A 40,673-nucleotide genomic window follows, 5' to 3' on the forward strand; every position below is an offset into this window, starting at 1 on the left:
GCTTTGGTCATGGGCCTGTCGCAGACACCCAAACAAAGGTGCAAAGTGGGTCAAAGACCGATACTGGAGACAGGAAGCTTACGCAAGAAAGCAAATCGTCGAAGGGGAAGTCACGACCAAACACTACACCAGAGACTGGGTGTTCGCAGCGACGATGAAGGATGCACGGGGTGAAGAGAAGGTGTTGAGGCTGGTAAAAGCCGCCGACACGCCGATCCGACGCCACGTCAAGATCAAGGCGGAAGCGAATCCCTACGACCCGAAATGGGACGCGTACTTCGATGAACGTCTTGCGTTCATGATGTACGCAGACCTTAAGGGAAGGAGGAAACTGCGGACGCTTTGGCTCATGCAGGAAGGGAACTGTCCGGAATGCGGAGAGAAAATTACGAAGGAAACCGGATGGAATATCCATCACGTCCTTCCGAAATCTCTCGGTGGAACGGACTCAATCTTTAACCTGCAACTCCTTCACCCGAACTGCCACAGACAGCTCCACAGCCAAGGTGGTAAGTGAACTGCCGGCTCCTGTCAAAAGGAGCTTTGCAGAGGCTTGAGCCGTATGCGGGGAAACTCGCACGTACGGTTCTTAGGGGGCGGGGCGGCAGTAATGCCGTCCTGCTACCCGACACCGGGAACTGCGGCGACGCACCCGGGTGGCCAGCATCTTCCCCAACATGGATTCCTGCCTGCGCCTGGTCTCGGCGCTGCTGGCCGAACTCGACGACGAGTGGATGACCGGCAAGGTCTATCTCAACCTCAACCCGTAACCCCAGCGTCATGACCAACACCACGGAAATTTACAGAAAAAAGGTTGCACAACCAAAAAAAAGAGCCCCGCTCGCGCGGGGCTCCCGGATCTCGATCCCTGCTCCCGGAAAGGAGCAGCGCGAGAAATCACATGTCCATACCGCCCATGCCCGCCATGGGGTTGGCGGCGGGTTTGTCTTCCGGCACCTCGGCCACCATGGCTTCGGTGGTGAGCATCAGGCTGGCGACGGAAGCAGCGTTTTGCAGCGCGGTGCGCGTGACCTTGGTCGGGTCGAGCACACCCATGTCGATCATGTCGCCGTATTCGCCGGTGGCGGCGTTGTAGCCGAAGTTGCCCTTGCCTTCGAGCACCTTGGCCAGGACCACGCTGGCTTCTTCACCGGCGTTGGCCACGATCTCACGCAGCGGCTGCTCGACGGCACGCATCACGATCTTGATGCCGGCATCCTGATCGTGGTTGGCGCCCTTGAGCCCCTTGGCGAGCACGGCCTCGCGGGCACGCAGCAGCGCCACGCCACCGCCGGGAACGATGCCTTCCTCGACCGCGGCGCGGGTAGCGTGCAGCGCATCCTCGACGCGGGCCTTCTTCTCTTTCATCTCGACTTCGGTGGCCGCACCGACCTTGATCACCGCCACGCCGCCGGCGAGTTTCGCCACGCGCTCTTGCAGTTTCTCGCGGTCGTAGTCGCTCGTGGCCTCTTCGATCTGGACGCGAATCTCCTTGATGCGCGCCTGGATCTTGGCCGGGTCACCCGCCCCGTCGATGATGGTGGTATACTCTTTGCCCACTTCGACGCGCTTGGCCTGGCCGAGGTCGTTGAGCGTGGCTTTCTCGAGCTGCAGGCCGAGTTCTTCGGAAATGACCGTACCGCCGGTAAGGATGGCGATGTCTTGTAGCATGGCCTTGCGCCGATCGCCGAAGCCAGGAGCCTTGACGGCGCAGGTCTTCAGGATGCCGCGCAGGTTGTTGACCACGAGCGTGGCGAGCGCTTCGCCTTCCACGTCTTCGGCGATGATGAGCAGCGGCCGGCCCGCTTTGGCAACCTGCTCGAGCACCGGCAGCAGCTCACGAATGGAGCTGATCTTCTTGTCGTGCAGCAGGATGTAGGGGTTGTCGAGAACGGCGATCTGCTTCTCGGCGTTGTTGATGAAGTACGGCGAGAGGTAACCGCGGTCGAACTGCATCCCTTCGACCACTTCCAGCTCGTTTTCGAGCGACTTGCCGTCTTCGACCGTGATCACGCCTTCCTTGCCGACTTTCTCCATCGCTTGAGCGATGATGTCGCCGATCGACTGGTCGGAGTTGGCGGAAATGGCACCGACCTGGGCGATCTCCTTGCTGGTGGTGCAGGGCTTGGAGATCTTCTTGAGCTCGTCGACGATCGCAACGACGGCCTTGTCGATGCCACGCTTGAGATCCATCGGGTTCATGCCGGCGGCGACGTACTTCATGCCCTCGCGCACGATGGCCTGGGCGAGCACGGTCGCGGTGGTGGTACCGTCACCGGCCACGTCCGAGGTCTTGGAAGCGACTTCCTTGACCATCTGCGCGCCCATGTTCTCGAACTTGTCCTTGAGTTCGATTTCCTTGGCGACCGACACGCCATCCTTGGTCACGGTCGGAGCGCCGAAGCTGCGCTCGAGCACGACGTTGCGACCTTTGGGGCCGAGCGTCACTTTGACCGCATTGGCGAGAATGTTGAGACCCGCCACCATCCGCTCGCGGGCTACGTCACCGAATTTGACTTCCTTGGCAGCCATGGATCATGCCTCCTGAAAAGATTCCGAAAAGGGTTGGAGTCGCAGCGCGATCAGTCTTCGATCACGCCGAGGATGTCTTCTTCGCGCAGCACGAGCAGCTCTTCGCCCTCGACTTTCACGGTTTGACCGGCATACTTGCCGAAGAGCACCTTGTCGCCCGGTTTCACCGACATGGGGCGCACGCTGCCGTCTTCGAGGATCTTCCCGTTGCCCACGGCGATCACTTCGCCCTGATCGGGTTTCTCGCCCGCAGTGTCCGGAATCACGATGCCGCTGGCGGTCTTGCGCTCGGACTCCAGACGCTTGACGATTACGCGATCATGCAAAGGACGGATTTTCATGGTGTCGACTCCTCTGGTTCGGATACAGGGTTTGAACACACCCAACGGCGACCCGTTGTTAGCACTCACCGTTGTCGAGTGCTAATAATAAGGATCTTCGCTCCGAATTTCAAGAGGGTCGTTGTACCAACGGAGAGTCGATACGCCTCGTGCCCATGAAGGCAGCGCACGAGGCGTCGCGAAAAGAATGGAAGTCAGGAGGCGTCTTCGGCCTCGTGATAGGCACGCACGCGCTCGACCTCTTCCGTCGAGCCCAAGATCACCGGCACGCGCTGGTGCAGCCGCTGCGGCACGATCTCGAGGATGCGCCGCCGCCCGTCGATGGCCGCCCCGCCCGCTTGCTCGACCAAGAAAGCCATGGGGTTGGCCTCGTAGAGCAGGCGCAGCTTGCCGCCTTGCGCCCGGTTCTTCGCATCCAAGGGATAGAGGAAAATCCCGCCACGGGACAAAGTGCGGTGCACGTCGGATACCATGGAAGCCACCCAGCGCATGTTGAAATCGCGCCCGCGCGGCCCCTCCTTGCCGGCGATGAGCTCCTCGATGTAGCGGCGCACCGGCGGTTCCCAGAAACGCATGTTGGAGCAGTTGATGGCGAATTCGCTCGTTTGATAAGGAATCGTCATGAACGGGTGGGTATAGACGAAGTAGCCGAATTCCCGATCGAGGGTAAATCCATGCACGCCATTGCCGGTGGTGATGACGAGCTGGGTGGCCGGACCATAGATGGCATAGCCGGCGGCAGCCTGGGCGGTGCCCGGTTGCAGGAAGGAAGCCTCGGTCGGGATCGCCTCCCGATCGGGATTGCGTAGCACCGAGAAGATGGTGCCCACGGAGATATTGACGTCGATGTTTGAGGACCCATCGAGCGGATCGAACAAAAGCAGGTAGCCGCCGCGCGGATACTCGAAGGGGATTTGGCAGATTTCCTCGACTTCTTCGGACGCCATGGCAGCGAGGTGCCCGCCCCATTCGTTGGCCTGCAGCAGCAGTTCGTTGGCGATGACGTCGAGTTTCTTCTGGACTTCACCCTGGACGTTCTCCACACCGGTCTCGCCATGCACGTCCCACAGCCTACCTTTGGAGATGGTCACGGCGATGGCCTTCACGGCACGGGCGACGACCTCCACGAGGAGCCGCAGGTCGGCATCGAGCCGTCCGGCGCGTTGTTCTTCGATGAGGAATTGCGAGAGACTGACACGGCGCATGGGAAAGACTCCAGCGGTTGGCGGAAAAGAGAATTATCGCGCCAAGGTGGGTTCTTTGACACGATCACCGACGATGAAGACGAATCGCACACGAAAAAATTTCAGCTATATTCTTCGCCTCACCGCCTTGGAGGAAGCCGATGATCGAACGCATCCCCGACGACACCGACTTGCCGGAGCTGACGCTGCGCGGCATGTTGCTCGGAGCCGTGCTCACCGTGATCTTCACCGCAGCCAACATTTATCTCGGGCTCAAAGTAGGGCTGACGTTTGCCTCTTCGATCCCCGCGGCGGTGATCTCCATGGCGGTGCTGCGCCATTGCCGCGGGGCGAACGTCCTCGAAAACAACATGGTTCAGACGCAAGCCTCGGCCGCGGGAACGCTATCGGCCATCATCTTCATCCTGCCCGGCCTGCTGATGATCGGTCATTGGCAGGGATTCCCCTTCTGGCTGACGGCAGTGGTGTGTGGCGTGGGCGGACTCTTGGGCGTGGTCTACACCATTCCCTTGCGGCGAGTAATGGTAGTCAACAGCCCCCTGCCCTATCCTGAAGGGGTGGCTGCAGCCGAAATCCTACGCGTGGGCGAACTCGCGCGGGAGAAAGACAACAAGAAGGCAATCGCCCAAGGACAAGCGCAGGCGCGCGAGATCGCCTTCGGCGGCATGCTCGCCGCGGTGGTCACCCTTTGTTCCAGCGGTTTCCGTTTTCTGGCCGAAAGCTTTACCGCCTGGATCCCGCTCGGAGCGGCCACGGTGCGCCTGTCGGTGGGTTTCTCGCTCGCGCTCGTCGGCGCCGGCTACCTCATCGGGCTGGCGGCAGGCTTGGCGATCCTGCTGGGGCTCGTGGTCGCCTGGGGCGTGATCGTACCCTGGCTGACGATGCAGGCCACGCCCGCAGCAGACCAGACGCTGGCGGCGCAGGCCATGAGCCTGTGGCACCAGCAGGTACGATTCTTCGGTGCCGGTACCATCGGCGTAGCGGCCCTATGGACGCTCGCCACGCTCGCCAAGCCGATGTGGGACGGAATCCGCACCGCGCTCGAGGCAGTCCATCTGGGCAATGAGGCTGCCCCTCGTACGGAACGGGATCTCTCGCCCCGGGCGATCCTCGCCGTGGGACTGGCATCTCTCCTCGTGCTGCTGCTCGCCTTCCACCGCTTTCTCACGGCGGCCGACTCTGGCCTCGGCCTCTTCGCCTATGCCGTCCTGGTGCTCGCCTGCGTGCTCTTCGCAGCGCTCTTTGGCTTTCTCATCGCCGCGGCGGCAGGATACATGGCAGGACTCGTCGGCTCTTCGAGTAGCCCCATTTCCGGTATCGGCATCCTCGCCGTGATTCTCATCTCGCTCATGCTGCTCGCTTTTGGTGGCGCCGTGCCGCAGCTCACCGGCGCCAACGAGGGCAAGCTCGCCGTGGCCCTCGCGCTCTTCACCACTTCGGTGGTGGTGGCGATCGCGGCCATCTCCAACGACAACCTGCAAGATCTCAAGACCGGTTACCTCGTCGGCGCGACTCCCTGGCGCCAGCAGGTGGCGCTGATGATCGGCTGCGTGGTGGGCGCCCTGGTGATTCCGCCAGTGCTCGAGCTCCTTTACCAGGCCTATGGATTTGCCGGTGCGCTGCCTCGCCCCAACATGGACCCGGCGCAAGCGCTCTCCGCTCCGCAAGCCACCCTGATGACGGCGATCGCCATGGGTATCTTTCACGCCACACTGGAGTGGAAGATGATCCTGGGCGGCGTGGCGCTCGGCGCCGTGCTCATCGCGCTCGACCGGCTCCTGCGCCGTAGCGGCTCGGGCTCGCTGCCAGTGCTCGCCGTGGGGCTGGGCATCTACCTGCCGCCGACCATCGGCATGACCCTGGTGGTCGGGGCGTTACTGGGTCATGCCGTCGAACGGGCCCTGGCCCGCCGCCCGGCCGCCGAGCGCGCAGAGCCCCGGCGTCGCGGTGTCCTGCTTGCCTCGGGTTTCATCGTCGGCGAAAGTCTCATGGGCATCGTGCTCGCCGCGCTCATCGCCGGTACCGGCAAGGAAGCGCCGCTCGCGCTCGTGGGCGAAGGGTTCGAGCCAGTGGCGCAGTGGCTGGGGCTGGCGGTGCTCGTCGCGGTGTGCCTTCTTTTTTACCGCCGCGTCGCCTTGCGCTAAGAAGCGGAAGAGGCCGTGTCGCCGGTTTGCATCTGCCAGCGCACCGGCGGCAAACACTCGAACCCCGGCTTGGCAAAGAAATACCCTTGCATCAGACGCACGCCGCGCGCGACGAACCACTGCGCCTCCTCGGCCTGCTCCACGCCTTCGGCGAGCACCTTCACGCCCAGCTCCCGGCAGGTGAGCAACAATCCCTCGAGGATCGCCTGCTTGACGCGATCACGATGCACATCGCGCACCAGGGCCATGTCGATCTTGATGAGATCGGGCACGAAGCGCGCCAGCATGTTCAGCCCCGAATGCCCCGCGCCGAAATCGTCGAGGGCGGTGAGAAATCCGCGCGAACGGTAGTAAGCAAAGATGTTCGTGAGATGATCGACCTCGTCGATGCGCTCCCCCTCCGTCACCTCGAAGAGGATTTTCTCGGCGGGAAATCCGCATTCCCTTGCCGCCTCCAGGGTGCTGCGGATGCACAGGGAAGGCTCATAGACCGCATTGGGCAGGAAATTGATGCTCAGATATCGATCCAGCCCCAGACGGCTCGCCAAGGTGATCGCGCGCACGCGGCAGGCCTGGTCGAAGGCGTAGCGGTTGGTATCGTCGACCTGGCCGAGCACGGTCATCGCCGGTTCGCCTTGAGGTCCGCGCACCAGCGCCTCGTAGCCGAACACCTCGCGTCGCGCCACGTCGACGATCGGCTGAAAGGCAAAAGTGAAGGCGAATGCTACTTCCTCGCGGCAGCGGTCGCAACCGGAACGCAAGACTTCTTCCGGGGGAAACAGGGTGGGCATGGCAGGACCTCCGGCGTGCTGGCAATGCTGCATGATAACAGCGGCGGCCCTCACAGCGCGTTGCGCAACCCCAGCCGGGGCGGATGCGGTTCGAGATAGACCTGCTGCGCCAGATAGGGATCGGGGTAGCGGCGCAGGTGGTGGCGCAGCAGCACGAGCGGCGCGACGAGCGGCACCACACCCTCTCGATACTGCGCGATGAGCTCCTGCAATTCCTGCCGCTCCTCGGCCGGCAGCACCCGACGCAGGTAACCGGCCAGATGCTGCAGCACGTTGGCGTGGGTGCCGCGCGTGGCGCGCCTTCTCAGGGCGGCCATGAACGCCGGAAAGTAGTGCGCCGCGAACGTCTCGGGATCTTCCTTGCCCAGCCCGGCCACCAAGCGCCCCAGGGTGCGGTAGCCCGCGGGGTCGTGCGCGAGTAGCAAATACTTGTAGCGTGAATGGAACGCGACGATCGCCCCGCGCGTGAGACCTTCGGCGAGCAGGCGCTGCCATTCGCCGTAGGCCCGCACCCGGACGACGAAATTCTCCAGCAGCACCGGATCGTGCAACCGCCCTTCCTCCTCGATGGGCAGCTCCGGCAGACGGCGCGCGAGCGTGGCCGCGAAAATGCCACTGCCGAACTGCGGCGGCCGGCCGTCTTCCCGATAAACCTTGACCCGAAAAAGACCACAAGAAGGCGAGCGCTGCATGAGAATGACCCCGCTCACCCCTTCGAGCGTCGCCGCCACGCGCTCGGCCCATTCTTGCAGACGCTCCGTCACGTCGAGCGAGGCATCACCCACGCCCACGGCCCGGGGAGATTCGGGCGAACCGACGAGGCGGATGGGCGGGCGCGGCGTGCCCAGTCCGATCCCCACTTCCGGACACAAGGGCACGAAGTCGAACGCCTGGCCCAGCAGCTCGACGCACAAGGCCGAGCGCTTGTGCCCGCCGTTGTAGCGCACCGGCTGCCCCAGCACGCAGGCGCTCACGGCAAGCTTCAGGCGCTCCGCCCCTTGTAGGGCCTGACTTTCATTCCCCACACCCTGGCGCATCGTTTTCCTCCTCCCGCATCAAGACCACCGACACCCAACCGCGCAAGGCATTGAGAAAAGCAAGCTCTTCGGCTGAGCCGAGCTCCTCACGGCGGATCCGTCGTTCGACGAGCCGCCCCTGCGTCAAGAGTATGCGGCGCATCACGCCATCGAGCAAACCACAGCACAGCGGCGGGGTATACCACGTTTCACCGAATCGCACCGCGACGTTGCCGCGCGTGAATTCGGTGAGCTCACCTGCTTCGTTCCACAACAAGGTGTCGAATACCCCGGCGCGGGCGAGGACCTCGTAGGCTTCGCGTCGGGTCGTCTTGTAGCGCACGAACTCGCTCGTGCCATCGATGGGCGAGCGGGCGAGCATCACTTTGGGACGATCCGGCGTGCCGGGCACGGCATCGACATCGACCGACACCTTTCCCTCGGCGTCGAGCAACAAGCGCAGGCGCCCCGCCGGCTCGGGCCAAGAAGCCGCGGCCGAGCGCACCGCCGCCTTGAGCACGGATTCCTCACAGGGATAGCCGAAATACCGCGCTGCACGCAACAGGCGTTCCCGATGCAACGGCCAATGGGCCACCGCCCCGTTTTCCACGCGCATCGTCTCGAGTAGCTGAAAAGGACGCGCCGCCCGTTCGAGGAAAACGCTTTTGACGCGCCACTCACGCGCCTCGCTCTGGGCCCTCGCATCGGCGGTGATGGCGCTGCCGATCCCGCAACGCGCCCGCCCCTGCACGATCTCGACGGTGCGGATGGGTACGTTGAACGTCGCGTCCCCACCGGGACGCACCACTCCCATCGCGCCGCAATATACGCCCCGCGGCCCCTGCTCCAGACGGCGAATCCAATGCATCGCCCGAACCTTGGGCGCACCGGTCACCGAGCCGCAGGGAAAAAGCGCCGAGAAAACATCGACCAGGCGCACTTCTCGCCGCAGCACGGCCTCGACGTCGGAGCTCATCTGCCACACCGTCGGCCAAGCCTGCGTATGGAAGAGCCGCGGCACGCGCACTCCTCCCGGTTGGGACAAGCGCGAGAGATCGTTGCGAATGAGATCGACGATCATCACGTTTTCCGCCCGCTCTTTCTCCTCCGTGCGCAAACGCAGCGCCTGGCGTGCATCCTCTTCGGGGGAATTCCCCCGCGGCGCGGTCCCTTTCATCGGACGGCACAGGATCCGATCTCCCACGCGGTCGAAGAAGAGCTCCGGCGAGACGCTCGCCACCCGACGCCCCTCACCCGTGTCGAGAAAGAGCGCATACCCTCCCGGCTGCGCCCGGCGCAAGGCAAGAAAGAACGCCAGCGCGTCCCCCGAAAAGGAGCTCTCCACGGGCGCCGTGAAATTGAGCTGGTAGAACTCCCCCTCGGCGATCGCTCGATGGATGCGCGCCACCGCCGCCGTGAAGGCCGCATCATCCAATGTCTTGCGCCAAGCCAAAGGGGCATATTCTCCCGCTGTGATGGACTCTGGCCAGGGAGCGAGCCGTTCGAAGAGTGCGAACCAGACTAGAGGCGCTCCCGGCTCCGGAGCATGGATCTCCAAGGCAGCATCGAACGCGGCGGCCGCCTCATAGCTCAGGTATCCCACGGCCCACAGCCCGGCCCTCGCCGCAGCCTCGACCCGCTCGAGCACGATCGGGACCTCTGCGAAACGCTCGGCCTGCAGCACGCTGCGCAGTCCCGCGAAACGCCCCCGCAGCGGCACGTCCTCCGCTCTCGGTGCGGCAAAATCGATCCACGCTTCGGGAGTCACGCCCTCACCGCCCACTTTTTACCCTCCGACGACGCAACCCGCCCCGGCGCATCACCCTGTGCACCACCAGCACCAGCACGGCCAGCGCCCCCATGATCCAATACTCGTAACGGCCGAGCTCGTCGAGCCAGACCTCGACCGCGGCACCGAAGAGGTAGCCGGCGAGCACGATCACCGCCGCCCACAAGAGCGCCGACAGGAAATTGAGCGGCACATAGAGCTGCACCGGAATGCGGCTCATGCCCATGGCGATCGGCAAGGCGATGCGCAACCCGTAGAGAAAACGCATCAGCAGGATGAGTTTTACCGGATGGTTCTCGATGAGCACGAGGGCCCAGGTGATCTTGCCGCGCAAACGAGGCAAAGTCTCCAGCACCCAGCGCCCGTGCCTCCGACCAAGCCAGAAGAAGAACAAATCCCCCATCGTACCGGCAAAGGCCGCCACGGCCCAGACGAGCCAGGGATCGAGATATCCGCGCCGCGCGGCGTAGCTCGCCAGGAGCAGGATCGTCTCCCCTTCGAGAAAGCAACCGACGAACACCGCCAGATAACCGTACTGCGATACCAATGAAGGAAAATCGAGCGAGAACGTCATCACGCCTCCTTCGTCCTGCACCGCGACAACGCCGCATCGGCCACCGTGCGCAGCGTCAACGCCAGCCCACACGACACCAAGGCAAGGCCCACCAGCAGCCCGATCCAGAAACCGAACACTCCCAACGGGCGACCGAACGGCCCCCCTTCATAGCCGAGCCAGGCCCCCAGAGGGATACCCACCAGCCAAAACGCCCCGAGCATGAGGAGCATGGGCAGCAGGGTCACATGATAGCCGCGCAAAGCGCCCATCATGCACGCCTGCGTCGCGTCGAACACCTGCCATAATGCCGCCAGCACCAGGAGCGAAGCCGCGAGATCCCGCACCGCCGGATCCGAACTGTAGAGCGCCGTGATCGCATGCCGCCCCGCCAGCACCGGCCCCATCATCAGCACCCCGATCGCCAGCCCTACCGCCACTCCCATCCAGGCGAGCCACCTTGCCCGCGCCGGATCGCCCGCGCCCAGGCTCTGCCCCACCCGGATCGCCAACGCCGCGCCGATACCCGCTGGCAACATGAAAAGGAGCGAAGCCACGTTGAGCGCCACCTGATGCGCCGCGATCTGCACCGGCCCGAAGCGCCCGATCAGCACCGCGATGCCCGTGAAGGCCGCCACCTCCGCGAGCCCCGCCCCGCCCATGGGCAACCCTAGACGCAACAGGCGTTTCTGCCCCTCCAGGCTCGGCCAACTCCAGCCGCCACGCCAGAGGCGAAACGGCGCATAGGCCGGCGCGAACGCCGTCCACAGCCCCATCACCACGAGGCTGCACCACATCCCGATCGCCGTGGCCCAGCCACATCCCGCGCCCCCCAGAGCCGGCGCCCCCAATCGGCCGTAGATCAGCACCCAGTTGAAAAACGCGTTGATCCCGAGCCCGAGAAACGCTATCGTCATGATCGGTTTGGGCCGGTCCACGCTCGCCGAATAGAAGGCGAGCGCCCGGAATATCAGCGCCGCCGGCAGACCGCAGCCGATTCCTTCCAGGAAAAAGGTCGTTTTCTCCGCCAGTTCCGGCTCGATCCCGAAGGCGCGCAACACCGCCGGCACGAAAGGCAAGGCCGCCAGCGGCACCAGCGAAGTCCAGAGCGCCAGCCACATCGCCTCGCGGGTATCGCGCACGATGGCGCGATGATCCCCCGCCCCATAATGCCGCGCCACGAAGGGGCTCACCGCCTGCACCACGTTCATCAGGCCGATGAAGACCGGAATCCACAGCGCCACCCCCAGCCCCACCACCGCCTGCTCCTGCGCCCCCGCGTGCCCCGACATGGCCGTATCCACCAGCCCCATGAGCACGAACGCCACCTGCGACAACACCATCGGCCCGGCGAGGCGGAGCAACGCCCGGATTTCCGACCAGGGTTCGCACCCCCTTTCGCTCATCGTTTTCTCACCGAGAGCGTACCGGAGGTGAAGACGCCCGTAGCCGAGCCGATGAAAGGCGACGTAAGGTACGAGAAAGTGCAACGAATCATTCGAATTCCTCGACCGAGGGGAAACCTCGAAGTCTGCCACGAAAGCCATCTGCACGCGTAGCGTGTTTTTTTATGCGCTACACTGTTCGACATGCAAGGCAGGTGACTTCCCATTTCGTCCGATGGAGACAGGATCCCCATGAAAACCCTCGTGATCGGTGCCGGCGTCATCGGCGTGTCCACGGCCTGGGCCTTGTGCGAGGAAGGGCATACGGTGACGCTGGTGGATGCGCGGGAGGCGCCTGGGCGTGGCGCGAGCTATGCCAACGGCGCCCAGATTTCGGTGAGCCATCCTCAGCCCTGGTCCAGCCCCAGGGCGCCCTTGATCGCCCTGGAATCACTGGGACGCGAGGACGGGCCTTTTCGCTGGCGCCCCTCGCTCGATACCGCGCAATGGTGCTGGCTCACGGCCTTCCTGCGGGAATGCCTGCCGTCGCGCCACGAGCGTAACACGCGGGCGATCGCGCTGCTCGCGCGCCACAGCCTGCAGGTGCTGCGCCGCTGGCGCGAAGCGCTCAGCCTGGAGTACGACGTGCAGACCCGCGGCATCCTGCACCTCTTCTTCACCCCGCGCGACTGGGAAACCGGGCGGCAGCACGAGGCGGAACTGCGCGAGATGGGGATCACCGTTCGGGCGATCTCGCCCGCCGAGGCGGTGGAGATCGAGCCGGCGCTCGCGCCGGTGGCCGCGAAACTCTGCGGTGCCCTCTACGCGCCGGAAGACGAATCCGGCGACGCGCGCCGTTTCTGCGAGGAGATGGTGGAGCGGCTACGCCAGGCCGGGGCCGAAGTGCTCTTCGAGACGCGCTGGAGCGGTTGGCGTCTGGGCAAGGGCGGCTGCGAGGCGGCGCGCTTCGAGGGGTCGGCCGGGACGTTCGAACTCACGGCTGATGCGATCGTGGTCTGCGCCGGGGTGGATAGCCCGCGGCTGCTCGCACCGCTCGGCATGGAAGCACCGATCTATCCCGTCAAGGGCTATTCGCTCACGGCGCCCATCCTCGCGCCGGAGCGCGCGCCCACGGTATCGCTCACCGACGAATCGAAGCGCATCGTCTGCTCGCGGCTGGGGAACCGCCTGCGAATTGCCGGCACGGCGGAAATCGCCGGCTACGACGATTCGGTGCGTCCGGAGCGCATCGCGCCCTTGAGACGCTGGGCGGAGGCGATGCTGCCCGGCGTGGCGGATCTGGAAGCGGCCGAAGCCTGGGCCGGTCTGCGGCCGATGACGCCGGGCGGCGTGCCGCTCATCGGGCGCAGCCCCATGGCCAACGTGTGGGTGAACACCGGCCACGGTTCGCTGGGTTGGACGCTCGCCTGCGGTTCGGCGCAGGCGCTCGTCGCTCGCCTCGAAGGGAAAACGCCGCCCGGGCTGGAAGCCTTTCCCTTCGTGGGCTGAGCCTATTTCACCACGCGCAGGAATCCCCCACCCCGCTTGCCGGCGGGTTTTTCTTCCGGTCCCTCGGGTGGGGTCGGTTCACCGTCGGGTTCGGGCGCGGTGAACATCTCATCGGGCAGCGCGATGCCGTGCCCGGTCTCGCGCGCGTAGATCGCGAGGACGTTTTCCGCCGGCAGCCAGACGTCGAAGACCTTGCCGCCGAAACGGGCCTGGAAGGAGATGCCGTCGGGCTCGAAGGCGAAACGGTTGGTCGCCTCCGGCCCGAGGTTGAGCACGATGACCCCGTCCTGATCGTAGCCGCGGGGCACGCTCGCCCCCTCGACCTTGGCGCTGACGTAGGGCGTGAGCCCGCGGTCGAGGCACCAGTCGTAGAGGGCGCGGGCGAGGTAGAGTTTGGCCGAAGGGGGCAGCATCGTCACTTCCTCATGAGTTTTTCGGCAGGCGAGAGGGCGTCGATGAATCCCTGGCGGCTGAAAAGGCGCTCGGCATACTTCATGATCGGCGAGGCAGCCGAGGGCAACGTGATGCCGTAGTGCTCGAGCCGCCACAGCAAGGGCGCCATCGCCACGTCGATCATCGAGTAGTCCTCACCGAAGAGGTACTTCTGCCGGTTGAGGATGGGCGCGAGCTGCACCAGCTGGTCGCGGATCGTCTGGCGCGCCTGCTCGCGTGGCGCCTCTTCTTGCGCATCTTCCAGCACGCGCATGTGGCGGAAGAGCTCGTTCTCCAGCGTCTGCAGCAGCTGGCGCGCGCGGGCGCGCAGGATCGGATCGGGCGGCATCAGCTGCGGATGGGGAAAGCGCTCGTCGATGTACTCGTTGATGATGTTGGGCTCGAAGAGCACGAGTTCGCGATCGACGAGCACCGGGACCCGTCCGTAGGGGTTGATGCGGGCGACGTCGGCCTGTTTGTCGAGCAGATCGACGTCGGTGACTTCGAAATCCATCCCCTTTTCATAGAGGACGATGCGGCAACGATGGCTGAATGGATCGACCGATCCCGAATAGAGGTTCATCATGGTGTGCGTCTCACGAAGAAAAACGAACGCACCCCGGCCGGGGTGCGTGCGTGACGACGGGGCGCGGATCCTGCCCGGCCGGGCTGCGGCGCCCCGCCGCAGCTGGGTTCAATGGACGTCTTTCCAATACGCTTTCTTGAGCGCATAGGCGAGCGCAAAGAACACCGCCAGGTAGATCATCACCCAGATGCCGATGGATTTGCGTTTCTCGGCGATCGGCTCGCCCATCCACTGCATGAACGAGACGAGATCGGCCACCATCTCGTCGTATTCCTGCGGGCTCATCGTTCCGGGCTTGGAGAGCACGAGCTCGATCGACTGGGTACCATCGGGGTTTTGAGTGATTTTGGCCGTCTGCTCGCCCTGAAGTTCCCAGAAGACGTGCGGCATGCCGGCACCCGGGAAGACGACGTTGTTCCAGCCGTTGGGACGGGAAGGATCGCGGTAGAAAGAGCGCAGGTAGGTGTAGACCCAGTCCGCGCCGCTGCCGAACTCGGAATTACGCTGACGCGTCACCAGCGTGAGGTCGGGCGGAGCGACCCCACCGAACCACCTCTTCGCGTCCTGCGGCCGCATGGCGATGGTCATGAGGTCGCCCACTTTCTTGTCCGGCGGCAAGAGCTTTTCCTTGATCTCGTCTTCGGTGAAGCCGATCTCGGTGAGCTTGTTGTAGCGCATGAAGCTCGCGGAGTGGCAGGCGAGGCACTCCGCGACGAAGGTCGTCGCGCCGCGCTTGAGACGCTCGAAATCCGTAGAAAGCGGCGCCTTGTCGAGTGGCACCCCTGCGGCTGCGGCAAAAACGAGCGCGGGGGCGAAAAGGACGGCCGTGAGCAGCCGCTTGGCATGGACGATGAGGTTCTTCATTTCCAGGTCACCCTTTCCGGTTCGGGTTTGCAGGGATCGATCTTGCTGTACCAGGGCATCAGCAAGAAGAAGGCGAAATAGAGCACAGAGCAGATCTGCGACACCAGCGTGCGTCCCGGCGTGGGCGGCAATACGCCGAGATACCCGAGAATGAAGAAGGAGATGACGAAGATCGTGAGCGCGGTCTTGTAGATCGGTCCCTTGTAGCGAATGGATTTCACCGGCGAACGGTCGAGCCAGGGCAGGAAAGCGATGATGATGACCGCCGCGCCCATGGCGACCACACCCCAGAATTTGGCGTCGATGCCGAAGAGCGGGTAGGTGACGGCGCGCAGGATGGAGTAGAACGGTGTGAAGTACCACACCGGCGCGATGTGCGGCGGCGTGACCATGGGATCGGCCGGGATGAAGTTGTTGTACTCGAGGAAGTAGCCGCCGCCCTCGGGCATGAAGAAGAGCACCGCGAAGAAGACGATGAGGAAGCCCGCCACCCCGACGATGTCCTTGACCGTGTAATACGGATGGAAGGGGATGCCGTCGAGCGGGCGGCCGTTGGCGTCTTTCTTCTTCTTGATCTCGATCCCGTCGGGGTTGTTGGAGCCGACTTCGTGCAGCGCGATGATGTGCGCGGCCACGAGCAGCAGCAGCACCAGCGGCACGGCGATGACGTGCAGCGAGAAGAAGCGGTTGAGCGTGGCATCCGACACCACGAAATCGCCGCGGATCACGGTGGAGAGATCCGGCCCGATGACGGGGATCGCCGAGAAGAGGTTGATGATGACCTGCGCCCCCCAGTAGGACATCTGCCCCCATGGCAGCAGGTAGCCCATGAAGGCTTCGGCCATCAGGGCGAGGAAGATGAGCACACCGAAGATCCACACGAGTTCGCGCGGCTTACGATACGACCCATAGAGCAGCCCGCGGAACATGTGCAGATAGACGACGATGAAAAACGCCGAAGCGCCGGTGGAGTGCATGTAGCGGATGAACCAGCCGCCGGGCACCTCGCGCATGATGTACTCGACGCTGGCGAAGGCCACGGGGATGCCGGAAGCGTTGAGCGAGGCATCCGGCTTGTAGTGCATCACGAGGAAGATGCCGGTGACGATCTGGATCACCAGCACGAGCAGCGCCAGCGAGCCGAAGTAGTACCAGAAGTTGAAGTTTTTGGGTGCGTAGTATTCGGTGAGGTGCTCCCGGATCGTGGAGGTGAGCGGGAAGCGCTCGTCGATCCAGTGCAACAGTCCTTTCTTGGCAGTCATGTTCTTTCCTCGCGCGTCAAGCTTTGTCTTCGCCGATGAGGATCTTGGTATCGGTCAGGTATTGGTGCGGCGGCACGGTGAGGTTCGTCGGCGCCGGTTGGCTCTTGAACACGCGTGCGGCGAGGTCGAAATGCGAGCCGTGGCAAGGGCAGAGGTAGCCGCCCAGCCAGTCCTTGCTGATACCGCTCGCCTCACCCTTGGCGAACTTGGGCGTAGGGGAGCAACCGAGGTGGGTACAGATCCCGACGACGACGAGATATTCCGGCTTGATGGAACGGTGCCGGTTCTTGGCGTAGGGAGGCTGGATGGATTTCTCGGAATTCGGATCGGCAAGGAGCGGTTCGACTTCTTCGAGCGTGGCGAGCATCGCCTCGTTACGGCGCAGGATCCAGACGGGCTGGCCACGCCATTCGACGGTCATCATTTCGCCCGGAGCGAGCTTGCTGACATCGGCTTCGGCCGGCGCGCCGGCCGCCCTGGCGCGATCGGAAGGCGTGAGACTGGCGACGAAGGGAGCCGCTGCGGCAACCACGCCGGCTCCTCCGACGACGGAGGTGGCGATCAATAGCTGCCGCCGGTTGTCGTCCAACGTTTGATCCTTGCTCATGGCGCGAATCCTCGAGAGATGGGAAGACGGAACAAATTTGCAAATTATAAAGGATCGACGGGAGGCGTCCAAGAGGAATGCGGTGGCTCGACGCTTCAGGTGGCGTCGAGCCGGCGGCGGTCGATGAGCGCGTGCGCCACGGTGGCAGGATCGACGTATTCGAGCTCGCCGCCGAGCGGCACGCCGCGCGCCAGGCGCGTGACCGCCAACCCACGCGCTCGCACGCGTTCGGCGATCCAGTGTGCCGTGGCCTCGCCTTCGTTGGTGAAGTTGGTGGCGAGCACCACTTCGCGCACCTCTGGAGCAGCGAGCCGCTCGAGCAAACGCTCCAGCTCGAGCTCTTTGGGGCCGATGCCATCGAGCGGCGACAAGCGCCCCATCAGCACGTAGTAAAGGCCACGGTAGCTGTGGGTTTGTTCGATCGCTTCCATGTCGGCGGGCGATTCGACCACGCAGACGAGGGTGGCGTCGCGCGCCGGATCGCTACAGCGAGCGCACACGGTGGTCTCGCTGAAGGCATTGCAGCGCGCGCAGTGCGTGAGGGTGGTGAGCGCCGCCTCGATCGCCCGGGCCAGCCGCTGCGCGCCGCGCCGATCGCGTTGCAGCAGGTGGTGCGCCATGCGCTGCGCGCTCCTTGCGCCGACGCCCGGCAGGCAGCGCAGCGCCTCGATGAGTTCGTCGAGCGGCGTGGGCATGGACGCTCAGAAAGGCAATTTCATGCCCGGAGGCAAAGGCATGCCGGCAGTGACGGCGGCCATCTTCTCCTGGGTGGTCTGCTCGACCCGGCGCACGGCGTCGTTGACCGCGGCGGCGACGAGATCTTCGAGCATTTCCTTGTCGTCGAGCACGGAGGGATCGATGCCGACGCGGCGCACGTCGTACTTGCAGGTCATGATTACCTTGACGAGCCCGGCCCCGGCCTGCCCTTCGACTTCGAGGGCGGCGAGTTCGTCCTGCACTTTTTTCATGTTTTCCTGCATTTGCTGCGCCTGGCGCATCAAGCCAGAGAGGGCGTTCTTATTGAGCATGGCGTGTTCCTTGCGGTGGAGTTGAAGAAGTAGACCAGGTGACGCTGGCCTCGTCGAGCGTGGCGTCGAACCGTTCGACGAGCCGCTGGGTAACGGGGTGCGCCAGCAGCCGCCCGACGGCGGCGGCATGGGCCCGGCGACGGGCCTCGGCTTCGCGCTGCGCCGGGGTATCGGCGACTTCGGCCGCAGTGACACGCACTTGGACGCGCCGCCCCAGCACCTCGCCCAGCGCCTCGGCGATGCGATCGACGCATTCCGGGTGTAGTTCGAGCAGCACGCGGTGCGAGGCATCGAGTAGCAGCTCGACCATATCGCCGTGGACCGCGCGGCAGACGCAATGTTGCGCGAACTCGCGCGCGAGCCCGGTGAGACGCATGGCGGCAAACCATTCGTGCCAGGCATCGACCTCGCTGCTGCCCGACCGTACCGGCTCGCCCTGGCAAGACACGAGTGGCTCCCGCACGGAACGTGCACCGGACGAAGAAGGCTGCCCGGGCACCGCTTCCGTCCGTATCGGCGCAACACCTATCGCCTCGTGGGCCATCTCATCCGTAGATGCCCCCTGCTCGAAGCGCGACGGCGCGGTATCCAGGCGGTCTCTTTCGTCTACCAGAGGCGAAGCATCCTCGCTTGGCGAGGGACGCGGCGTGGCACTGGTCGTTTCACTGCGCGGCGCCGTGGCGGGGCCGGGCACGGCGGAAGGGGGCGTGGCGGTCGTCTGGGGCGCGAAGGCGAGCAGACGCAAGACGGCCATCGAGAAACCCACGGCGGGATCGGGCGCGAGAGGGAGATCGCGGCGCGCGTGCGTGAGGATGTCGTAGGCGAGCTGAAGGTATTCGGGGTCGAGCCGGGCCGCGAGCGGAGCGAGCGCCTCGCACGTCTGCGTCTCCAGGGCTTCGGGCGCGAACTGCAGCACGGCGAGCTGATGCACGAGCTGCGCGAGCGCGGCCAGGGCCGATTCGAGCGAGGCGCCGCTCATGGCGAGCCGGTCGGCGAGCGCGAGCGCAGCCGGGGCGTCGGCCGCCGCCACGGCCTCGAAGAGTTCGCGCAAGGTGGCGCTCGCCACCAGGCCCAGCATCTCCGCCACCTGCGTCTCGCGCACCTCTCCTGCCCCGTAGGCGAGCGCCTGGTCGAGGAGCGAGAGCGCATCGCGCATGGAGCCGCGCGCGGCCTGTCCCACGAGTTCGAGCGCCCCGCGATCGTGGGGCACGCCCTCGGCCTCCAGGATACGGGCGGCGTGTTCGGCGACGAGGGCGGGCGGCAGCGAGCGCAGGTTGAACTGCAGGCAGCGCGACAGCACCGTGACGGGGATCTTTTGCGGATCGGTGGTGGCGAGGATGAACTTGACGTGCTCGGGCGGCTCTTCGAGGGTCTTGAGCATGGCGTTGAAGGCATGCCCGGTGAGCATGTGCACTTCGTCGATCATGTAGACCTTGAAGCGCCCCTGCACCGGCGCATAGACGGCCTGCTCGAGCAAGGCCGCCATGTCGTCGACGCCGCGGTTGGAGGCGGCGTCCATCTCGACGTAGTCGGGAAAACGATCGGCGTCGATCGCCACGCACGCGGCGCACGTACCGCAGGGCTCGGGGGTGATGCCTCGCTCACAGTTGAGCGCCTTGGCGAAGATGCGGCTGATGGTGGTCTTGCCCACCCCGCGCGTGCCGGTGAAGAGATAGGCGTGGTGCAGCCGCTGCGTGGCGAGCGCGTGCGTGAGGGCGCGCACGACGTGGTCCTGCCCCACGAGCGCTTCGAAGCGGCGGGGTCGCCATTTGCGGGCGAGGGCGAGCTGGGTCATAGGGAGAATTCTACCGGATTCTCTCGACGACACCACGAAACGCCCTGGGATGGGAATTTTTTATTGAGATCATTTCTCAATATCATTTGCATTTGGCGCCCTCACACCTTATCCTTTCTTCAGGACGAGATCACGAGCACGAGGAGAATCCCATGATCAGCAAAGTCTTGGCGCGCTTCGGCCCGATGGGCACGGCGCACGAGCCGACGCAACGGAAAGGCGGTGCCTTGCGCGCGTTTCGCGCCGCGTTGGGATGGGCGATCTGGCTCGCGGGCGCGGCCGTGCTGTTCGCGGCGGTCTTGGTTCCCTTGAAGACGGCTTCACCTTGGGGTTTCCTCGTCTGCCTCTCCTTGTCGGCGGCCCTCGGCGGCTTGCTGATCGCGCGCACCTTGTCGTCGTGGGTGCTGGCTTCCCCTGTCACGGCCGAGATCTTTGCCGCCGGCGTGATGGGCACGAGCGTGATCGTAGGGCTCATCCTGCCCTCCATCCAAGAAATCGCCTCCCAGGACGGTGGGCAGGTACAAACGATGCTCCGGTGGATGCTGATGCTCGGCCTGGGGGCCGGCATGTTGGCCCTGCTCGATCGGTTGGTGCCGCACCGCCATGAGCCCCTGGCCGGGCAGGAGCGCTCGGCCCGCTTGTTCCTGTTTGCGCTCGCCCTGCACAACGTGCCCGAAGGGTTGGCGCTGAGCATGAGTGAGGTGCTGGGACCCAGCCTTGCCTTGGGCATCGCGATCCAGAACGTGCCCGAGAGCGTGCTGGCGATGTGGTTGCTCACGGCGGCGGGCTGGTCCGATAGGAAAGCGGGCGTCTGGGCTTTCGCCGCGGTCTCGGTGGAACCCGTAGTGGCGCTGCTGACGAAAAGCCTGAGTCTCGTCGGCACCGAACAGGCGCTCTCGATGGCCGGCTTGGCAGCCGGGGCCATGGGGTTCGTGCTGATCCATGAATTTGCGCCCCGGCTTCGCCAAAGCGGAATGCGGGCGATCCTGCCGCTCGTCGGCGGGGCGGCCTTGGTGTTGGGGCTGTCGTACTGGGTATGAGGAGGGTGGCGAGCCGAACCCCCGGCACTTGCGGGGAGCGGTTAGGGCTGCTGCCTTCCGGCCCTGACCCGGTTCCCGCGCCGCAATGCGGGGCGACCCGCCACGGCGCTATTCTAACACGCCTCGAGGAGCGGAAAGGGTCGCGCCATCGCGATCTGCGGTGCCCGCTCGCAGCCGCGAGCCAAAGCGTTCCAGCACGGCAGGATCGGCACCGACCCGACGCAACTGCGTGAGATAGTCCTGCGCCTTGCCCCACAGCTGCAGTTCGAGACAGAGTTCGACGAGGGCTTCGAGCACCGCGGGTTCTTCGGGGTGCGCCAAGCGCCATGCTTCCAGCCGGACGAGCGCCTCTTGCCGAGCGCCGGGTTCGACACAGTAGGGGTAAAGCCGAACCAGCTCCGGCAGCCAGCACTTGCTCAAGGCGTTTTCGAGGATGGGACGGAGCTGCGTGCCCTGCCCCCGGTCGAGCGCCAGCCTTGCCAAGGAAACGAGGAAAGCGGGATCGTAGCGTTCTTCCTTGGGTAGCCGTTTCCACCAAGCGGCGAGGTCTACCCCCAAGCTCAGCCGGGAGGAGGCATCGTCGAGGTGGGCTTGCCGGATGAGGGCAGCCGTTTCGTTCGCGTCCATGGCTTCGAGCGCGCGCAAGCGACGCGCCGATTCGAGCACTTCCTGCCAACGTTCTTCCCTTTTGGCGGCTTCCAGCCTCAGACGCAGCGCCGTGGCCTCGGGGAGACCGCGCAGTGCTGCGAGCCGCTCCATCGCCGCATGGAGGCGTTCGGGTCGCGAGCATCGTGCGCCGAACTCCGCCTCCAGCACGGTACGAACTTCGGGCCAACGCTGGAGCCGGGCGAGCCAGTTTTCCGCTCGGGATTCGTCGCCGCGATCGAGCGCCGTCACGGTGGCGAGCGCCGCACCGGCTTCGGAGAGATCGGGATATCGGGAGAGCCGTTCCGCCAAACGCTGGACCTTCGCCACATCACCCAGCACATGGGCGCGCACCAGCTGCGACAGCGTGTGTGTCGCCCGGCGCAAACGCCATGCCTCGCGCCGATTGCGTAGGGATCGGGGCAGTGCGATGAGCGAGCTTCCCAGCCGCAACAGGGCGTAGAGAGCCAATACGGTCGCCACGACCAACGATGCGAAAAGGGTGAGAGACAACTGGGCACGCCACGGAGGCACGACGAAGACCACGTAACCATCCACGCCCTCGATGGCGAGCCCTGCCGCCACCGCCAAAGACGCCACGAGCACGAAGGTAAGCAAGGCTTTCATGGGGCTCTCCTCAAGGGGCGGCGGAGGAAGCGGCCGTTTCGGCCTGCAGGCGTTCCTCGATCCGGGCGAGCGCGGCGAACGAGTCGGTGAGCGAGAGGCGCGTCGCACCGACCGCTTGTGCCGTGAGCTCGTCGAGCGCCGCGAGCGTCGCGGCCACGACAGGATCATCACGTTCATAGAATCGCTCCACCGCCTCTCGTACTTTATCGAGCGCGGCACGGTAACGCGCCTCGTCGCCACTCTGGGCGGCGAGTCGAGCGCTGGAGAGCCACAACCTCAGGTTTTCTTCGAGCACCAGGCGCATCTGCGGCGAAAGGAGCTCCGGCGCAACCGCATCGAGTCGCTCCAAACGCACCAGCCCAGCCACGGATGTGAGCATTGCGTCGCCCCAATGCAGGATCGTCTGCCAGATTCCTTGGTACCAAGGCGATTCCCCCGGCGGCAAAGAATTCTCCGACCCTGCGTCGGCACCGTGCCTAGGGAGGGCGATGCTCGCCGTCTCCGGCACGGGCGCAGCGAAGGTGAGGGTGAGCTGCGGCAAACGGGATTCCAGCGCATCGAGTCGGGCGAGGATCCCGTCGAGATCGACCCGAGGAGCGCCGCGGAGACGCTCCAAGTCGCGGGCGAGCGCCTGACGCAAGGGCAGGAAGAGCCCTTTGCTCTCCTTGGCCAAACGCGCGTCGAGTTCGGCGAGCACGGAGATCGCGGACGAGAGGTCGTTTGCCCAGTCGATGCGCCGTTGCGCATGGCTGAGCACGTCACGCGCCTCGACGAGCAGGCGTCGCTCGTCCTGCCGGCTCAGCGCCTGGGTGAGGCGCTCCACCAAACGGCCCAGCTCGCGCAGATCATCCACTTGCCCTTGGACCTGCCCCAGCGTGCGCTGGACGGCATCGAGCCGCTGCGTGAGGATGGTCAGCGCACCTTGGAGCTGCTGGAATGATTCCTCGCTGCGTCGCGAGCCCTGTTCGAGCCGGACGAGCCGCTCCTCGAGCGCCTGGCGCTGCGCCGCCTCCTGCTGCACGACATGGCGCGCATAAGCGTAGGCGCCCAAAGCAAGTAGCGACACCACGACGCCGGCTGCCAACGCCCAGCCGCCCCAGCGGCGACAGGAACGGCCGGATCGAGCGGACGGGGCACTCGATTCTGCCTCGTTCGCGTGGGATGTCCCACCCTGTGGATCTCCCGTAGCACCCTGCGGAGGACTGGACGTAGCTTCTTGTCCTGCCGATTCGGGCGAGGATTCGGGGGAAGGAGCGGTGGCACCCACGCTTTCTGCAGCCGCGGTATCCTCCACGGTGTTTTCTTTCGTTTTCGGCTCGTTCATCGACTTCCCTCCTGCACAGCGGGCAAGGATTCCAATGTGGCCATCAGCCCCGCGTCTCCCGGAGCCGCTGCCGTGACGACACGCCGCAGACCCAGGGTCGTAGCCGCGGCAGCGATGCGCGGATGCGCCGCGACGGCCGGCACGTCGACAAGCAGCGGCCAATCGGCAGCCGGTACCAGGGCCGGCAGATTCATGACCCCTTCGCTGCTCGTGAGGAGCATGGCGGCGAGCCGCCGCTCGCGCAAGGGGGCGAGCACTTCCGCCGTCCATCGGGGCTGGACGCGACGATAACATATCCAGGTATCGACCAGGGCGCCGCGCTCGATCAGCGTTTGCGCGAGCAGCGCCCGCCCGCCCTCCCCTTTGACGATCAGCACCCGTCGCCCGGAGACGGCGGCACGCGCACATTCTGGCAGCGCGAGCACCGCTTCTGAATCCGCCCCCTGCCGGGGAAAGACGACCTCTGCGAATCCCAGATCGCGCAAGGAGGCGGCGCTGCCCTCGCCCACCGTCATCACCGGCGGACCCGGCGGCCAGGCGCGGTAACGGCGCAGGCGCGGCACGGCCAGTTCGGCGGCGCTGCGGCTGACGAAGAAGACCCAGGCGTAGTCATCCAGCGCGGCGGCGACCTGCGCCTCTTGCTCCTCGTCCTCGATCGGTTCGATCGCGAGCAAGGGCGCCGCCACCGGTGCGAAGCCGCGCGCCTGCAGCATCGCCTCGAGCCGCCGGGCCTGCGTGCGCGGCCGCGTCACCCAGACGGCGGGCGGCGAACCGTTCATGCCGCGCCGCCCGAGAGCGTCGCGACGAGCTCTGCCGCGCCTTCATCGAGCAGACGCTGCGCCAAGGTCTCGCCCAAACGGTTTGCCTCTGCGAGCGGCCCGCGGATCTCGCCACCGTAGATACGGCTGCCGTCGGGCTCGGCCACCCGGCCGCGTAGCCAGAGTTCCCCGCCCTCGAGCACGGCATAGGCGGCGATCGGCACTTCACAGCTGCCGCCCAGCACGCGCGCGAAGGCCCGTTCGGCGGCCACGCAGGCGGTGGTGACGGGATCGGCGAGCGGCGCGAGCCAGGAGCGCACGTCCGCGCGTTCGGCCAGGCACTCGATGCCCAGCGCGCCCTGCCCCGCCGCCGGCAGGCTGACCTCGACCGGCAGCACCAACCGGATGCGCTCGCCCAATCCCAGGCGGCGCAAGCCGGCCGCGGCGAGGATGATGGCGTCGAACTGCCCCTCGTCGAGCTTGCGCAGGCGCGTGTCGAGATTGCCGCGCAGGGGGCTCACCGCCAGATAGGGGTACTGGGCGATGAGCTGCGCCTGGCGCCGCAGCGAGGAAGTGCCCACCACCGCGCCCGGCGGCAGATCGTCGAGGCTGGCGTAGCGGTTCGAGACGAAGGCATCGGCCGGCTCTTCGCGCGCGAGCGTGGCGGGAAGCGCGAACGCCTCGTCGAGCACCATCGGCACGTCCTTCATCGAATGCACCGCCAGATCGGCTTCCCCCGCGAGCAACGCCGCCTCCAGCTCCTTGACGAAGAGCCCCTTGCCCCCCACTTTCGCCAGGGGACGGTCGAGGATACGGTCGCCGCGCGTGGTCATCCCCAGGAGGTCGACACGGCAACCGGGATAGAGCGCCTCGAGCCGCCCCTTGACGAACTGCGCCTGCCACAAGGCGAGGCGGCTCTCGCGGGTGGCGATGACGAGACGCGAAGGAGGAGGAAAGGCCGGGTTTTCTTCTGTCATGCTTTCTCCCTGGCGGCGCGAACATGAGCGCCGGTGGCAAACGAATGCGGCGATTCTATCATCACCGTCGCCACGCCTCTGGGCCTTATAATTCCCCCTTTCGTTGCCAAGCCTTCTCCGCTCACTATGACCGACACGCCCCACACGCCCGCCAAGACCTGGTCGGGACGCTTCGCCGAACCCGTCTCCGAGCGCGTCAAGCGCTACACTGCTTCGATCCCCTTCGACCGGCGGCTTGCCGAGCACGACATCCGCGGCTCGCTCGCCCACGCCAAGATGCTCGCGCGCCAAGGCATCCTGAGCGCCCGGGATCTGGCCGACATCGAGCGCGGCATGGCCCAGATTCGCGAGGAAATCGGACGCGGGGACTTCCCCTGGTCGCTGGACGACGAGGACGTGCACCTCAACATCGAGAAACGCCTCACGGCCCTGGTGGGCGATGCGGGCAAGCGCCTGCACACCGGGCGCAGCCGCAACGACCAGGTCGCCACCGACCTGCGCCTATGGCTGCGCGACCAGATCGACGCCATCGTCGAAGCGATCGAAGCGCTGCAAAGCGCCCTCCTCGACCTGGCCGAGGCGCACGCGGCCACGCCCATGCCCGGCTTCACCCATCTGCAGGTGGCGCAGCCAGTAACCTTTGGCCACCACCTCATGGCCTACGTGGAAATGCTGGAGCGCGACCGCGAACGGCTGCGCGACGCCCGCCGCCGCGTCAATCGCCTGCCGCTGGGGTCGGCGGCACTCGCCGGTACCACCTTTCCCATCGACCGCGAATTCGTCGCCCGCGAACTCGGCTTCGAGGACGTGTGCCGCAACTCGCTCGACGCGGTGAGCGACCGCGACTTCGCCATCGAATTCCTCGCGGCGGCATCCCTCGTCATGATGCACCTGTCGCGTTTCTCCGAGGAGCTCATCCTGTGGATGACGCCGCGCTTCGGCTTCATCACGCTGGCCGACCGCTTCTGCACCGGCTCTTCCATCATGCCGCAGAAGAAGAACCCGGACGTGCCGGAGCTCGTGCGCGGCAAGACGGGACGGGTCTATGGGCACCTCATGGGGCTCCTCACCCTCATGAAGGCGCAGCCGCTCGCCTACAACAAGGACAACCAAGAAGACAAGGAACCCTTGTTCGATGCCGTCGATACCCTGCTCGACACGCTCGTGATCTACGCCGAGATGGTGGGCGGCATCACCGTGCACCCCGAGGCGATGCGCGAAGCGCTGCGCCAGGGCTTCGCCACGGCCACCGATCTGGCCGATTATCTGGTGAAGAAGGGGGTTCCCTTTCGCGACGCGCACGAAGCGGTGGCGCGCGCCGTGCGCGAGGCCGAGGCGCGCGGCGTGGATCTGGCCGAGCTGCCGCTGGACGTGCTGCGCAGCTTCAGCCCCCTGATCGAGGAAGACGTCTACCGGGTGCTGACGATCGAGGGGTCGCTCGCGCAGCGGCGCCACATCGGCGGCACCGCGCCCGAAGCGGTACGCGAAGCGATCGCCCACGCCCGGGCACGGCTGATGAATCGCGTCTGAAACCGTGCGGGTGCCGCGAATCGCCTACCGTGCGGCTGCATGGTGGGGTTGCGCGGCACCCGATGTCAAGCGAGCACACCGGCTTCCTTGAGCAATTCCTGCAGTTCGCCCGACTCGTACATCTCGCGCACGATGTCCGCCCCGCCGATGAATTCGCCCTTGATGTAGAGCTGGGGGATGGTCGGCCAGTTGGCGTATTCCTTGATCCCCTGGCGCAAGGACTCGTCTTCGAGCACGTTGTAGGCGGCGAAGTCTTTCAGACCGCAGCGGCGCAGCACCTGCACCACCGCCGCGGAAAAACCGCACAAGGGGAAATCGGGGGTGCCTTTCATGTAGAGCACCACCGGATCGGCGGCAATCTGCTGGCGAATTTTTTCTTGGATGTCCATTTCGGTCCTTATGTCATCGGTTGGGGTAAGCCACGAGTACTTGTTGAATTTTCGCGGCAACACGGATGTTAGCCAGGCCCGCCAAGAAGCGTCAAGTGAACAATCACCGCGAACGGGTTGGGGTAGAGATCCGAATTTTCACTCCAGGCGAAATGCACTCACCGTCCGCGCCAAGCGCTCGCCGGAGACATGCAGGCGACGAACGTTCTCACCGACAGTCTTCATGGACTCCTCGGTCTCGACCGTCCACTCTGCCACCCGACCCAGCTGCTTGGCGCTTTCCTGCATTGCTCGATTGTGGGCGGCCACCTCTTGAGCAATTTCCACGAAGACCTCCTCCACGCGCGAGGTCTCCTCGATGATCTTCGACATCGCCCCTTCCGCATCTTGCTCCATCTCGGAACCCTTCGACACACGCTCGACTGCCTCTCTCATACGGCTAAGCACCTCGTCTTTGCTCTGACCGATGCCGGCGATCACGTCGTTGATTTCGTCCGTGGCCTTCGCAGTCTGCTCGGCGAGCTTGCGCACTTCGTCGGCCACCACGGCAAACCCGCGTCCAGCCTCACCGGCACGCGCCGCTTCGATGGCTGCGTTCAAGGCGAGCAGGTTGGTCTGCCCTGCGATGCCTTTGATGAGCTCGACCACCACACCGATGCGTTCGGACTGGGTGCCGAGAAATTCCACGCTACTCGAAGTCTCATGGATGGCTTTGGCCACCGCGGCGATCTCCTGCATCGTTTGCTGCACGATTTCACCGCCCTGCTGGGCTGAGTGCCGGGCATCGAGGGCGAGTTGCCTGGCCGATTGGGCCTGTTCGCTGAGCCGTTCGAGTGCCACCGACAAATCGGCAACGGCTGCAGAAACTTCCTGGGCGGCCTGGCGTTGGGCATGCGTTCGAGCCAACCCACTCTCGACTTCGCCTTCGAGCTTTTGGGCCATTTCCGATACCGCCCTGGCTTCACTCGAGACCTGACGCAACGCAGCAGTCAAATGGGATTGCATTTCGGCCATGGACTGCAATAGCCGATGGTCTTTCGCGGCAGCGACGGGACGCAAGTCGCCCTCGCCCACTCGTTCGGCCACCCTCGAGACCATGACGCTCTCGATTGCTTCCAGCTTGAGCCGCTGGGCCATGTACATCAACAGCAGGGATTCGACCACGACATAGGCCGCATGAACGCCCACGAGGGTCCAGGAAGGTCCTTGGATGAAGACATAGACTCCCCAGTTTTGCATCTGCAGGTAGTTGAACAGGGCATGATGAACGGCGATGACCAACACCGCCACCAGAATGGGACGCCAATCTCGGTAGTAGAGCAGGAAAGCGAGCAAGGCGAAAATGCCGAAATGGGCTTCGATGGCTCCGGAATATTGTTGAATGAGCAGGGCCGAAAACACCATGAATGCCGCTGCGATGGTCATGCGCGTGACCAAAGCCCCAGGCTGGAGTCTCGCCACGATGAGTGGGACCAAGAACGTGGGCACGCCAACAAGGAACGCGATGCCCCAGGTATCGGTGATGGCGGCCGACGCCAAGGTCACGACCAAGTGCAGCGCGAGCGCGCCCAGCATGAGCCGGTCGGCATGTGCCTGGAAAGGAATGAGGGCATCCTCGACCCGACCGGTCGGCTCAGGCTCGGTCATGATGACATTCTCCAACGATCACGGTTCAAGGGCGCGTGAAGCACACGTCGGACGCGGGTACGGTATAGGCATGCCACCCCAGGAGTGCGCCCGAATAAGACAACCACAGCGCGAATAACACCCACGCCAGCCTCCGGCGCCGAGGCTGGCCTCGAGGAAGAACACGGAGACGATCCGGAAGACGCATGGGCATTGTTATGTTACAGGACGGAACGGCTGCGACTTTAACACCTTACGCGCCAATGCAACGATTGAAGATGCAAAAAAACCACCTCTTGTTCCGCGCTCGAGCCTCAGGCGTCGACGAGGCGCCGCCGTCCACCGCTCACCCGCTCGTGCCCAGCCAAATCCTTCCAGCTCTGCACCTCGAGAAAACCGGCATCGAGCAGTAACCCCCGCACCCGCTGCGCCTGATCCCAACCATGTTCCAGCAGCAGCCAGCCGCCCTCGGCGAGGTGGCGTGGCGCCTCGGAGACGATCGCTGCGATCGCTTCCAAGCCCGTTTCTCCGGCGACCAGCGCCGAGCGTGGTTCGAATCGTAGATCCCCCTCTTCGAGATGCGGATCGTCCTGGGCGAGATAAGGCGGGTTGGAGACGATGAGATCGAACGCCTCGCCCGGGCCTAGCCGGGAGAACCAGTCGCTTTCCAGAAACGACACGCTCGCTTTCAGGCGGGCGGAGTTTCCCATCGCCAGGCCGAGCGCCTCGGGCGAGGCGTCCACCGCGAAAACTTCCGCCTGCGGCAGTTCCAGTGCCAGGGTGATGGCGACGCAGCCGCTGCCGGTGCCCAGATCGAGGATCCGCGGCGCGTGTTCCGGCGGCAGGGTGAGGGCGAGGGCGAGGGCGATCGCCACCTCCACCAGGGTCTCGGTCTCCGGTCGTGGGATCAGTACCGAAGGCGTGACGCGAATGCGCCGTCCGTAGAACTCCCGCTCGCGCACGAGGTAGGCCACCGGCACCCCCGCCGCGCGCCGCTCCACCCAGGCGGCGAAGCGCTGCAGCACTTCCGCCGGCAAGGAGCGTTCCGGCCAGGCGGTGAGCTTGGTCGAACTCCAGCCGCTGGCGTGGCACAGCAGCACGCGCGCTTCCAGCGCGCCGATACGGGCGCGGGCCCAGGCGAGCGCCTCGCCCACCGTCGCATCGTGCGGCAGCGCCCCGGACGTCGTATTCATTTCGAATCCTCGGGCGCGTTCTCCAGCTCATGCAGCCGCTCTTGTTCATGCTCGAGGCGCAGCGGCTCGATGAGCGGATCAAGATCCCCCTCGAGGAGCGCGTCGAGCTGATAGAGCGAAAGATTGATGCGATGATCCGTCACCCTGCCTTGCGGGAAATTGTAGGTGCGGATGCGCTCGGAGCGATCGCCGCTGCCCACCAGGCTCTTTCTCGCGGCCGCCACCACCGCGGCCTGTTCGTCCCGCCGCCGCGCCTCCAGCCGTGCGGCCAGCACCGCCATGGCCTTCGCCTTGTTGCGATGCTGCGAGCGGTCGTCCTGGCATTCGACGACGAGCCCTGTGGGCAGGTGCGTGATGCGCACCGCCGAATCGGTCCGGTTGACGTGCTGTCCGCCCGCGCCGCTCGCGCGGAAGGTATCGATGCGCAGCTCGGAAGGGTCGATCTGCACCACGGCCTCCTCGTCCGGCTCCGGCAGTACCGCCACCGTGCAAGCCGAAGTATGGATGCGCCCCTGGCTTTCGGTGGCCGGCACCCGCTGCACCCGATGCACGCCCGACTCGAATTTGAGCCGGCCGTAGACGCCGCGCCCCTCCAGCCGCACGATCACCTCGCGGTACCCCCCCAGGTCGGACTCGCTCGCCGAGAGGATCTCGCTGCGCCAGCCGCGGCGCTCGGCATAGCGCAGATACATGCGCAGCAGATCCGCCGCGAAGAGCGCTGCCTCCTCGCCGCCGGTCCCGGCGCGGATCTCGAGGAAAGCCGGCCGGTCGTCCTCGGGGTCGCGCGGCGTGAGCGCTTCCATGAGCGCGCGCTCGCTCTCGGCGAGCCGCTCGCTGAGCCGCGTCTTTTCCTCTTCCGCGAGCGCGCGCAGTTCCGGATCGGCAGTCAGCGCCTCGGCCGCCGCAAGCTCTTCTTCGAGGGCGCGATGAGCGCACCACTGCGCCACCACCGGTTCGAGTTCCGCGCGCTCCTGCCCCAGACGGCGCAGCTGCTGCGGGTCGGAGGCCGCCGCCGGGTCGAGCAGCGCCCGGTCGAGCTCCTGCAGCCTTTCCTCCATGCGCTGCAGCCGTTCGCGGATACGCGCTTTCATCCCCGCTCCCCCCGCGGCACCGCCAGAGGCAGGGATTCTTCCTGCGTCGCGTCTTCCCCCTTGTCTTTTGCCGGGGGCGTGCTTTCTTCCAGCGCGAAGAGCCGCGGCAGGGCCGCGAGCAGCGCCTCGCGTTCCGCGTCGCCCGCCTCCTGCAAAAAGCGCGTGGGCGCGTGCAGCCACTTGTTCATCAGCCCATGGCTCAGGGCCATGAGCACCGCCTCGGGCGATTCGCCCCCATGCAGGCGGCGCAAGGCCCGCTGTAGCTCCGCCTCCCGCAGCGCATCGGCCCGCTCGCGCAGGCGGCGGATCCAGGGCACGATCTCGCGCGAGCGCACCCAGGCCATGAACTCGGCCACCCGCTCCTCGACGATGCGCTCCGCCGCCACCAGCGCCTGCTGCCGCGAGGCGAGCCCCGCCTGCACGATCTGCGCCAGATCATCCACGGCATAGAGGAAGACGTCGTCGAGCTCACCCACCTCCGGCTCGACGTCGCGCGGCACGGCCAGATCCACCATCACGAAGGGCCGGCGCCGACGCTTTTTCAGGGCGCGCTCGACCATCCCCAGGCCGATGAGCGGCAGCGGGCTGGCCGTGCTCGAGACGATGGTGTCGAATTCGGGCAGAATGTCCGGCAGGTCCTCGAGCCGCCCCACGCCCGCACCCAGCGGCTGGGCGATCGCCTCGGCCCGGGCGAGCGTGCGGTTGACCACCATCATCCGCCTGGGGCGGCCGGCGGCGAAGTGGGTGGCGCACAATTCGATCATCTCGCCGGCGCCGACGAAGAGCACCCGCTGCTCCGATACCGGCCCGAAGACGCGTTCGGAGAGCTTGACCGCCGCCGCGGCCATGGAGACCACGTTCGCCCCGATCGCCGTGCCCGAACGCACTTCCTTGGCCACCGCCAAGGTGTGCTGGAAGAGTTTGTGCAAATGCTTGCCGAGCGTTCCAGCCGCTTGCGCCGCCCGCACTGCGTCCTTGAACTGCCCCAGGATCTGCGCTTCGCCCAGCACCATGGAATCGAGGCCGCTCGCCACGCGAAAAACATGGCGCACCGCCGCCTGGTCGATATAGGTGAAGAGGTGCGGCGCCACTTCCGGCAGCGGCGTTCCTTGGCGGGCGGTGAGCCAAGCCACCACCGGCTCCGCCTCGCGCGCCGCCACGTAGAGCTCGGTGCGGTTGCAGGTGGAGAGGATGGCGGCTTCCGACACGCCGGCCACGCCACCGCACAATTCCTGCAGGGCCGGCGCCACGCGCTGCGCATCGAACGCGAACCGCTCCCGAATCGCGATCGGCGCCGAATGGTGGTTCAGACCCAAGGCATAGAACGGCATGAGCGCGCGAGCTGGAGATCGGAGTAAAGGCAGCGATTATATCATCCGCCCCGACCCGACCCTTGACGGCGGACAGCAGGGCACCCACAATGCGGGCGAAGCCATCGCCCAAGGGAGAACGCAGGCATGCGCATCCTCATCGTCGAAGACGACGCCGTCATTGCCGACGGCCTTGCCCGGGCGCTCAAACAATCCGGCTGCGCCATCGACACGCTGATGAACGGCCGCGAGGCCGACGTGGCCCTGCAAACCACCCCTTACGACCTGGTCATCCTCGATCTCGGCCTGCCGGGTCTGCCAGGTATCGAGGTGCTGCGCCGCCTGCGCGCGCGCAAGAACACCACCCCCGTGCTCATCCTCACCGCCCAGGACGGAATCGAAGACCGCGTGCGCGGGCTCGATGCCGGCGCCGACGACTACCTCACCAAACCCTTCGCCCTGCCCGAACTGGAGGCCCGTGTGCGGGCGCTCACCCGGCGCTCGCTCGCCGCGCCGCCGGTGGTGGAAGCCGGCAAGCTGCGCTACGACCAGACCGCTCGGCGAGTCTGGCTCGACGACACCCCGCTCGAGCTCTCCGGTCGGGAACTCGCGCTCCTCGAATACCTCATCACCCGCCCCGGGCGGCTCGTGAGCAAGGAACAGCTCGTCGAACACCTCTGCGGCTGGGGCGAGGAAGTCTCCACCAACGCCATCGAAGTCTACATGCACCGGCTGCGCAAGAAGATCGAAGGAAGCGGCGTACGCATCCAGACGGTGCGCGGCCTCGGCTACAGCCTGGAGCCCAGCGATGCTTCCCTGGCGTAAGCGCACGCCCGACGGCTCGCCCAACTCCGTCTTCGGCGAGATCCTCGACTGGCTCCTCGCCCCGCTGCTCTTTCTCTGGCCTTTCTCCATCATCGTCACGCACCAAGTGGCCGATCGTATCGCCAATCGCTCGTTCGACCACGCCCTGGGCGAACAGGTTCAGATGCTCGCGCGTTTCGTGACGATCGACGGCGACCGCGTCCAGCTCAACCTGCCCGCGCCGGGCCGCATCCTCTTTCGCTCCTCGGCAAGCGACGTCGTCTTCTTCCAGGTCCGCACCGACGAAGGATTCGTCGGCGGCGACGCCGAGATCCCCGCCCCGCCCCGCCCCTGGCTGCCCGACGGCGAAGTGCGCTGGCGAGACGACGTCGTGGCCGGAGAACCGGTACGCGTCGCCGCCCGCATCGACCGCCGCCCCGGCCCCGAGCAGCCGCGCTTCGTCATCGCCCAAGTGGCCGAGACCCTCAACAAGCGCCGCGAGCTCGCCTCCGACGTCGTCACCGGCGTGCTGCTACCCCAATTCACCCTGATCCCCCTCTCGGTCGTGCTCGTCTGGTTTGGCCTCACCCGCGGCATCGCACCCCTTGCTCGCCTACAGGCGCGCATCCGCCAGCGCCGCCCCACCGACCTCTCGCCCATTCCACCCGAGAGCGTCCCGGAAGAAGTGCGCCCCCTCATCGTCGCCTTCAACGACATGATGGCCCGCCTCGAAGAGAACCTCCAAGCCCAGCGCCGCTTCATCGCCGACGCCGCCCACCAGATGCGCACCCCCATCACCGCACTGAAGATGCAAGCCGAACTCGCCCTGCGCGAACGCGACCCGCAAGCACTGCGCCAGGATCTCCTGCGTCTGCACGGTGCCGCCGAACGCGCCGCCCACCTCATCCAGCAGCTGCTCACGCTGGCGCGAGCCGAATCAAGCTCCGAGGCGGTGCACCGCATCGAACGAGTCGACGTGCACGAACTGCTGCGTGAAGTGGCGCTCGAACTCTACCCCAAGGCCCAGCACAAGATGCTCGACCTCGGACTCGACGAAGACGAAACGGTGCTGGAAGTCGAAGGAAACCACCTGATGCTGAAAGAGCTCTTCAAGAACCTGGTCGACAACGCGATCCAGTACACCCCGCCCGGCGGCAGCGTCACGCTGCGCGCGCTTGCTCGCGGGGATTCGATCGACGTCGAGATCGAAGACACCGGCATCGGCATCCCCCCCGCCGACCGACCCCGCGTCTTCGAGCGCTTCTACCGCGTCCTCGACACCGGCGTCGACGGCTCCGGCCTAGGGTTGGCGATCGTGCGCGAGATCGCCGAGATGCATCGTGCCGACGTCAGCCTCGAACCCAACCCCCACGGCCGGGGCACCCTCGCCCGCGTGCGTTTCCCCCTGCCGGCCGATACACCCGATGCACGAGAGGATGCAGCGAAAAAGCGCCGCGAGCGCTTGCAGGACAAGGCCCGCGGATCGCAGCATGCAAGCGCTCCGGAATGAGTGAGCGGGCATCCGGGGACCGCAAACGCCCCCATGAGGATGCGCCTCTGAAAGATTGACTTTCTTTCATCCGCCGCTATAATGGCGGTCTTCGGCGGCCAGGTAGCTCAGTCGGTAGAGCAGCGGACTGAAAATCCGCGTGTCGGTGGTTCGATTCCGCCCCTGGCCACCAATATATAAAGGTCAACCGTTCTCGGTTGGCCTTTTTTCTTGCGCGCTCCCGCGCGTTCGCGGGGACTCCTGCGGATTCCTGCGGACTTCCTTCCCCGGCCGTCTCGCCTGCCTCGGGCCCCATTTCGCTCTCTCCGCGCCGTTTTTCTCTCCGGCCCTGCTCCCCGGCGAAAGGTCGAAGTCAACAGGGAGCGCCGACGGCACCATTCAATATCAACAAGTTACGTGCTGACCGTTCAACCGGTTGGATGAGTGCATCGCTCACCCAAACCAGACATAGCCTCAACCCTGCGTGGTCGGGGCGCCCTCGGGAGGTAGCGGAATGACGGTGCGGTACTTTCCGCCGCTGGATTGCGCAGGCGGCTCCTCGGCGCGCTCGACCGCGACCTGATCGAGCCGGTGCTCGATGAGCAGGCACGCGATCCCACTACGCACAGCCTCCCCCACATGCGCTCCGGGTCGGCGCCGGGCGCGGGACGCAGGCGCACGCGCAGACGCATCGGTGCAGTCTGCACGATCTGCGACAGCTCGACGCCAGAGATATGGTCAAGCTCCAACGCCAGCGGAGGGATAAAGACACGCTCGCCGCGTTCTGTCGTAAATGAGAGCACATCGGCGGAGCGGCCCTGCACGCGGATCGCGGGCAGTGGATTGCCGCAGGGACAGGGATCGGGCCGCTGCAGGATGCTGTCCCCGAGGTCGTAGCGCAGGATCGGCTGTACCCGGCTGGCGAGATTACTCAGCAGGACCGTGTGCGACGGCGTGCCCGGTAGAGTCGGCCGGTAGTCGGCGTCGACCGGCTCGAGCACGGCCCAGTCACCGTTAACGTGGCCGGCTGTGGCCGGCTACCGCATCATCCCGCCCCGCCCGCCGTAGTAACCGCGCAGCCGCTCCTTCTGCTCGGGGGTGAGCACCGCGTCCATGCGATTCTGCGCATCGACCTGGATCTGGATCATCTGCCGTCGCAGGTCGCAAATCTTCTTGTATTGGTTGTCGATCGCGGCGGGGTCACGCTTCCCGGAGTAGTAGATTTCGTTGAGCTTGGCTTGCTCGGCATACATCTTCGCCGCCAGGTCCCCCTGCTTCTTGCGGAAGTCCTCCTGGATCTGTGCGATCTTGGCCTGCTGCTGCTCCGTGAGGTCGAGCGCCGGGCCATAGCCGTATCCGCCCATCATTCCGGGGCCCATCATTCCGGGGCCCATCATGCCAGGGCCCATGTAGCGGTCGTCCCAGTCATCCCAATCCCCCCACATCCCGCGGGGACCCATGCCCATCATGCCGGGACCCATCATGCCCGGTCCCATGCCCATCATCCCCGGCCCCATGCCGCACATCGGGCACCATCCGCCCATCATGCCGGGTCCCATGCCGTAGCCGTAGTACGGTTGCCCTTGCTGAGCCGAAGCGCTGGCCACGGTTCCCAAAAGCGCCATCGCGGCAAGCGCGCCAACGAGTTTTTGCTTGGTGTTCATTTGCATCTCCTTTACTGGTGGAAATTGCACAACCCGGTCCTTGGACCGGGGCCTATCCCCCCTTCAAGTCGTCGCGCTTCTGCAAGAACTCGTCGCGATCGATTTCCCCCCGCGCGTATTTTTCTTCAAGGATAGCCAAGGCCCGGTCATCGCCCTGGCGAGCGCCCGTGCCCGTTCGGCTTCTGCCGCCCAACAGATACTTGATGGCGGCCAGCACGAGCAGTACCGGCACCAGCCAGAGCAGGATCATCCAGATCCAGCCGAATCCCCATCCCCAGCCCATGCCGTAATCCATCATCATCTTCTTAGCCTTTCATTCCCGGGTGCGGCCATGCCGCCGCAAGAAGTCGATAATCTCGGCCGTCGTCGTCTTGTCCGGGACGAACTTTCCCATTGCCGCCTCGTGCCCGCGCATCCGGCCGACCACCGCCGGCCACTCCTGCGCGGTGTGCTGACGCGGGTCCGGCAGCGCGTGGCACTGCACGCAGGAGGTGCTGAACGCCTGGCCCGCCTGCGTGTTCAGGTCCGGGTATTTGGCCGCGTCGATCGGTTCCTGGGCGTGCTTCTGCAGATAGTCGAGCAGGATGTCCAGTTCTACCCTGCTCGGGGCCACCACCCCCATCATTCCACCCATCATGCCGCCCATCATCCGCATGCGCATGTTCATGCGGCCCAGCACCCGCGGCCATCCGGCGGCGGTGTGCATGCCCGGGCCGGGCAGGTTGTGGCATTGCACGCAGTAATACTGCAGTATCCTCGCGCCTGCCGAATCCGGCTCGGGCAGCAGCGCGGGATCGATGCCGGGCGGCAGCGCGCCCCCCATCATCCGCTGCATCATGTTCCTGTGCATGGGGCCCATCATTCCCGGCCCCATCATGTCTTGCGCCAATTTTGTTGCCCCCTCCGCACGGGCAAGGCCAACAGCGAGGGATGAGACGAGCAACGAGAACGCGACGGCTGCACCGGCCGTTAGCCTTGAAATGCCTCGTCGAGTTGTTCTCATCTCCACGCTCCTCGTTCGCCCCGGGCTGAAAGACGCTTTTCGCCCGGGGCTACAGCGCCTGCATCACCCGCTGCAGCCGCTGCCTCACCTCACCGGCCAGCTGAGTGATATCCGGTTTGCCGACCAGGTCCAGCACGGCGTTGGGGTCCATGAACTCGACATGCACCTTGCCTGCATCATCCTGGCGCACCACCACGTTGCAGGGCAGGAGCAGCCCGATGGACGGCTCCACCGTCAGGGCCCGATGCGCGAGCGGCGGATTGCATGCGCCGAGAATTCGGTAGGGCGGCATGTCCTGGTTGAGCTTTTTCTTCATCGCGCCGGCGACGTCGATGTCGGCCAGCACGCCGAAGCCTTCGGCCTGCAGGGCCTGGGTGACGCGCTCGATCGCTTGATCGAAGGTCAGCTCCACCGTCTTGCCGAAACCGTACTTGATATCCATGACAACGCTCCTTGGGTTGGAATTGCTGTTCAGCGGCGCAGCATGCGCAGGCCGTTTCCGATCACCACGAACTCGCTGATCTCGTGCGCCAGCACCGCGATCGGCAGGGTGAGATAGCCGCCCACCGCGCCCGCGATCAGGACGCCGATCACCACCGCGGACAGGGCGAGGTTCTGCCGGATCACCTGCCAGGTTCGGCGGCTGAAGGAAATCAGATAGGGCAGCCGCGCGAGGTTGTCGCTCATCAGCACCACGTCCGCCGTCTCCAGCGCGACGTCGGTGCCCGCCGCGCCCATGGCGACGCCGACGTGGGCCGCCGCCAGTGCGGGCGCGTCGTTCACGCCATCGCCGACCATCATCACCTTGCCGTAGCGCGCCTCCAGCTCGGCGACCTTGCGCGCCTTGCCCTCCGGGGAAAGCTCGGCGAACACCTCGTCCACACCCACCTGCCTGGCGATCGCTTCCGCCGCCAAGGGATTGTCGCCGGTCAGCATGACCACCCGCTCGATGCCGGCGCGCTTGAGCTCGGCGACGGCCCGGACCGCCTCCGGCCGCAGCGGATCGGCGATGGCGATCAGGCCGTCGAGGGCTCGATCGGTGCCGACCAGCACCACGGTCTTGCCTTCCCGCTGCAAGGCTTCGATGCGGGGCATCGCGGCGGCCACCGGAACGCCCAGCCCCTCGAAGAGCCGTGGGTTTCCTACATAGTGGTCGACGCCTTCGATCCGGCCGCGGGCGCCCGCGCCGGTGAGGGACAGGAAATCTTGGGCCGGGTTGACCGCGATGCCCTCGCTCTTGGCCCGCTCCAGCACGGCCTGCGCCAGGGGGTGCTGCGAGCGCAGTTCGAGGGCGGCGGCCGCGGCCAGTACCTCGCGTTCGCTTTGCCCGTCCAGCGGGATCACATCCGTGACCTGCGGCCGGCCCAGGGTGAGCGTGCCGGTCTTGTCCAGGGCCACCACCCGCACCTTGGCCAGGTTCTCCAGATGCACGCCGCCCTTGATCAACAGGCCGTTGCGGCCGGCGGTGCCGATGGCGGCGACCAGCGTGATGGGGACGGAGATCACCAGGGCGCAAGGGGCGGCGGCGACGATGAACACGGTGGCGCGGGTGAGCCAGTCCTCCCAAGGCAGGCCGAACAGCGGCGGCAAAAGGCCGATGAGGATGCCCACGCCCAGGACGGAGGGGCTGTAGCGCTTGCCGAAGCGCTCGATGAAGCGTTGACTGCGGCCCTTGCTCGCCTGCGCGGCTTCCACCAGATGGATGATGCGCGAGAGGGTGTTGTCGGCGAAGGTCTTGGTGGCGCGCACCGTGAGCGCGCCCTCGCCGTTGAGGGTGGCGGCGAACACCTGGCTGCCCGGCAGTTTCTCGACCGGCACGGATTCGCCGGTCACCGGCGCCTGGTTCACGCTGGAATGACCGTCGACCACCTCGCCGTCAGTGGCGACCGACTCGCCCGGCAGCACGATGAAGACATCGCCCACCCGGATCTGCTCGACCGGGATCCGTATCTCCTCGTCTCCGCGCCGCACGAGCGCGGTCTTCGGGGCCAAGTCCATGAGGGCGCGGATCGCGTGCCGGGCGCGCTCCGCCGTGTAGCCTTCCGCCGCCTCGGAGATCGAGTAGAGAAACACAAGCGTCGCGGCCTCCGCCCACTGCCCCATGACCCCGGCGACGATGGCGGCGGTGGACATGAGGAGCTCAATGCCGATCTCGCGCTCCTTGACCAGTTCCTCCAGCGCCTCGCGGCCGAAATAGTAGCCGCCGACGAGTACGGCGGCGATATAGAGAATTGCCTGAAACCCGGCGGGCAGGCCGAGATAGCCGCCGACGAAGCCGGTGAGCAGCAACAGCCCGGAGCATACGGAGGTGACGACCTTGGCGTTGCGCCAGGGTCGCGGCATGACCACCGGGGCCTCGGCGGCGCAGGCGCAGCCCATCACTCGCCCTCCACCGCCGCAAGCGATGCGGTCTGGATGCCGATACGACAGCGCCCGCCTTCCCGTAAACACATCCGCTCGCGAAAACGGTGCAAGTCCTGGGCAAAGAGCCCGCCGACGTCGGGCAGCGCCCGCAGCATGTCGTAGGCCAATTCCAGGTAAGGCACGCCGCGCACGAGGCGGTGATAGACCCAGCGCCCATCTTTCTCTGCGGACAGCAGCCCAGCCTGACGCAGAATCTTTACATGGCGCGACAGCTTGTACTGGGGCTCAAGCAGGCTGTCCACCAGTTCGCAGAGGCAGGCCTCCTCGCCGGTCTCGGCCAGCAGGCGGACGATACGGATCCTCGTCGGGTCGGCGAGGGCCTGAAAGATTTCGTGTGGTTGTACGTTGATCGTATGCATAGTTGCATGATAACACATCTATGCGACGACGCAACACTCGGACGGGAAATCGGCCACCCTCCCAACCCGGGGCGGGGAATCGGGGATCCGCGAGATCAGGCTTGGATTCTTCGCCGCTGCTCCTCCCACAACAACGGCGTCCCCGACGCCAGATCGAACAGCGTCACCTCTGGCGGCAGGGTCTCGTCGAGGATGGCGGCGACAATATCGGGCGCCAGGGTGGTGAGGTTCACCATCCGGCTCACATAGGCGCGATCCATCCCCTCGCGTTCGGCCACCTCGGATAGCGTGCGCGCCTCGCCGGACTCCACCATCGCCAGCCAACGGTGGCCGCGGGCGAGTGCGAGCTGGATCGGCGTCGGCGTGTCATCCCAGGGACGGGGCTGGACAGCGCTGCCGTCCGGAAGGGCCACGGCCTTGCGGCTGCCGCGGCGCTTGATCCGGATCGGCACAGCGTGGTAAGGTTGTGTACCATCCTTTCTGTAAATTCCGTTTAGCGCCTCTGGCAGGAAGTGCGCGGCGCTCGGTCTGACGCCATGACTTCGAGAAAGGAGTATGCCCATCATGGCGATGCGTGTCGA

General features: G+C 65.7%; 38 protein-coding genes, 1 tRNA gene, 1 other RNA gene and 3 pseudogenes. 9 read left to right on the top strand and 34 right to left on the bottom strand.

The genetic code is table 11. The annotated features are described in order from the left end of the window. A partial coding sequence (locus tag EPD80_RS10540; protein WP_185957768.1) for an HNH endonuclease occupies positions 1 to 517 on the top strand: 517 nt, incomplete at its 5' end. Positions 518 to 629: 112 nt separating this feature from the next. After that, a pseudogene (locus tag EPD80_RS10545) lies at positions 630 to 770 on the top strand (transposase); the annotation flags it as partial. Between the two features lie 127 nt (positions 771 to 897). Here the strand turns inward: EPD80_RS10545 and groL are convergent. The 3 genes from groL to EPD80_RS10560 all read right to left on the bottom strand — a co-directional run bounded on the left by groL (position 898) and on the right by EPD80_RS10560 (position 4,078). Beyond that, on the bottom strand, positions 898 to 2,532 hold the full coding sequence (groL, locus tag EPD80_RS10550) for a chaperonin GroEL (RefSeq protein WP_142811656.1): 1,635 nt from the start codon (positions 2,530 to 2,532) through the stop codon (positions 898 to 900). A gap of 50 nt (positions 2,533 to 2,582) precedes the next feature. After that, positions 2,583 to 2,873 (bottom strand): co-chaperone GroES, encoded by a 291-nt coding sequence (gene groES, locus EPD80_RS10555; protein WP_142804555.1) that lies wholly within the window; start codon positions 2,871 to 2,873, stop codon positions 2,583 to 2,585. 194 nt (positions 2,874 to 3,067) lie between these two features. Continuing rightward, positions 3,068 to 4,078, bottom strand: a complete 1,011-nt coding sequence (locus tag EPD80_RS10560) for a class 1 fructose-bisphosphatase (RefSeq protein ID WP_142811658.1) — start codon at positions 4,076 to 4,078, stop codon at positions 3,068 to 3,070. Positions 4,079 to 4,218: 140 nt separating this feature from the next. Between EPD80_RS10560 and EPD80_RS10565 the strand changes: the two genes are divergently transcribed. Next, on the top strand, positions 4,219 to 6,222 hold the full coding sequence (locus EPD80_RS10565; RefSeq protein ID WP_142811660.1) for an OPT family oligopeptide transporter: 2,004 nt from the start codon (positions 4,219 to 4,221) through the stop codon (positions 6,220 to 6,222). Here the strand turns inward: EPD80_RS10565 and EPD80_RS10570 are convergent. From EPD80_RS10570 to EPD80_RS10590, 5 genes are read right to left on the bottom strand one after another with little or no spacing between them, the layout of a single operon-like run. Beyond that, positions 6,219 to 7,013 (bottom strand): EAL domain-containing protein, encoded by a 795-nt coding sequence (locus EPD80_RS10570; protein ID WP_142811662.1) that lies wholly within the window; start codon positions 7,011 to 7,013, stop codon positions 6,219 to 6,221. The genes EPD80_RS10565 and EPD80_RS10570 overlap by 4 nt on opposite strands. A 50-nt stretch (positions 7,014 to 7,063) precedes the next feature. Continuing rightward, positions 7,064 to 8,050, bottom strand: coding sequence for a YbgA family protein (locus EPD80_RS10575; RefSeq protein ID WP_142811664.1), 987 nt, complete (start codon positions 8,048 to 8,050; stop codon positions 7,064 to 7,066). Further along, positions 8,028 to 9,797 carry an aminodeoxychorismate synthase component I gene (gene pabB / locus EPD80_RS10580; RefSeq protein ID WP_142811666.1) on the bottom strand — a complete coding sequence of 590 codons (1,770 nt, stop codon included), beginning with the start codon at positions 9,795 to 9,797 and terminating at the stop codon, positions 8,028 to 8,030. Before pabB ends, EPD80_RS10575 begins: the two co-directional genes overlap by 23 nt. 4 nt (positions 9,798 to 9,801) lie before the next feature. After that, positions 9,802 to 10,392: a DedA family protein gene (locus EPD80_RS10585; protein ID WP_142804550.1), complete on the bottom strand. Its 591-nt coding sequence runs from the start codon at positions 10,390 to 10,392 to the stop codon at positions 9,802 to 9,804. Beyond that, positions 10,392 to 11,777, bottom strand: a complete 1,386-nt coding sequence (locus EPD80_RS10590; protein WP_185955374.1) for an MATE family efflux transporter — start codon at positions 11,775 to 11,777, stop codon at positions 10,392 to 10,394. The genes EPD80_RS10585 and EPD80_RS10590 overlap by 1 nt, the downstream gene beginning before the upstream one ends. 231 nt (positions 11,778 to 12,008) lie before the next feature. Here EPD80_RS10590 and EPD80_RS10595 point away from each other — a divergent pair, with 231 nt between their 5' ends. Beyond that, positions 12,009 to 13,265, top strand: a complete 1,257-nt coding sequence (locus EPD80_RS10595) for a D-amino acid dehydrogenase (RefSeq protein WP_142811668.1) — start codon at positions 12,009 to 12,011, stop codon at positions 13,263 to 13,265. A 2-nt stretch (positions 13,266 to 13,267) separates the two neighbouring features. Here the strand turns inward: EPD80_RS10595 and EPD80_RS10600 are convergent, their stop codons facing one another. The 8 genes from EPD80_RS10600 to dnaX all read right to left on the bottom strand — a co-directional run bounded on the left by EPD80_RS10600 (position 13,268) and on the right by dnaX (position 19,839). After that, positions 13,268 to 13,678: a stringent starvation protein B gene (locus EPD80_RS10600; protein ID WP_142811670.1), complete on the bottom strand. Its 411-nt coding sequence runs from the start codon at positions 13,676 to 13,678 to the stop codon at positions 13,268 to 13,270. 2 nt (positions 13,679 to 13,680) lie between these two features. After that, positions 13,681 to 14,283: a glutathione S-transferase N-terminal domain-containing protein gene (locus tag EPD80_RS10605; RefSeq protein ID WP_142804546.1), complete on the bottom strand. Its 603-nt coding sequence runs from the start codon at positions 14,281 to 14,283 to the stop codon at positions 13,681 to 13,683. A gap of 108 nt (positions 14,284 to 14,391) precedes the next feature. Next, complete coding sequence (locus tag EPD80_RS10610) at positions 14,392 to 15,147, bottom strand: cytochrome c1 (protein ID WP_142804545.1); 756 nt, start codon at positions 15,145 to 15,147, stop codon at positions 14,392 to 14,394. Further along, on the bottom strand, positions 15,144 to 16,409 hold the full coding sequence (locus EPD80_RS10615; protein WP_142804544.1) for a cytochrome b: 1,266 nt from the start codon (positions 16,407 to 16,409) through the stop codon (positions 15,144 to 15,146). The genes EPD80_RS10610 and EPD80_RS10615 overlap by 4 nt, the downstream gene beginning before the upstream one ends. Positions 16,410 to 16,425: 16 nt before the next feature. Continuing rightward, entirely contained in the window at positions 16,426 to 17,016 is a 591-nt protein-coding gene (gene petA, locus EPD80_RS10620) for a ubiquinol-cytochrome c reductase iron-sulfur subunit (protein WP_142804543.1), read from the bottom strand. Between the two features lie 95 nt (positions 17,017 to 17,111). Further along, positions 17,112 to 17,711: a recombination mediator RecR gene (gene recR, locus EPD80_RS10625; protein WP_142811672.1), complete on the bottom strand. Its 600-nt coding sequence runs from the start codon at positions 17,709 to 17,711 to the stop codon at positions 17,112 to 17,114. A 6-nt stretch (positions 17,712 to 17,717) separates the two neighbouring features. Continuing rightward, positions 17,718 to 18,044, bottom strand: a complete 327-nt coding sequence (locus EPD80_RS10630; RefSeq protein ID WP_142811674.1) for a YbaB/EbfC family nucleoid-associated protein — start codon at positions 18,042 to 18,044, stop codon at positions 17,718 to 17,720. Further along, entirely contained in the window at positions 18,034 to 19,839 is a 1,806-nt protein-coding gene (dnaX, locus tag EPD80_RS10635; RefSeq protein ID WP_142811676.1) for a DNA polymerase III subunit gamma/tau, read from the bottom strand. The genes EPD80_RS10630 and dnaX overlap by 11 nt, the downstream gene beginning before the upstream one ends. Before the next feature lie 152 nt (positions 19,840 to 19,991). Between dnaX and EPD80_RS10640 the strand changes: the two genes are divergently transcribed. After that, entirely contained in the window at positions 19,992 to 20,879 is an 888-nt protein-coding gene (locus EPD80_RS10640; RefSeq protein ID WP_142811678.1) for a ZIP family metal transporter, read from the top strand. A gap of 4 nt (positions 20,880 to 20,883) precedes the next feature. Here EPD80_RS10640 and ffs read toward each other — a convergent pair. From ffs to hemC, 5 genes are all read right to left on the bottom strand, one after another. Further along, positions 20,884 to 20,981, bottom strand: an RNA gene (ffs, locus tag EPD80_RS10645) — signal recognition particle sRNA small type. A 6-nt stretch (positions 20,982 to 20,987) separates the two neighbouring features. Further along, positions 20,988 to 22,151: a heme biosynthesis HemY N-terminal domain-containing protein gene (locus EPD80_RS10650; protein WP_185957769.1), complete on the bottom strand. Its 1,164-nt coding sequence runs from the start codon at positions 22,149 to 22,151 to the stop codon at positions 20,988 to 20,990. 10 nt (positions 22,152 to 22,161) lie between these two features. Then, positions 22,162 to 23,475, bottom strand: coding sequence for a uroporphyrinogen-III C-methyltransferase (locus EPD80_RS10655; RefSeq protein WP_142811682.1), 1,314 nt, complete (start codon positions 23,473 to 23,475; stop codon positions 22,162 to 22,164). Further along, on the bottom strand, positions 23,472 to 24,254 hold the full coding sequence (locus tag EPD80_RS10660; RefSeq protein WP_142811683.1) for a uroporphyrinogen-III synthase: 783 nt from the start codon (positions 24,252 to 24,254) through the stop codon (positions 23,472 to 23,474). The genes EPD80_RS10655 and EPD80_RS10660 overlap by 4 nt, the downstream gene beginning before the upstream one ends. Beyond that, a complete protein-coding gene (gene hemC, locus EPD80_RS10665; protein ID WP_142811685.1) occupies positions 24,251 to 25,210 on the bottom strand; it encodes a hydroxymethylbilane synthase in 960 nt (319 codons plus the stop codon). Before hemC ends, EPD80_RS10660 begins: the two co-directional genes overlap by 4 nt. Positions 25,211 to 25,336: 126 nt before the next feature. Here hemC and argH point away from each other — a divergent pair, with 126 nt between their 5' ends. Next, the gene (gene argH, locus EPD80_RS10670; protein WP_142811701.1) at positions 25,337 to 26,740 is read left to right on the top strand and encodes an argininosuccinate lyase; all 1,404 of its coding nucleotides are present in this window, start codon (positions 25,337 to 25,339) and stop codon (positions 26,738 to 26,740) included. A 65-nt stretch (positions 26,741 to 26,805) separates the two neighbouring features. Here the strand turns inward: argH and grxD are convergent, their stop codons facing one another. The 5 genes and pseudogenes from grxD to hemA form a co-directional block, all read right to left on the bottom strand. After that, positions 26,806 to 27,129: a Grx4 family monothiol glutaredoxin gene (gene grxD, locus EPD80_RS10675; protein WP_028874655.1), complete on the bottom strand. Its 324-nt coding sequence runs from the start codon at positions 27,127 to 27,129 to the stop codon at positions 26,806 to 26,808. A gap of 138 nt (positions 27,130 to 27,267) precedes the next feature. Further along, a complete protein-coding gene (locus EPD80_RS10680; RefSeq protein ID WP_142811687.1) occupies positions 27,268 to 28,776 on the bottom strand; it encodes a methyl-accepting chemotaxis protein in 1,509 nt (502 codons plus the stop codon). A 293-nt stretch (positions 28,777 to 29,069) separates the two neighbouring features. Continuing rightward, positions 29,070 to 29,948 carry a peptide chain release factor N(5)-glutamine methyltransferase gene (gene prmC / locus EPD80_RS10685; protein ID WP_142811688.1) on the bottom strand — a complete coding sequence of 293 codons (879 nt, stop codon included), beginning with the start codon at positions 29,946 to 29,948 and terminating at the stop codon, positions 29,070 to 29,072. Further along, positions 29,945 to 31,039, bottom strand: a complete 1,095-nt coding sequence (gene prfA / locus EPD80_RS10690) for a peptide chain release factor 1 (protein ID WP_142811690.1) — start codon at positions 31,037 to 31,039, stop codon at positions 29,945 to 29,947. Before prfA ends, prmC begins: the two co-directional genes overlap by 4 nt. A gap of 80 nt (positions 31,040 to 31,119) precedes the next feature. Continuing rightward, positions 31,120 to 32,370 (bottom strand): annotated as a pseudogene (hemA, locus tag EPD80_RS10695) (glutamyl-tRNA reductase); the annotation flags it as partial. A 126-nt stretch (positions 32,371 to 32,496) separates the two neighbouring features. Between hemA and EPD80_RS10700 the strand changes: the two are divergent. The 3 genes from EPD80_RS10700 (at position 32,497) to EPD80_RS10710 (ending at position 34,835) form a co-directional block, all read left to right on the top strand. Continuing rightward, positions 32,497 to 33,174, top strand: a complete 678-nt coding sequence (locus EPD80_RS10700; RefSeq protein WP_142811694.1) for a response regulator — start codon at positions 32,497 to 32,499, stop codon at positions 33,172 to 33,174. After that, positions 33,158 to 34,663 (top strand): sensor histidine kinase, encoded by a 1,506-nt coding sequence (locus EPD80_RS10705; RefSeq protein WP_142811696.1) that lies wholly within the window; start codon positions 33,158 to 33,160, stop codon positions 34,661 to 34,663. The genes EPD80_RS10700 and EPD80_RS10705 overlap by 17 nt, the downstream gene beginning before the upstream one ends. 96 nt (positions 34,664 to 34,759) lie before the next feature. After that, positions 34,760 to 34,835: transfer RNA gene (locus EPD80_RS10710), tRNA-Phe, on the top strand. A 281-nt stretch (positions 34,836 to 35,116) separates the two neighbouring features. Here EPD80_RS10710 and EPD80_RS11600 read toward each other — a convergent pair. From EPD80_RS11600 to EPD80_RS10745, 8 genes and pseudogenes are all read right to left on the bottom strand, one after another. Continuing rightward, positions 35,117 to 35,664 (bottom strand): annotated as a pseudogene (locus tag EPD80_RS11600) (phenylacetate--CoA ligase family protein); the annotation flags it as partial. Between the two features lie 15 nt (positions 35,665 to 35,679). Beyond that, entirely contained in the window at positions 35,680 to 36,306 is a 627-nt protein-coding gene (locus EPD80_RS10715) for a Spy/CpxP family protein refolding chaperone (protein ID WP_221928968.1), read from the bottom strand. 52 nt (positions 36,307 to 36,358) lie between these two features. Further along, a complete protein-coding gene (locus EPD80_RS10720; protein ID WP_055423768.1) occupies positions 36,359 to 36,607 on the bottom strand; it encodes an SHOCT domain-containing protein in 249 nt (82 codons plus the stop codon). A gap of 12 nt (positions 36,608 to 36,619) precedes the next feature. Beyond that, entirely contained in the window at positions 36,620 to 37,156 is a 537-nt protein-coding gene (locus tag EPD80_RS10725; RefSeq protein WP_142811697.1) for a hypothetical protein, read from the bottom strand. Between the two features lie 202 nt (positions 37,157 to 37,358). Beyond that, positions 37,359 to 37,751, bottom strand: a complete 393-nt coding sequence (locus EPD80_RS10730) for a DUF302 domain-containing protein (protein WP_127478535.1) — start codon at positions 37,749 to 37,751, stop codon at positions 37,359 to 37,361. A 29-nt stretch (positions 37,752 to 37,780) separates the two neighbouring features. Then, positions 37,781 to 39,688, bottom strand: coding sequence for a heavy metal translocating P-type ATPase (locus tag EPD80_RS10735; protein WP_142811699.1), 1,908 nt, complete (start codon positions 39,686 to 39,688; stop codon positions 37,781 to 37,783). Continuing rightward, positions 39,688 to 40,092: an ArsR/SmtB family transcription factor gene (locus EPD80_RS10740; RefSeq protein WP_055423764.1), complete on the bottom strand. Its 405-nt coding sequence runs from the start codon at positions 40,090 to 40,092 to the stop codon at positions 39,688 to 39,690. Before EPD80_RS10740 ends, EPD80_RS10735 begins: the two co-directional genes overlap by 1 nt. A 95-nt stretch (positions 40,093 to 40,187) precedes the next feature. Further along, positions 40,188 to 40,664, bottom strand: a complete 477-nt coding sequence (locus EPD80_RS10745) for a hypothetical protein (RefSeq protein ID WP_390613117.1) — start codon at positions 40,662 to 40,664, stop codon at positions 40,188 to 40,190. Positions 40,665 to 40,673: the final 9 nt, after the last annotated feature.

It is taken from the genome of Tepidiphilus olei (assembly GCF_006980705.1).
Taxonomy (GTDB): Bacteria; Pseudomonadota; Gammaproteobacteria; order Burkholderiales; family Rhodocyclaceae; genus Tepidiphilus; species Tepidiphilus olei.

Coding starts and splice junctions, on each gene's coding strand:
- groL (WP_142811656.1), bottom strand. CDS start 2,532: ATGGCTGCCAAGGAAGTCAAATTCGGTGACGTAGCCCGCGAGCGGATG.
- groES (WP_142804555.1), bottom strand. CDS start 2,873: ATGAAAATCCGTCCTTTGCATGATCGCGTAATCGTCAAGCGTCTGGAG.
- EPD80_RS10560 (WP_142811658.1), bottom strand. CDS start 4,078: ATGCGCCGTGTCAGTCTCTCGCAATTCCTCATCGAAGAACAACGCGCC.
- EPD80_RS10565 (WP_142811660.1), top strand. CDS start 4,219: ATGATCGAACGCATCCCCGACGACACCGACTTGCCGGAGCTGACGCTG.
- EPD80_RS10570 (WP_142811662.1), bottom strand. CDS start 7,013: ATGCCCACCCTGTTTCCCCCGGAAGAAGTCTTGCGTTCCGGTTGCGAC.
- EPD80_RS10575 (WP_142811664.1), bottom strand. CDS start 8,050: ATGCGCCAGGGTGTGGGGAATGAAAGTCAGGCCCTACAAGGGGCGGAG.
- EPD80_RS10585 (WP_142804550.1), bottom strand. CDS start 10,392: ATGACGTTCTCGCTCGATTTTCCTTCATTGGTATCGCAGTACGGTTAT.
- EPD80_RS10590 (WP_185955374.1), bottom strand. CDS start 11,777: ATGAGCGAAAGGGGGTGCGAACCCTGGTCGGAAATCCGGGCGTTGCTC.
- EPD80_RS10595 (WP_142811668.1), top strand. CDS start 12,009: ATGAAAACCCTCGTGATCGGTGCCGGCGTCATCGGCGTGTCCACGGCC.
- EPD80_RS10600 (WP_142811670.1), bottom strand. CDS start 13,678: ATGCTGCCCCCTTCGGCCAAACTCTACCTCGCCCGCGCCCTCTACGAC.
- EPD80_RS10605 (WP_142804546.1), bottom strand. CDS start 14,283: ATGATGAACCTCTATTCGGGATCGGTCGATCCATTCAGCCATCGTTGC.
- EPD80_RS10610 (WP_142804545.1), bottom strand. CDS start 15,147: ATGAAGAACCTCATCGTCCATGCCAAGCGGCTGCTCACGGCCGTCCTT.
- EPD80_RS10615 (WP_142804544.1), bottom strand. CDS start 16,409: ATGACTGCCAAGAAAGGACTGTTGCACTGGATCGACGAGCGCTTCCCG.
- petA (WP_142804543.1), bottom strand. CDS start 17,016: ATGAGCAAGGATCAAACGTTGGACGACAACCGGCGGCAGCTATTGATC.
- recR (WP_142811672.1), bottom strand. CDS start 17,711: ATGCCCACGCCGCTCGACGAACTCATCGAGGCGCTGCGCTGCCTGCCG.
- EPD80_RS10630 (WP_142811674.1), bottom strand. CDS start 18,044: ATGCTCAATAAGAACGCCCTCTCTGGCTTGATGCGCCAGGCGCAGCAA.
- dnaX (WP_142811676.1), bottom strand. CDS start 19,839: ATGACCCAGCTCGCCCTCGCCCGCAAATGGCGACCCCGCCGCTTCGAA.
- EPD80_RS10640 (WP_142811678.1), top strand. CDS start 19,992: ATGATCAGCAAAGTCTTGGCGCGCTTCGGCCCGATGGGCACGGCGCAC.
- EPD80_RS10650 (WP_185957769.1), bottom strand. CDS start 22,151: ATGAAAGCCTTGCTTACCTTCGTGCTCGTGGCGTCTTTGGCGGTGGCG.
- EPD80_RS10655 (WP_142811682.1), bottom strand. CDS start 23,475: ATGAACGAGCCGAAAACGAAAGAAAACACCGTGGAGGATACCGCGGCT.
- EPD80_RS10660 (WP_142811683.1), bottom strand. CDS start 24,254: ATGAACGGTTCGCCGCCCGCCGTCTGGGTGACGCGGCCGCGCACGCAG.
- hemC (WP_142811685.1), bottom strand. CDS start 25,210: ATGACAGAAGAAAACCCGGCCTTTCCTCCTCCTTCGCGTCTCGTCATC.
- argH (WP_142811701.1), top strand. CDS start 25,337: ATGACCGACACGCCCCACACGCCCGCCAAGACCTGGTCGGGACGCTTC.
- grxD (WP_028874655.1), bottom strand. CDS start 27,129: ATGGACATCCAAGAAAAAATTCGCCAGCAGATTGCCGCCGATCCGGTG.
- EPD80_RS10680 (WP_142811687.1), bottom strand. CDS start 28,776: ATGACCGAGCCTGAGCCGACCGGTCGGGTCGAGGATGCCCTCATTCCT.
- prmC (WP_142811688.1), bottom strand. CDS start 29,948: ATGAATACGACGTCCGGGGCGCTGCCGCACGATGCGACGGTGGGCGAG.
- prfA (WP_142811690.1), bottom strand. CDS start 31,039: ATGAAAGCGCGTATCCGCGAACGGCTGCAGCGCATGGAGGAAAGGCTG.
- EPD80_RS10700 (WP_142811694.1), top strand. CDS start 32,497: ATGCGCATCCTCATCGTCGAAGACGACGCCGTCATTGCCGACGGCCTT.
- EPD80_RS10705 (WP_142811696.1), top strand. CDS start 33,158: ATGCTTCCCTGGCGTAAGCGCACGCCCGACGGCTCGCCCAACTCCGTC.
- EPD80_RS10715 (WP_221928968.1), bottom strand. CDS start 36,306: ATGAACACCAAGCAAAAACTCGTTGGCGCGCTTGCCGCGATGGCGCTT.
- EPD80_RS10720 (WP_055423768.1), bottom strand. CDS start 36,607: ATGATGATGGATTACGGCATGGGCTGGGGATGGGGATTCGGCTGGATC.
- EPD80_RS10725 (WP_142811697.1), bottom strand. CDS start 37,156: ATGCACAGGAACATGATGCAGCGGATGATGGGGGGCGCGCTGCCGCCC.
- EPD80_RS10730 (WP_127478535.1), bottom strand. CDS start 37,751: ATGGATATCAAGTACGGTTTCGGCAAGACGGTGGAGCTGACCTTCGAT.
- EPD80_RS10735 (WP_142811699.1), bottom strand. CDS start 39,688: ATGGGCTGCGCCTGCGCCGCCGAGGCCCCGGTGGTCATGCCGCGACCC.
- EPD80_RS10740 (WP_055423764.1), bottom strand. CDS start 40,092: ATGCATACGATCAACGTACAACCACACGAAATCTTTCAGGCCCTCGCC.